This window comes from Bifidobacterium samirii, from assembly GCF_003952945.1.
Classification (GTDB): Bacteria; Actinomycetota; Actinomycetes; order Actinomycetales; family Bifidobacteriaceae; genus Bifidobacterium; species Bifidobacterium samirii.
The window spans coordinates 1-44615 of sequence record NZ_QXGK01000021.1; the positions used below are offsets into that span (position 1 = coordinate 1).

Here is a 44615-nt window from a genome sequence, read left to right on the forward strand (position 1 = left end):
CTCTCCCGCCGGGGGAGCGGGAGATGTGTATAAGAGAGGCAGGGCTGGTACTATGGCACACGTTCGGCGGGCCAGACCCGCGACAACTACACCAAGGAACAACATGACCGTCATCGAACAACACGACACCACGACCACCACCCCGGCGACGCGGACGCCGCCGGCAGCACGCGTACTCGCCGAATTCGCCGGCACCTTCGTCATCTGCCTCGCCATCTACGCCACCGGCTCGTTCGGCACCGCCATCCTCGGCCTCAACATGGCGTTCTTCGTCCTCGCCACCGCCGTCGCCTACGCGGCCGTCACCGCCATGCTCGACAAGGTGTGCGCCGGACACTTCAACCCCGCCGTCACCGTCGCCGCCATGCTCGTCTCCCGCATCGGCATCGTCGAGGGCATCGCCTCCATCATCGCCCAGGTCGCCGGCGCGGCGCTCGCTGGCGGCATCCTGACCCGTATGCTGCCCACCTCCGACTCGGTGAGCGTCAAGACGTGGATCACGCCCGCCGTCAACGGCTTCGACGACGGTTCGGCCATCTACGCGTACTATCTGAGCAACATCAGCGGCATCTCGTTCGGCATCGTCGCCGCCATCGTCGTCGAGACGGTCGCCGCGGCCGTGATCGTCGGCATGTTCATGTCGTCCACCACCGCCGACGGCCGCCCCACCGCCCGCTATGCCGCCGCGATGGGCGCCGCCTACGGTCTGGGCGCCGCCGTGTGCTATCCGATCACCAACGCCGCACTCAACCCGGCCCGCGCCACCGGCATCGCCCTGTTCGCCCGCAACCAGGGCCTCAACGTCGAACCGCTCTCCCAGCTGTGGGTCTTCTGGGTATGCCCGCTGCTCGCCGCGGCCGTCGTCGCGCTCGTGATGATCGTCGCCCAGATGGCGTCCGGCGCCGCCAAGTCGCGCCGTGACGCCGCTGCCGCAGCCGCGTTCCCCGTCGCCGGCGAGGATCCGGCCGAGGAAGCCGAGCCCGGATACGGAAACGCCCCGACCGCCGAGGTGGCCGGGGCCGACGGTCCCGCCGTGGAGGCCGGATCAGGCGAGCATGAGGATGCTCAGGTAGGTGACGAGCAGTCCCAGTCCCAGTCCGATGCCGATGAAGGCGTCGAACGCGACTGAGCGCACCTTCCACGGGCTGCGTTCGCGCAGGATCAGCCGCAGCAGCCCGGTGACGATGGCCGCGACCGCCATGATGGCGGTCGCGGCCATCGTGTATCCGAGGGCGGCGACCGCCACCGCGGCGACGACGACGGCCGCGACGGCCCATTCGAACCAGGGCGCGCCCTCGTGGGCTTCGGACACGTGCGGCGCGTGCGGACGGTCGGTCATGATGCTCCCCTTCCGCGGCCCGACGGCCGCCTGGGAAATCGTATGGAACGGAAAACGACGTCGTCCGCCGCATGGGCGCGGCGGACGACATGGAACCGGCCGGCGGGACGCGGCGCGATCGGGGATGATTGCGCCGCGTCCCGCCGGATGCCGATCAGTGGAAGAAGTGGCGGGTGCCGGTCAGGTACATGGTCACGCCGGCCTTCTTCGCGGCCTCGATGACCTCCTCGTCGCGGATGGATCCGCCCGGCTGCACGATCGCCTTCACGCCGGCCGCCATCAGCGTCTCGGCGCCGTCGGCGAACGGGAAGAACGCGTCGGACGCGGCCACCGCACCGGTGGCGCGGTCGGCGCCGTCGGCCAGCGTGTTGGCGCGCTCGACGGCCAGATGGCACGAGTCGACGCGGTTGACCTGGCCCATGCCGATGCCGACCGTGGCCTGGTCGTGCGCCAGCAGGATCGCGTTGGACTTCACGCAGCGCACCGCGCGCCACGCGAACACGAGGTCCTTGAGCGTGGCCTCGTCGGCCGGCTCGCCGGAGACGAGCTTCCACGAATCCGGATCGTCGCCCAGCGCGTCGATGAGGTCCATGTCCTGCACGAGCAGGCCGCCGTCGATCTGACGGAACTGGGTGCGGCCCTTGACCGGCTCGGCGACCTTGAGGATGCGCAGGTTCTTCTTCTTGGTGCGCAGCAGTTCGAGCGCGTCGTCGTCGTACGCGGGCGCGACGATGACCTCGGTGAAGATCGGGCGCACGCTTTCGGCCATCTCGAGCGTCACGGTGCTGTTGCACGCGATGACGCCGCCGTAGGCGCTGACCGGGTCGCACGCGTGGGCCTTGCGGTGCGCGTCGGCGGCGGTCTCGCCGATGGCCAGACCGCACGGGTTGTTGTGCTTGACGACGGCCACGGCGATGGCGGGGGCCATGTCCCACACGGCGCGCCAGGCGGCGTCGGCGTCCACGTAGTTGTTGTAGCTCATCGGCTTGCCGCCCAGCTGCTCGGCGTGCGCGAAGCCGGTGCGGTCCAGCGGGTCGAGGTAGAGCGCGGCCTGCTGGTGCGAGTTCTCGCCGTAGCGCAGCGTGTGCGCGCGGTCCCAGGTGCGGGTGAACGTGGCCGGGAACTTCGCCTCGTTCACCTCCTCCTCGCCTTCGGCGGCCGCGGACGCCACGGTGGCCGGCTTGGGCCAGTGCTTGGCGGTCCACTCGTTGATGGTCGCGTCGTAGGAGGCGGTGTGGGCGAACGCCTTGCCGGCCAGCCAGCGGCGCTCCTCCAGGGAGAAGCCGGTGCCGTCGGCGATGCGCCCGGCGACCAGCGCGTAGTCGGCCGGGTCGGTGACGATGGCGACGGTCGCGCTGTTCTTCGCGGCGCCGCGCACCATGGACGGGCCGCCGATGTCGATCTTCTCGATCGTGGCGGCCTCGTCGGCGCCGGAGCGCACGGTGTCGGCGAACGGGTAGAGGTTGACGACCACCAGGTCGAACGGCTTGATGCCGAACTCCTCCAGCTGGGAGGCGTGGTCGGGGTTGGTCATGTCGGCGAGGATGCCGGCGTGGATGTGCGGGTCGAGGGTCTTGACGCGGCCGTCGAGGCACTCGGGGAAGCCGGTGACCTGCGACACCTCGGTCACGGCCACGCCCAGTTCGGCCAGACGCGCGGCGGTCGAGCCGGTGGACACCACTTCGGTGCCGGCCTTGATGAACGCCTCGGCCAGGACCTCGATGCCCTCCTTATGGAAGACGGATACCAGGGCCCGTCGTATCGGTCGGTTCGTGTTCGTCATCCTGTTCCTCCTTGGTTGCTGCTGCTGGTTCATGCCCGGAATCGGGCGCGCTTGTCGCCGTCCGCGCCTGACGCGGTGCGGCCGTCCCGCCTGAGGACGACGTCGAGCGGATCCGTCCCGAAATCCAGCGTATCCCGAAAACGGCGGCCACGCCAACCACGGCCAGCAGCCATGCGGCGAACAGGCCGACCGCGGTGGGACGGGCCACGCTCTGGGTGGATCGGATCACGTCGACGCCCAGATGGGCGAGACGCTCCTTGCCGAGCCCTCCATCGGACAGGAGGAACACGAGCGAGGAGACGAGGGAAAGCACGGCGGCGACGATGCAGAATGCGCCGGCTGGATAGGCGAGCGACTCGATGAGCCGCGGCATGTCGACGGGGCCGGGCGCGGCGATGCGCACGGCGAAGCCTCGACGGTGCCAGAGTGCGACGCTGCCCGCGACCAGTCCGCAGGCCAGCGGCAGCACGAGCAGGACCATGCGGATCCGCTCGTCGGCGACCGGCTGGGGCAGGACGCCGAACACGGGGATGCCGGGCAGTCCGGAGGCCTGCCCGTTCCACAGGGTGAATTCGGCGATGTCGCCGATGGAGAATCCGGCGCCGAACAGCCAGGACACGGCCCAGACGCACAGGTTCGGCAGCCATGCCAGGCAGGCGGCGGTCGTCAGGATGCGCGATCCCGTCCCCATGCCGATCAGTCCGTACAGGCGGACCACGGCCTCGTAGCCGGTCGCCGTCCAGACGATCACGGCGACGACGCCCATGATCGCATAGACGGCCAGCAGGACGGCCACGAGCCGCACGCCCACGCGAATCGCGCGCACGGCCGAAGCGCCCAGCGCGCGGCCCGCCGCGGCAGCGGCCTTGGCCACGAATGCGGATCCGGGCACGACGGCCCACAGGTATCCGGCGGTGAACACGAGCGCGCAGCGCAGCAGAATGAGCCACAGCGGGTCGTTCATGTGCACGTCGGTGGCGTGGTGCAGCATCGCGTCGGCGGCCAGCCATGCCGCCAGCCCGGGCACGTAGCCGGCCATGCCGCACGACATCCTGCGCGCGAAGGCGCGCACGAGCGCGACGAGCAGCACGGTCAGCAGCAGCGGCGTGAGCGTCAGCTCGACCGGTTCGATGAGGAACCCGTTGCCCTGGGCGAGCAGCACCACGGCCTCGGCCAGCGGCATCGTGTATTCGGACAGGTTGTCGCCGCCCTCCTCCATCGATACGACCAGCAGCATCAGCGCGATGAAGCAGGCGAGGGAGACGGCGAACACCGCGAGCGAGGCGAGGGCCGCGCCCGCGCCACGCATCCATTGACTGACGGTACGGCCCATATCAGCGGATGCCGCGCTCCGCCAGGACCTCGCGCATGATGTCCGCGGTCTGGCCGGGGGTGCGTCCCACGCGGATGCCCACGGATTCGAGGGTGTCCTTCTTGTCCTGCGCGGTGCCCTTGCCTCCGGAGACGATGGCGCCGGCATGGCCCATCTGCTTGCCTTCGGGGGCGGTGAAGCCGGCGATGTAGGCGACGACCGGCTTGGTCATGTGCTCGGCCGCCCAGCGTGCGGCGTCCTCCTCGGCGCTGCCGCCGATCTCGCCGATCATGACGACGGCGCGCGTCGCCTCGTCCGCCTCGAACGCCTGCAGCGCCTCGAGCAGCGTGGTGCCGACGATCGGATCGCCGCCGGCGCCCAGGCATGCGGTGAAGCCGATGTCGCTCAGCTCGCCCATCAGCTGGTAGGTGAGCGTGCCCGACTTGGACACCAGGCCGAGCGGACCGCGTCCGACGATGCCGTCGGGGATGATGCCCAGGTTCACGCCGTGGGCGTCGGGCGTGGACGGCAGGGTCATGAGGCCCGGGCAGTTGGGGCCGACGATGCGCACGCCCTTGCGCAGCGCCAGTTCGACGAAGTACGCGGAGTCGGCCACCGGGATGCCCTCGGTGATGACCACGATCAGGCCGATGCCGGCCTCGACCGCCTCGACGACCGCGTCACGGGCGAAGCGCGGCGGCACGAACACGACGCTCGCCTGCGCGCCGGTCGCCTCGCGCGCTTCGGCGCAGGTGGCGAACACCGGCACGGACGCATCGGAGCCGTCGGGATTGGCGCCGGGGAACGCCACGGACGTGCCCGCCTTGCGCGGGTTGGTGCCGCCGACGATGTTGGTGCCGGCGCGCAGCATGCGGGCCGTGTGCGTCATGCCCTGATGTCCGGTCATGCCCTGGACGATGACCGGCGCGCCGTCTTCGATGAACAATGCCATCAGTCGTTCTCCTTTGCTGCCTGTTCCGCCTTGGCCTCCAGCGCGTCGGCCGCGATGCGGGCGGCCAGATCCGCGGCTTCCTCCATCGTCGCGGCGACGCGGATGTTCGGGTTGTCGGCCGCGGCGAGCGTGGCGAGGCCCTCCTCGGCGGCGTTGCCGTCGAAGCGCACGACGATCGGCCTGACGACCGGCAGGCGGTCCATCGCCTCGAGGATGCCTTCGGCAACCTGCTCGCAGGACGTGATGCCGCCGTACACGTTGACGAACACGGATTCGACCTTCGGGTCGGCCAGCACGATCTGCAGGCTGGTGCACATGACCTCCGCGGACGCGCCGCCGCCGATGTCGAGGAAGTTGGCGGGTCTGACGCCGCTGCCCTGCTCCTCGCCGGCGCCGGAGACGGCGTCCAGGGAGCTCATGACCAGTCCCGCGCCGTTGCCGATCACGCCGACCTGGCCGTCGAGGTGCACGTAGTGCAGGCCGTTCTCCTTGGCCTTGGCCTCGTACGGGTCGGCGTCGAGGTCGCCGGAGAAGCGGGTCCAGCCGTCGTGGCGGAAGGCCGCGTTGGAGTCGAGCGAGATCTTCGCGTCGAGCGCGCACAGGCTCTTGGACGACTCGTCGTCCGGGTCGCCGATCTTGGCGAGCGGGTTGATCTCGACGAGCGTGGCGTCGTTCTCCTTGAACACCCGCCAGACCTTCAGCAGCACCTGCGCGGCCTGCTCCTCGTCGGCGTGGTAGAAGCCGATGCTCTCAGCCATGCGGCGGGCGGCCTCGATGTCGAAGTCGTCGAGCGCGTTGATGTGCAGGCGGCGCACCGCCTCCGGATGCTCCCTGGCGACGGTCTCGACCTCGGTGCCGCCGTTGGCGGTGGCGAGCACGTCGTAGTCGCGCGACGAGCGGTCCACGGAGATCGACACGTAGTACTCGTGCAGGATGTTCTTCGCCTCGGCGACGATCACGCCGTTGACCTTGTGGCCGCGGATCGTCATCGGCAGGATGCTTTCGGCAAGCAGCACGGCCTCGTCGCGGTCGTGCGCCAGCTTGACGCCGCCGGACTGGCCGCGGTGGCCGGTCTTGACCTGCGCCTTGATGACGCACGGATAGCCCAGACGGTCGGCGGCCTCGGCCACCTCATGCGAGTTCTGGGCGTAATAGGACTTCGGCGTGGGGATGTCCTGCTCCTCGAGCAGCTCCTTGGCCTGGTATTCGTACAGATCCATGAATTCTTCCTATGTCTTCCTGCCGGTCAGGCGGGCATGGTGACCAGCGTGGTGACGGGGACGTCGCCGAGTCGGGCGATGCCGTCGAGGCCGTCGAGTCCCATGACGAAGCTGTATCCGGCGACCTCTCCCCCGGCGCGCCGGATCAGGTCGGCGGCCGCCTTGGCGGTGCCGCCGGTGGCGATCAGGTCGTCGACGATCAGCACGCGCTGACCGGGACGGACCATGTCGGCTTCGATCTCGATGCTGGCGGTGCCGTATTCCAGATCATAGGACTCGCCGATGGTCTCGGGCGGCAGTTTGCCCGCTTTGCGGACGGGGACAAATCCCTTGCCGAGCCGGGCGGCCAGGGCCGGACCGAACAGGAAGCCGCGCGATTCGAGGCCGGCCACCGCGTCGAATCCGTCGGCGGGCACCGGCAGGGTGCGCTCGAGCGCGTCGAACAGCAGGCCGAGCGCCTTGGGGTCGGCCAGCACCGGCATGAAGTCGCGGAAGACGATGCCTTCCTTGGGGAAGCCGGGGATGGAGCGGATGAGGGATACGACGTATCGGGCGTCCTCCTCGCCGATGGCCTTCAGGCTTTCGATGGTGATGTCGGACTGCGTCATGGGATGCGTGCCTCCGGATGATGGTCGGTGACTGTCGGATGAGGCCGTCGCGGGGACGATTGCCGGTGGACGGCCTTGGTAATCATGACAGCTCGATATGCGGGCGCATATCGAGCTGTCGGAAGTGATGCCGCGGACTACTTGGAGGAGTCCGTCTCGGTCTCGGCCGGGGTCTCGGCGGCCTCGATGGCCTGATCGATCGGGGTCTGGGCCTCATCGTCGTCGACCGGCAGCGGGTTGCCGTTCTCGTCGACCTCGTCGTCGCTCACGTAGGCGGGGCGCACGTATTCGCGGCTGATCGCGTTGAAGGAGAAGCGGATCGGGGAGCCTTCGGAGTCGATGATGATCTCCTCGTACTGCACGTCGACGGACACGACCTTGCCGATGATGCCGCCGATGGTGATGATCTCGGTGCCCGGCTGCAGGTTCGCGCGGAAGTCCTGCTTCTCCTGCTGCTGCTGCTTGGCCTTCTTGGACTGCCACCACATCATGGCGATCATGGCGACCAGGAACACGATCATGATGATATTACCGGGCAAAGCGCTACTCCTCATGGTTGTGGTTCATGGGCCGGCGCTCGGCGCCGGTCCCGCACTGCTTCGCGGCGCCGATGATCGCCGGCGCCGTCCAAGTCACCGAGTCTAGGCCAGCTTGCTGACATCGCTCTGCGGCTCCAGCCCCAGGTGGGCCCATGCCTTGCCGGTGGCGATGCGGCCTTTGGGCGTGCGCAGCAGGAACCCCTCGCGCACGAGGTACGGCTCGCACACCGTCTCGACGGTCTCGGACTCCTCGCCCACCATCGCCGAGAGCGTGTTCAGGCCGACCGGCCCGCCGTTGAACTGGCGCACGATCGCGTCGAGCACGGCGATGTCGAGCCGGTCGAGGCCCTCGGCGTCGATCTGGTAGAGCTCCAGGGCCTCCCTGACGTCGTCGGGGCCGACCTCGTCGAGGTCGTGCACGATCGCCCAGTCGCGCACGCGGCGCAGCAGGCGGTTGGCGATGCGCGGCGTGCCGCGCGAGCGCACGGCCATCTCGTAGGCGGCGCCCTCGCCCAGCCGCACGCCCAGCACGGCCGAGGAGCGTTCGATGAGCTTCTCGAGCTCGCCGTGCGGGTAGAAGTCGAGGTGCGCGGTGAAGCCGAACCGGGCGCGCAGCGGCGAGGGCAGCATGCCCTCGCGGGTGGTCGCGCCGATCGCGGTGAACCGCGGCAGCGTCAGCGGGATCGACGTGGCGCCGGGTCCCTTGCCGACCATCACGTCGACGCGGAAGTCCTCCATCGCGATGTAGAGCAGCTCCTCGGCGGCGCGCGGCAGACGGTGGATCTCGTCGATGAACAGCACCTCGCCGGTGTCCAGCGAGCTGAGGATCGACGCGAGGTCGCCGGCGTGCTGGATGGCGGGGCCGGACGTGACGCGGATCGGCACGCCGAGCTCGTTGGCGACGATCATCGCCAACGTGGTCTTGCCCAGTCCGGGAGGCCCGGCGAGCAGGATGTGGTCGGGCGGCACCTCGCGCTTGCGGGCGGCGTCGAGGAACAGCTGCAGCTGGGCCTTGAGCAGCGGCTGGCCGATGAAGCCGTCCAGCGCGTGCGGGCGCAGCTCCTCGTCGCTGACCGGCTCGTTGCCGATCGGCGCGGCCGACACCATGCGCAGCGACTCCTCGTTGGCGCCGGTGTTGGTCTGGGCGTCGTATTCCATCGTCATGCGTGCGTCACCTTCCACGGTCGAGGGAGGTCAGGGCGAGCCGCAGCACGCGCGGCACGTCGTCGGGGTCGAGCGGCAGCGGCACCTCGTGGTCGGCGCAGACGGAGTCCACGGCGTGCCTGGCGTCGTTCTGCCGCCAGCCGAGCGAGACGAGGCCCTCGACCACCTGGGTGAGGTTCGGGTCGCCGTCCGTCGCGGCCTTGGCGGCCGCGGCCGCCGGCGCCGCGCCTTCGATCGAGGCGAGGTCGATGGACCCCTTGAGCTCGAGGATGATCTTCTGGGCGCCCTTCTTGCCCAGTCCCGGCGCCTTGGCCAGCGACGTCGCGTCGCCGTCGGCGACCGCGCGCGCCAGCCGGTCGGCCGGCAGCGTGGACAGCAGCGACAGGGCGACCTTGGGGCCGATGCCGGACACCTTCTGCAGCTGCAGGAACATGCGCTTGGACGCCTGCGACGAGAACCCGAACAGGGTGATCGCGTCCTGCGAGACGCTCAGCGACGTGTACACGCGCGCGTCCTGCCCGGCGTGCAGCGACGCCAGGTCGGCCGAGGGCATGCGCGTCTCGTACCCGACTCCCCCGACCTCGATGAGCGCGACGTCCGCGCCGACCTCCACGACGCGGCCCTGCAGCATGCCGATCATGCCGACCTCCCGTCAATCCAGAACCTAGATTCGAACATCTGTTCGATACAGTGTAGCGGATGCGGCCGTCCTGTGCGACCAGCGCGTCGCCGGCCGTACGGGACGGCCGGCCGCTACATGCCGCGGTCCGCGTTGCGGCCGCTGCCGCCTCTGCGCGAGCGCTGCGCGGCCATCGCCCACTGACGCTGGGCCGGCGTCAGATGCTGCTCGCGCTCGCCTCCCTGCAGCGCGCCCTGCGGACGCAGCGCGTGGCAGATCGCCACGGCGAGCGCGTCGGCGGCGTCGGCCGGCTTGGGTGGCTCGTTGAGGCCCAGGATGCGGGCGACCATGCGTTCGACCTGCGCCTTCTCGGCCTTGCCGTTGCCGGTGATGGCGAGCTTGGATTCGGTCGGCGTGTGCAGGGCCACGGGGATGCCGCGCTGGGCTGCGGCGAGCATCGCCATGCCGGCCGCCTGCGCGGTGCCGAGCACGGTGTTGCGGTTGTCCTGGGCGAACACGCGCTCGATGGACACCGCGTCGGGCGCGAAGCGTTCGATCTTCTCGCTCAGTCCCTCGTAGACGGCCAGCAGGCGCAGGTCCTGCGACTGGTCGGGCGACGAGCGGACCACGTCGACGTGAATAAACGAAAGCCGGCGGTGCGCGCCGGCTTCGATCACGCCGACCCCGCAGCGGGTGAGCCCGGGGTCAACGCCAAGGATGATCACTGGATGACTACTCCTCGTCCAGCTGGGCCATGACCTCGTCGGAGGCGGTCCAGTTGGAGTAGATGTTCTGCACGTCGTCCAGGTCGTCGAGCTTGTCGATGAGGTTGGAGACCTTGCGGGCGTCCTCGAGGGTCAGCTCGACCTCGTTCTTCGGACGCATGACCATGTCGGCCGAATCGTAGTCGAAGCCGGCGTCCTGCAGGGCCTGGCGCACGGCGTGGAGGTCGGACGGGTCGGTGACGACGGTGAAGACGTCGCCGTCGTCCAGCACGTCCTCGGCGCCGGCGTCGCCGGCCTTCTCGAACAGGTCGTCGAAGTCGACGCCCTCGGCCGGGACCTCGATCTGGCCCTTGCGCTCGAAGTTGAAGCTCACGGAGCCGGTGGTGGCGAGGGAGCCGTTGCCCTTGGACAGGGTGGAGCGGACCTCGGCGGCGGCGCGGTTGCGGTTGTCGGTGAGGCACTCGATGATCAGGCCGACGCCGGCGGGCGCGTAGCCCTCGTAGACGATCTCCTCGTAGTTGGCGCCGCCGGCTTCCTCACCGGAGCCGCGCTTGACGGCGCGCTTGATGTTGTCGGCCGGCATCGAGGCCTTCTTGGCCTTGTAGATGGCGTCGTACAGGGACGGGTTGCCGTCCGGGTCGCCGCCGCCCATGCGGGCCGCGATCTCGATGTTCTTGATGAGCTTGGCGAACAGCTTGCCGCGCTTGGCGTCGATGGCGGCCTTCTTGTGCTTGGTGGTCGCCCACTTGGAATGACCTGACATGAATGTGCTCCTAGCAGGTAAAACGATTGAATGGTGACAAACGGGACGATTTTATGGCGCTTATACGACAAGCCCGACTCGTCCCGGGGCCGGGCCCGTCGCGTGGAGGCTACTCGCCGACCGCGGCGCGGAAGTCGTCGGCCGAGTTGACCTGGGCGTGGGAGGCGATGACCTTGAGGATCTGCTCGCGCGCCTGGTCGACCGGCATGCCGTTGAGCTGGCTGCCGTCGCGGAAGCGGAAGCTGACCGCGTTGTTGGTCATGTCCTCCTCGCCGACGATGAGGATGAACGGCACCTTCGACTTGGAGGCGTTGCGGATCTTCTTGCCGAAGCGGTCGTCGGAATAGTCGATCTCGCAGCGGACCATCTCGTCCTCCAGGGACTTGACGAAGCCGGCCAGATGCGGCGCGAACTCGTCGGCCACCGGGATGCCGAGCACCTGCACGGGGGCGAGCCACGCCGGGAACGCGCCGGCGTAGTGCTCGAGCAGGATCGCGAAGAAGCGCTCGATCGAGCCGAACAGGGCGCGGTGGATCATCACCGGGCGCTGGTGCGTGCCGTCGGCGGCGATGTATTCGAGGCCGAAGCGCTCCGGGAGGTTGAAGTCGAGCTGGATGGTCGACACCTGCCAGGTGCGGCCGATCGCGTCGCGCGCCTGCACGGAGATCTTCGGGCCGTAGAAGGCCGCTCCGCCCGGGTCGGCCACGAGCTCGAGGCCGGACTCCTTGGCGACCTCGGCCAGCGTGTTGGTGGCCTCCTCCCAGATCTCGTCGGAGCCGACGAACTTGTGCTCGTCCTTGGTGGACAGCTCGAGGTAGAAGTCGTTCAGGCCGAAGTCCTTGAGCAGGCCGAGCACGAAGGCGAGCAGGCTCTTGAGCTCGTCGCGCATCTGCTCGCGGGTCACGTAGATGTGGGAGTCGTCCTGCGTCAGGCCGCGCACGCGGGTCAGGCCGTGCACGACGCCGGACTTCTCGTAGCGGTAGACGGTGCCGAACTCGAACAGGCGCAGCGGCAGCTCCTTGTAGGAGCGCTGGCGCGACTTGAAGATGAGGTTGTGCATCGGGCAGTTCATCGGCTTGAGGTAGTAGTCGAAGCCCTGCTTGGTGACGTTGCCGTCCTCGTCGCGCTCCTCGTCCATGCGCATCGGCGGGTACATGCCGTCCTTGTACCAGGACAGGTGGCCGGACACCTCGTACAGGTGGCCCTTGGTGATGTGCGGGGTCTGGACGAACGAGTAGCCGTGCTGGCGGTGCAGCTGGCGCGAGTAGTCCTCCATCGCGTTGATGATTGCGGCGCCCTTGGGGTGGAACACCGCCAGGCCCGGGCCGATCTCCTCAGGGAAGGAGAACAGGTCCATCTCCTGGCCCAGCTTGCGATGGTCGCGCTTGGCGGCCTCCTCCATGCGGGTCTGGTAGTCCTTGAGCTCCTCCTTGGACGCGAAGGCCACGCCGTAGATGCGCTGCAGCATCGGGTTGGCTTCGGAGCCGCGCCAGTAGGCGGCGGCGGCGCGTTCGAGCTTGAACGCCTTGATGTAGCGGGTGTTGGGCAGGTGCGGGCCGCGGCACAGGTCCTTCCACACGACGTTGCCGTCGCGGTCGACGTTGTCGTACATGCTCAGCTCGGCCTCGCTCACCTCGGTGGCGGTCTCCGGGTCGAGGTGCGCCTCCTTGTCCTTGATGAGCTCGAGCTTGTACGGCTGGTCGGCCTCCTCGGCCAGTGCCTCCTCCTCGGTCACCGTGCGGCGGCGGAAGGACTGGGCGGACTTGATGATGCGCTGCATGCGCTTCTCGATGTCCTTGAGGTCCTCGGGCGTGAAGTTCTCCTTCACGTCGAAGTCGTAGTAGAAGCCGTTCTTGATGACCGGGCCGACGCCGAGCTTGGCGTCCGGGCGGATCTCCTGGACGGCCTGGGCCATGACGTGGGTCGCGGAGTGGCGCATGATGGCCACGCCGTCCTCGCTGTCGAGGGCGATCGGCTCGACGACGTCGCCGTCGTGCAGCGGCGTGTACAGGTCGCGCGGCTCGCCGTTGAGACGGACGGCGATGATGTTCTTGTCGTCGGCGAACAGTTCGACGCCGGTGGCGGTGGCTTCCACCTCCTTCCGCGCGCCGTCGAGGGTTATGGAGATGGTAGCTTGCGCCATGATGTGTCCTTTGCTATCGGGGTCCGCGTTACCAATGTGCAGGCCTGGACTGGATTATCGACATGGACACGATAGGGACGGGCCGAGACATCCGGCGATCCGGCTCGCTCACTCCCCGTCGACCGGCTCCGGCATCGCCGCGGAGCCGGCCCGGAACGTCGGCGGTCTCTCCGCGGAAACGAAAAAAGGCTCCCTTTCGGGAGCCTTCCTATCGGAGCGGACAACGGGACTCGAACCCGCGGTCTCAACCTTGGCAAGGTTGCGCTTTACCAACTAAGCTATGTCCGCATGGGTGACGCCGGACGAACCGGCCTCGTGGAGCTAAGGGGATTCGAACCCCTGACCCTCTCCATGCCATGGAGATGCGCTACCAGCTGCGCCATAGCCCCGAATGCTGTACCGAACGGCCGCAAGCGGCCTGTGGGCGATGTAGGAATCGAACCTACGACCCCTTCGGTGTGAACGAAGTGCGCTAGCCGCTGCGCCAATCGCCCATGCTCTGTTCGGTTATGAACGCCGAATCGCTTCGGCATCCGTGGGCGATACAAGATTCGAACTTGTGACCCCTTCCGTGTCAGGGAAGTGCGCTACCACTGCGCCAACCGCCCGGGTCTGCGTGTTCTTCCGACCCCGCCGAAGCGGTGTCGTCCGAGAGGTGGGTACGAGAGTCGAACTCGTCTATACGGCTTTGCAGGCCGCTGCCTAACCGCTTGGCTAACCCACCGTGAAGGCGATGTCAACTCATCGGACCTTAGAGCGGACAACGGGACTCGAACCCGCGGTCTCAACCTTGGCAAGGTTGCGCTTTACCAACTAAGCTATGTCCGCGATGCAACCGGCGGCTTGTCGCTGCCTGAGCACGAGTGATTACTATACAGGCATCGGGCGGGAACGCAAACCACGGCGTGTCGCACTTTCCGGAAGGCCCGCGTACGCTACTGGCATAAGGGATTAAGGCCCCTCGCCCGCCCCGGTTACATTGGATGCTATGAGACCAGAGGCCCTTGAGAAGGAACCGATGCTGATCGCCGCGTTCGGCGGCTGGAACGACGCCTGTCAGGCGGCGACGGACGCGGTGCGCCATCTGACGTCCCGCTATCCGTCGCGCGAGGTGCGCACCATCGACGGCGACGGATTCTACGACTATCAGGCCACGCGGCCCATCGTCTGCTATGCGACCGGCCGCCGGCGCATCGTATGGCCGCAGACCACGGTGTACGACGTCGAACTGCCGCAGGGCCGGCATCTGTACGCCCTCATCGCGCCCGAGCCGAACTACCGGTGGCCGGCGTACTGCGCGCAGGTGCTGCGCATCGCCGACGAGCTGGACGTGAGGCGGATCGTCACGCTGGGGGCGATGTTCGCGGACTGCCCGCACACGCGTCCGCTTCCCCTCGACGTCGAGGACGGGTCGGCCGAGGCCGTCACCGACCCCGACCAGCGCTACAGCGGACCGGTGGGCATCCCCACCATCCTCGACGCGGCGGCCGTCGACGAGGGCTTCGCCACCTCGTCGATCTGGGCGTCCATCCCCCAGTATCTGGAGGGCGACGACTGCGCGGCCGCCACACTGCGGCTGCTCGACGCGATCGGCGACGTCGCCGGCGTCCCGATCGACGCCGGCGACCTGCCCGGCCGGGCAGGGGCCTGGCGCGAGGCCGCCGACGTGCTCGCGTCGACAGACGAGGCGCTGGCCGCGTATGTGAAGCGGCTCGAACGCGAGTACGACGCGCATGAGAAAGCCCGCCGGGAGGCGTCCCTCGGCGGGCATGCATGCAGGCAGCTGGTCATGGAGGCGGAGGCGTTCCTGCACAGCCTCGAGACCGGCCATGATGCGGACGGCGACGGGCGGGGCCCCGTCGGCGGCGTCGGCACGACGCACGACGGAACGGTCTGACCGGTACCGTCCGCCCCGTCAGGCCGCCGCTACGGCAGCGGCGGCCTCGGTCGGCGCGAGCACGCCGGTGAGCAGCAGGATCGCGACGACCGCGGCCAGCGCGATGCGGTAGATCGCGAACGCCTTGTAGGAGAACGTCGAGACGAACTTCAGGAATCCGATGATCACGATGTAGCCGACCACGAACGAGACGACGGTCGCGGCGATCGTCGGACCCCAGCCGGGGAACGGCGTGCCGGCCAGGTCGCCGGCCGCATAGTCCTTGACCGCGGACACGGCCTCCAGCAGGCCCGCGCCGAACACGGCCGGGATGGCCATGAGGAACGCGACACGCACGGCCGCCTCGCGCGTGTACCCCATCGCACGGCCCACGGTGATGGTGCCGCCGGAGCGCGAGACGCCCGGAATCAGGGCCATCATCTGGCCCAGACCGAAGAACACGGCCTCCTTGGCGTCCATGTCCTCGATGCGCTTGATCTGGCGTGCGCGGTCGTCGACGATCCACAGGAGGATGCCGAACACCAGCAGCACGGCCACGGTGATCCACATGTTGCGCAGCGTCGACTCGATCGCGTCCTTGAACGCGAGGCCGGCCACGAGGATCGGCATCGTGCCGGCGATGATGTACCAGCCGAGCAGCGAGTCCGGATCGCCCTTGCCCATCCGCGAGCGCCAGTCGGTGCCGTTGCGGCCGAAGAGGCAGGCGAACCAGTGGGTGAGGATGCGGATGATGTCGTGGCGGAAGTAGAGGAGGACGGCGAGTTCGGTGCCGATCTGGATGATGGCGGTGAAGGCGGCGCCGGGGTCGCTGCCGATCATGAGGTCGCCGATGATGCGGATGTGGGCGCTTGAGGAGACGGGGAGGTATTCGGTGAGGGCCTGGACGAGGCCGAGGATGATGGCTTGGAGGAGATTCATGTGCCCCTTCTTGTGGTGTTCCTTTGGTTTCGAGGGCCACGTGTGGTGCGGCCGGTCGGGTTACGGGCTCTAGGGTACTCATGGGTGCCTAAGTGCGCTCTGTACGGTGGGGTTGTCTTACGGGACGCCCACAATCGTGGGGTCGGCGCGGAGGTGCCGTGTCGTCAGGAGGTGCGTTATGGCTGGCAGGTATCGGAAGTCGCGGATGTGGGCGCCTGAGGGGTTCTTCGAGTGTGAGGGGCTTGGGTTGCGTTGGTTGGCGGGGGCCCGTGCGTCGGGTGGTCCGCGTGTGGTGGATGTGTTCGGCTGGGGTGCGGACCATCTGGATATCGAGCGGGTGTCGTCGTGTGCGCCGACGCCGTTGGCGGCGCATGATTTCGGTGTGGCGTTGGCGCATATGCATGATGCGGGTGCGTCGTGTTTCGGTGCGGCTCCGGATGGGTATGAGGGGACGTGCTATTTCGGTCCGTTGCAGGATCCGGTGCCGATGGATCGTGGGGATTGGCCGGATGCGGTGTCGTATTTCGGCGAGGGGCGTCTGCTGCCGATGGTGGAGCTGGGCGTGCGTCGTGGGGAGTTGTCTGCGGCGGATGTGGATCTGACGCGGCGTGTGGTGGAGGCGCTGCCGGATCTGATGGGTCGGGCGGCGTCGGATCGGCCGGCGCGTGTGCATGGCGATCTGTGGAGCGGGAATGTGATGTGGTCGGATGATTCGGGTGCGTGCGAGGCGGTGCTGATCGACCCGGCGGCGCATGGCGGGCATCGCGAGGAGGATCTGGCGATGCTGCATCTGTTCGGGATGCCGTTCCTGGATGAGATTCTGGATGGCTATGAGTCGGCGCATCCGTTGAAGGCGGGGTGGCGTGACCGGTTGACGTTGTGGCAGCTGTATCCGATCGCGGGGCATTGCGTGTTCTTCGGCGGCGGCTATGTGAGCGAATACCGCTCGATGTGCCGTTCCCTGCTGTAGACGCCGCCCCGGCCTGCCGGATCTTTCCGAACGCGCGCCCGACTACGCAAGGGTCGGGCACGCCGACGGGGCGCACCATGGCGCCGGTCAGCGAACGTCCTCCTTTATCGAATCGATGATCACGTTCAGATCAATGCCGGATCGCTCGCGTTCGCTCGGCAGTTCGCGCACCGGAACGGCTTCGACTGTCGGCACGACATCCTCGGAATCGTCGTCGGGGATGATCGACGCGTTGTTTTGACCGTCGGGACAATACCCTTCTCAACCCAACAGATAGCGGTAGGATATGTCGCGAAGATCGGCGGTGACCCGCTCGAATTCCCGGTCCAGATCCAGAGTCCGCACGCAGATAAGGTTGCCGTCCATACGGTACTCGTCGTCGGGCAGGTCGTTCTCGTCGGTCTTCGCGTACAGCAGCATCCCGGAGACGGTCCGTCCGGTGCCGCGCAGAAAGGCTTCGGTGTTCTTCACATAGGTGAACATCTGATACAGGTTCCCCGAATGGATGGTGCGTTTGCCATAGTTGGCCTGCATGGCATGCGTGTAGTATTTCGCGTCGATGATGAGCACGCGGTCACCGGCGTCGAGGAACACGTCCGATCGCATCTGCGGCAGGTGCGACATGTCGGAGTCGGAGTCCAGAGCCCACGAGATATGCTTTGCGGACGCATTGGTCCATGGCATTTCGCGCTTGTAGTAGTTGAGGATGAACCGTTCGTACAGGCGGTTCATGGCCTTCTCATCGAAGAAGCCCATCAATCAATCAATCATACGTCATCCCGCAATCATGCCGGCATAGACCGTCTTGGACAGAGCGCCTCATCCGTTCGTTAAGCAGGCGGACATGCAGCGGAGGGTTACCAGGCCGAGTGCGATGGCTGTTCCGCATGTGATGTCGCGCACGTGTTCCGCGTCGAGTTGGAGGACACGGTGTTCCGAACGGATGGTCACGAAACCGGTCCTGAACGCGGACGCGTTGTCCAGCAGGTCGAGATAGGTGTTGACCTGTTCGACCAGCGGATCCCAACCGGCCATGTTGATGACGGTCTTGTCCGACGGGGTGCAGGTTCCGGCCTTGAGGTCGATTCCCTCGACCCCTAGGCGTCCGATACGTCCAAGGTCGGCCAGGAGTGCCAGCAGGCTCTCGACCTGCCATTCGGTGTCGTCGGAGGGATCGTTCGCCTCCACGAAGGAGTCTCCCCAGCCGGCGCTCTGTCCGATGTCCTCCGGCTCCTGATCGCCGGTTGCGCTCAGGAAGAGTTCGACGCGGCCATCGTTCCAGTCGATCTCGGTGTCCGTAGCGAGGACGGCGTCCAGGAAGGACGCCACGCGGTCCGCCGCGCGGCGGAGGCTCGCCCGGCTCATACTCGCCAGGTGGTTCCGGTCGAGCACGAGGCTCGAGTCTGCCGTGATGACGGTGGTCCAGTCAAGATCGATGAACATGGTCGGCCTTTCTTCGGTGGCGGGTGATGTTGTTCATAGCCTATGACCGACTCCGAGCATCCGGCACATATCTACCGGTGCCCGCTGCAGGGACATACGGTTTGGGCATGGCCGAAACGGGAAAGAGTTTTGTACATCTGCATAATCACACGCATTATTCGTTGTTGGACGGCGCGTCGAAGATCCCGAATCTGGTAAATCGCGTCAAGGAGCTTGGCATGCCTGCGGTGGGCATCACCGATCACGGCAACATGCATGGCGCGTATGAGATGTGGAGTACGGCAGTCAAGGCCGACGTCAAGCCGATCATCGGCATCGAGGCGTATGTGACGCCGGAGACCGCGCGTCAGGACCCGACCCGTGTCAGTTGGGATACGAACTGGGATCCGAATCTTGACGAGAAGCATCGCCGGCGCAACCCGGACGACGTGTCCGGCGGCGGCTGGTATACGCATCTGACCATGTGGGCGGAAACCGACGAGGGACTTTCCAATCTCATCAAAGCGTCCTCCATCGCGAATCTCGAAGGACGAGTGGCGAAATATCCACGCATGGACAAAGACGCGCTCTCTACCTACTCGAAAGGTGTGATCGCTTCGTCGGGCTGTCCGTCGGGCATTATTCAGACGCGTTTGCGGCTTGGTCAGTTCGATGAGGCGTTGCGTGCGGCGGGCGAGTTGCAGGACATCTTCGGCAGGGATAATTTCTTCATCGAGTTGATGGATCATGGTTTGAAGATCGAGACGCAGGTGACCAATGACCTGTTGACGATCGCGAAGAAGCTGGATGCGCCCTTGTTGGCGACGAATGATTCGCACTATGTGCATGAGGCGGATCGTGACGCGCAGGATGCGATGCTGTGCATCAATTCGGGCGACACGTTGGATAATCCGGACCGGTTCAAGTTCGATGGTTCTGGTTACTACATCAAGTCGGCAGAGGAGATGCGCGACCTGTTCCAGGATTTGCCTCAGGCGTGCGATAACACGTTGGAAATCGCGGAGCGTTGCAACGTGATGTTCGATGACAACGAGGACGGCGCGTTCATGCCGCAGTTCGTCTGCCCCGAGGGGTGGGACGAGACGAGCCTGTTCTTGAAGAAGGTCGAGGAGGGGCTCGAGCAGCGCTACGACGGCAATCCGCCGATCGAGGTGTTGAAGCAGGCGGATTACGAGTGCGGCGTGATCTGTCAGATGCAGTTCTGCGGCTACTTCCTGGTCGTGGCCGATTACATCAACTGGGCCAAGAACCACGGCGTGATGGTGGGTCCGGGTCGTGGTTCGGCGGCAGGCGCGATGGTCGCGTACGCGATGGGCATCACCGAGTTGGATCCGCTGAAGCATGGTCTGATCTTCGAACGCTTCCTGAACCCGGAACGTGTCAGCCTGCCGGATATTGATGTGGACTTCGATCCGGTCGGCCGCGCGAGGGTGCTCAAGTACGTGGCCGACAAGTACGGACATGACAAGGTCGCCCAATGTGTGATCTACGGCACGATCAAGACGAAACAGGCCCTGAAGGATTCGGCGCGCATCATGGGCTACGACTTTTCTGTAGGCGATGCAGCCACCAAGGCGCTGCCCCCGGCGGCCACGGGCGGCAAGGACATCGGCCTGCACGACATCTTCAATCCGAAGGCGAAACGGTATGCCGAGGCGCGCGAATACCGTGAACTCTATGATTCCAATCCGGATATCAGGCGCATCACCGAAAAAGCCAAGGGTATCGAGGATCTGATCCGTCAAACCGGTGTACATGCTTGTGCCACCATCATGGGCAGTGTTCCCATCACCGACGTTTCGCCTTTGCTGGAGCGCAAGGATGGCACTATCACCACCACGTTCGAATACCATACGTGCGAAACGTTGGGGCTGGTCAAGATGGACTTCCTCGGTCTGTCCAACCTCACGACCATCCGCGACACGATCCGCAACATCACGGCGAACGGAAAGCCAGCCATCGATTACACGAAGATCCCGCTAGACGACAAGCCGACGTACGATCTGCTGTCTCGCGGCGACACGCTCGGCGTGTTCCAACTCGATTCCGATGGCATCCGCTCCCTGCTCAAAACCATGAGACCCACCTGTTTCAACGATGTCTCCGCGTTGATCGCCCTGTACCGTCCCGGTCCGATGGGCATGAAATCGCACATCATGTACGCCAGACGCAAGAACGGTCTGGAATCCGTCAAACCCCATCCATCCCGAGCTGGACGAGCCGCTCAAGCAGGTGCTCGATGAGACGTACGGTCTGATCATCTACCAGGAGCAGGTGCAGTCCGCGGCGCGTATCCTCGCCGGTTATTCGCTAGGCAAGGCGGACGTGCTGCGTCGAGCCATGAGCAAGAAGAAGCAGGAGGTGCTGGCCAAGGAGAAGGTGCCGTTCTTCGCCGGCATGAAGGCGCACGGCCATTCGGAGGAGGCCTCCGAGGCGATCTGGGAGATACTGGTCCCATTTTCCGAATATGCGTTCAACAAGGCGCATTCGGCCGCCTATGGCCTGATCTCGTACTGGACTGCGTATTTGAAGACGCATTGTCCGGTCGAGTTCATGGCCGCCCTGTTGCAGGGCGCGTCCACGAACAAGGACAAGACCGCGCTCTACCTGGGCGAGGCGCGTCGCATGGGCATCCAGGTGCTCTCCCCGGACGTCAACGAATCGGTGTACGAGTACTCCGCTGTCGGCAACGATATTCGCTTCGGTCTCGGAGCAATCCGAAACATCGGCGAGAAAGCCGTAGCCGACATCATCGCCGAACGCGAAAGTCTGCGCGGTCCATACAAGAATTTCATGGACTTCATCCGCCGCGTTCCGTTGACTGTACTGAGCCGTCAGCTGATCGAATCACTCATCAAGGCCGGCGCGTTCGACTCCACCGATCCTAGCCGTCATGCTTTGAGTGTCGTGCGCGACGCCGCCATTGATGTAATGATTCCAATCAAGCGCAAGCAGGAGCAAGGTCAGTTTAGTCTGTTCTCCGAAAATGAGGATGGCAGGGCTGAGACCATGGGTGATGCCGGCATTGCCGTGCCTGATGCAGCGGAGTGGGATAAGAAGACCAAACTGAATTTCGAGCGTGAGGTGCTTGGCCTATATGTGTCCGATCACCCGCTCTCCGGCATGCAGGCGGTATTGACCGGTTTGCGTGACATGTCAATTGCGCATCTGATTAATCAGGCCAGGACGATGGCTGATGGTCGGCAGGTCACGCTTGCAGGTTTGATTACTGGCGTAGATCGGCGTGTGTCGAAGAAAGGTAATCCGTGGGCGATTGTGACGATTGAGGATATGGAGAGCCGTATCCAATGCATGTTCTTCGGCAAGGTGTACGAGGCGGCGTCTGCTGAGTTGGCGTTGGATTCCGTGGCGCAGATTCGCGGTCGGGTGCAACTACGAGACGAAGCCGTATCTCTACGCGCCACAGAACTGCAGGTCCCTGACCTGGGAGATGGGAATATTCGCTCGCTGACGGTTCTTGTACCGTGGAACGTAGCCAATCGTGCGAACATGAACGGACTCAGGCAAGCGCTGCTGAGATACCCTGGTCTCTGCGAGACCAAACTCGCTTTGTCGGATGGCCATGGCAACACTCAGGTCCTCACACTTGGTGATCGGTACCGCGTCAAACGGAACGCGGCGCTGTTCGCCGAGATCAAAAGTCTTTTCGGTCCAAGATGCCTTGTCGAATAACCAATAATTGCTTTGCCTCCGATGGATGTTTCGTCACTCGTATCGGTCGAGCAGGATGTGGCCGGCCCGGCGCAGTTCGTCGCGGATCGACTGTGGCTCCAGCACCGTGATGCGCACGCCGCTGGTGGTGTACTGCAACGCCCACCAGATCACGCCCTGCTCGGTCGATCTGATGGTCACCTCGTAGACAGCATCGCCGATCCGCGTGGCCCTGGCATCAGGGAACCAGTCGAACACCGGCTCGAGCCCGCCCTCGACGCGAATCCGCACCGGCACCGCCGGTCCGGCAGACGGGTACGGACGCTCGTCCAGGAACTCCGTCAGGTCGACCGGATCTCCGTCCGCGTCGGTGAGACTATCGAACGCACGCTCCACCGTATGATCCATGTCGTCGACGTGCAAGTCGCGGATGCGTTCGACATGCAGGTACGCCAACGTATCGTACGGGTGCAGATGGCAGATCAGATAGTATTTCCCGTTCTTGTACCGCAGATCATACGGGTCGGCCGCATACTCCCTCGCAACACCATCCGAGTCGAGCCTCGGGACAAGATCGCCGTCCACATCATACTCGCAGTAGTGGAAACGAATGCTCCGCTCATGGGCGATGGCGTCGTTCAACCGTTCGATGTTGTTGAGGAACTCACGATTGTAATGCTTGGGCGTAGGCAGCGAACCACGGATGCCGAACTGCCGGGAACGGCCGGCGAACGCGTAGATCCTGGCAATGAGATCCCGCAGATACTCCCCGTCCGAACGCGACAAGGCCGCACCATCCGCAAGCAGACGCATCTGCGCGGTATCAAACACGGGCTCGATATACCAGCCGGAACGCGGGTCAACGCTGGTCATGTTCCTCAGATCCCCCGGAGTGATCCGGTCGACCCTGCGACCGAACGGCTGCATCGCCCGCAACGCATGCAAATGACCCCGAATCGTTTTCTCGGTCGCCCCGAGCTGCTCGGCAAGCCAGACGGCCGTGACACCATGCTCACGATCCGTGTGCTCGTCAAGCAGCTCGAGGATCCCCACAGCAATCTCAGACCGCACGGAAGCATTGCGAGACGAACCCTGCGCCATAACCGCATCCTTTCATCACAACCAGCCAAGCTGCAGCCGGACCCATAGCCTTTTTCTCGCAATCCCACAGCAGGACAGCGTCAGCCGGTAGAAATCTACCTACCCATGATAGGCCGGCAGACACTGGAACCGAACGAAACGATCGGAGAACAAGCTGATGAATGATCCTGTTGCCGCGAACAACCAAATCCCGTCAGTGGGCCGGATGACGCCCACCCAGCTGATCGAACTGCTCCAGCCGCTCGACGAACAATTCGAGCAGATCGAAACAATCGAACACGGCATCCAAACCGCCCACGAAGTCATGAAGAAGAACGAAACGGAATACGACATCGGCATGGCCTGCCTCCTATTGGCCGGACTCATCGGCGCAGGCGCGCTCCTGTACGCGTGCGTCAGCGAGCCATGGAACCACGATGCGCCCGTCGCCTCCCTCATCGCCGGCCTGATCGGCATCATTCCCCTGCTCGTCGGACTGAACCAGCTTCGGGTGTACCGGCACAACATCGATACCGTCTTCCCCGCGCTCTATCCGGCGATCGCCGCCGACGAACAATCCATCGACACGATCCGCAAAACCATGCGCCCCACCCTGCTCCTGCTTCCCGTCACCTGCCGCAACGGCGAGGCGAACGCGTACATCCTGCAGATGCTCATCTGCGGTCGCGCCGATGGTTTCAACACCGCCGTCACACTCTGGGAGGAACACGAACACCGCCGCCGCATGGAACAGTACGAACAAGACAAGGTGACAGAAGCCCGCAAACAGACCACGGCACTCGCCATATCCGCCCCGGCACAAGCCAGCCAGGCGTTCGAGGCGAGGCGACAGACCCGGGAACTGCGCGGCCTGCGCGACGACCTGAACAACCGACACTAAAGGAGACAACGACCCATGAACGACCAGTACTCTCCCGAACGCGACCAGACGCGCGCCCTCACGTTGCAGGCATTGGCCATCATCGCAGCCATCATGCTCATCATCGCGGCCGCCGTCGCCCTGTACAAACTCGACCAATCACAGGCGTACGATGCGGCCGGGAACCTTATTACAGACGATAGCTCGTCATCGACCTACTCCAACGACGGCGAGGACGACGGATATACAGACGATACGGGCTCAGACGATGCGAGCGGCGACAATGCCGAATCGGACACCGCCACCTGGGAAGCGCAGAATCCGGAACTGGCCGGCATCGTCACCGAATGCGGCAACATGCTCGACCTCCGCGTCACCGTCAACAACGACACCGAACTAGGCGACAAGCCGGTCACGACGTTCTACGAACACGGTATCGAATTCGCCTATAACACGACCAACGAAACCAACCGACAGGCCATGACCTGCGTCGGCAAAGCGATCGGAGCCAACGACCCGAACCTCTTCTACCGGAAGATCACCGCACTGGGCAAAATGTACCAAGACCCCGGCGGCGGCATCATTCCCCAGTCCGCTAAAACCCGATGTTCGATGACGGGCACGTCGAACGTTCCGATACGCCGAAAACACGATGGCTGCTTCCCCTTGCAGTAAGGGGAAGCAGCCATCGTCCAGCGCCTGGTCAGCTCAGCGCGTCCTTGAGTTTGCTGAAGAAGCCGCCCTTGCGCGCGCCGGCGGCGGCCGGCTTGGAGCCCTGGGCCACGTGGGAGGCGTCGCCGTCGTGGCTGGCGGCGAATTCCTCCATGAGCTCGCGTTCGCGGTCGGTGAGCTTGGTGGGGGTGACGACGGCGATGTGGGCGATGAGGTCGCCGCGTTCGTCGGGCTGGCGCATGCGGGTGACGCCCAGTCCCTTGACGGTGACGGTGTCCTCCTGCTGGCAGCCTTCGGGGATGGTGATGGTGCGGGTGCCGTCGAACGTGTCGATGTCGAGGTCGTGGCCGAGCACGGCCCAGCTCATCGGCACCTGGATCCAGCAGTGCAGGTCGTCGCCGTCGCGGGTGAACTGCTTGTCGGCGCGGATGCGCACGTCGATGTACAGGTCGCCGGCGGCGCCGCCGCCTTCGCCGACCTCGCCCTGGCCGGACAGGCGCAGGCGCGCGTCGTCCTTGATGCCGGCGGGGATGTTGACGCCGACGGTGCGCGTGGTGCGCACGCGGCCGTGGCCCATGCACGACGGGCAGGGGTTCTCGATGACGTCGCCATGGCCTTCGCAGCGGTCGCAGGGCGCGGAGGTCATCATCTGGCCGAGCATGGTGCGCACGACCTTCTGGGTGAAGCCCTGGCCGTGGCACTGCGGGCAGGTGACCGGCTTGGCGCCGTTGTTCGAGCCGGAGCCGGAGCACTGCTGGCACAGGCCGAACGTGTTGATGCGCACCTGGGCGGTGCCGCCGAACACGGCGGTCTTCAGGTCGATGGTCGTGGAGGCGAGCGCGTCGCGGCCCGGCTGGGTGCGCGGCGTGGGGCCCTGGCCGCCGCCGAACGCGCCGCCGAAGAACTGGCCGAAGATGTCGCCCATGTCCCCCATGCCGGAGAAGCCGCCGCCCGGGTAGCCGCCGCCTCCGGGGGCGTTGGGGTCGACGCCCGCGTCGTACATGCGGCGCTTGTCGGGGTCGCTCAGGACCTCGTAGGCGTTGTTGACCTCCTTGAACTTGTCCTCGTATTCGGGGCCGGCGAGATCGGGATGGTATTTGCGGCTCATCTTGCGATACGCCTTCTTGATCTCGTCGTCGCCGGCGTTCTTGTCGACGCCGAGCACCTCGTAGTAGTCTGCCACTGTCCGTTTCCTTCTATCGTGTGCTGTCGCGGGTCATTGTGCCATGAGCCGGGGTCATCCCTCGGCCGTGTCGGCGCCTCCGGCGGCGACGGTGGCCGTCAGGTATCTGGCCACGGCCCGCACCGCGGCGATCGTCGCGGCGTAGTCCATGTGGGTGGGGCCGATCGAGCCGACGAAGGCGACCGGAGATGCCGTCGCCCCGTCGCCCGCGTCCGTCGTCCCGTCGCCGGTCTCCGATGCGTTCCCGTATCCGCCGGCGACGACGGAGGCATGCATGAGGCCGGGCGTGTGCGTCTCCGATCCGATGGCCACGCCGGCGCCGGCGGCCCCGTGTTCGGCGCTCAGCTCGCTCATCAGGCGCATGATGACGACCTGCTCCTCGAGCGCGTCGAACAATGGAGCCAGGTCGTCGGGCGACCCCTGGTAGGCGAGCCGGGACGCGCCGGCCACATACAGTTCGCCGGCCATCTCGTCGTCGGCCATGCCGTCGAACGCGTCGGCGAGCGATTCGCACAGGGCGGCGTGCCCCTGCCAGCGCGGGTCGCGGGCGAGCGTGCGCACCAGGTCGGCGGCGGCGGTCAGCGGCCGTCCTCCGCAGCGCGCGTTGACGGCCTCGCCCAGCGCGGCGAGGGCGTCGGGAGCGGGCATGCGGCGCACACCGATCGTGTGCTGGGCGACGCGTCCGGTGTCGGTGATGACGACGGCGAGCAGCGCCATCGAGGCGACCGGCACGAGCTCGACGTGACGCAGCGTCGCCTTGGACAACGACGGCGAGGCGACGACGGCGACCTGCCCGGTGATGCTCGACAGGATGCGCGCGGCCCGGCGCAGCGTGTCCTGCAGGCTCACCGAGCCGGACAGGAACGCGGCGATGCCGCTGCGCTGCGCGGGGCTCATCGGCATGACGGTCGACAGGCGGTCCACGAAGTACCGGTACCCCTTCTCCGTGGGGATGCGTCCGGCGGACGTGTGCGGCTGGGTGAGGTAGCCCTCGTCCTCCAGCGCGGCCATGTCGTTGCGGATCGTGGCCGAGCTGACGCCCAGATCGTGCCGGCGCGCCAGCGCGGTCGACCCGATCGGCTCGTGCGAGCGGATGTAGTCCTCCACGACGGCGCGCAGCACGAGCATGCGCCGGTTGCCGGTCATATGCGCCTCCTTCTGCCGGTCCCGTATCCCCCCCCCGCCGCGGCCGGGCGTGCCGTACGGGACGCGCGGGAGCGGCGGGGACGTGATTCCACGCATACTGTATTAGCACTCCACGGGCGCGAGTGCTAATCGTTCGGCTCCGGGAGAAGCGGCGGACGCGCCGACCCGGCCGCATGCATGTGCGGAAAACCGTAACGGATGATAACTGTGAACGCTAACAGCACACAAGGTCACAAAAACACGCCAAAATCGCACCGCTAAGTCGTTTCGCACGGCTACTATGTAAGAGCAATGTGAGGGCACTCATGGCGCGGCACAAGCCGAAGGCGTGGTGTCCGAAGTATTGGAAGGAAAGTAATCCATGACCGAATTCAAGGAGACCGAGCTCGACGAGCGCGCCATCAAGATGGCGAAGGTCCTCTCCGCTGACGCCGTCGAGCGTGCGGGCCACGGCCACCCCGGCTCCCCCGTCTCGCTGGCGCCGATCGCGTACACGCTGTATCAGCACTTCATCAAGCATGATCCGAACGATCCCCAGTGGGAAGGTCGCGACCGCTTCATCCTTTCCGGCGGCCACGCCTCCCTCACCCAGTACGTCCAGCTCTACTTCTCCGGCTACGGCCTGACCCTGGACGACCTGAAGAACTTCCGCGGCGGCGCCGACACCCGCACCCCGGGCCACCCGGAGTACGGCCTGACCCCGGGCATCGAGATGACCACCGGTCCGCTGGGCCAGGGCGTCGCCTCCGCCATCGGCTTCGCGTACGGCCAGCGCTTCCAGCGCGGCCTGCTCGACCCGCAGGCCCCGGCCGGCGAGTCCCCGTTCGACCACAACATCTGGGTCATCTGCGGTGAGGGCGACATCGAGGAGGGCATCTCCGGCGAGGCCGCCTCCCTGGCCGCCAACCAGAAGCTCGGCAACCTGACCGTGATCTTCGACGCCAACCGCATCCAGATCGAGGGCGACACCAACCTGGTGCTGGCCGAGGACGTGCTCAAGCGCTACGAGGCCTACGGCTGGTACACCGACGAGTTCAGCTTCATCCAGCCCGACGGCTCCTACAAGGAGGACGTCGAAGGCCTGGCCGAGGCCATCGCCAAGGCCCAGGCCGCCGCTCCGGACCAGCCGAAGCTGATCAAGGTCGACACCCTGATCGCCTGGCCGGCCCCGGGCAAGACCAACGACCCGTCCGCCCACGGCTCCAAGCTGGGCGCCGAGGCCGTCGCCGGCATGAAGGAACTGCTGGGCTACGACCCGGCCGAGTCCTTCCACGTCGACGAGGAGGCCCTCGCCCACGCCCGCAAGGTCGCCGACCGCGGCCTCGAGGCCCACAAGGCCTGGGACGAGAAGTACAACGCCTGGCGCGAGGCCAACCCGGACAAGGCCGCCCTGTACGACCGCATCAAGGCCGGCGAGCTGCCCGAGGGCTTCGACAAGGCCATCGACGACCTCGAGGCGACCTTCGAGGTCGGCAAGGGCGTCGCCACCCGTGGCGCCTCCGGCTCCGTCCTGAACGCCATCGCCGCCGTCATGCCCGAGCTGTGGGGCGGCTCCGCCGATCTGGGCGGCTCCAACAAGACCGACCTCAAGGGCGCGGAGACCTTCGCCCCGGCCGAGTGCGCCACCAAGCAGTGGCCGGTGTGCAGCCCGTACGGCCGCCAGCTCCACTTCGGCGTGCGCGAGTTCGCCATGGGCGCCATCACCAACGGCATCCTGCTGGGCTCCCACACCCGTCCGTTCGGCGGCACCTTCTTCATGTTCTCCGACTACGAGCGTCCGGCCGTGCGTCTGGCCGCCCTCATGGAGATCCCGAACCTGTACGTGTGGTCCCACGACTCCGTCGCCGTCGGCGAGGACGGCCCGACCCACCAGCCGGTCGAGCACCTGGCCTCCTTCCGCGCCATCCCGCAGCTCGAGGTCGTCCGCCCGGCCGACGCCTTCGAGACCGCCGAAGCCTACCGCGCCTTCTTTGAGAAGAAGAACACGCTGCCGGCCGCGATGATCCTGACCCGTCAGGGCGTGCCGACCCTCGCCGAGACCGCCGAGAAGGCCAAGGACGGCGTGAAGAAGGGCGCCTACGTGCTCGTCGACACCGAGGGCACCCCGGACGTCATCATCATGGCCACCGGCTCCGAGGTCCAGTGGGCCGTCGCCGCCGCCAAGACCCTGGCCGAGAAGGGCGTCAAGGCCCGCGTCGTCTCCATGGTCTGCGTCGAGTGGTTCGAGGAGCAGGACGCCGAGTACCGCGAGGCCGTCCTCCCGTCCTCCGTCAAGGCCCGCGTCTCTGTCGAGGCCGGCCTGGCCATGCCGTGGTACAAGTACCTCGGCTCCTACGGCAAGCCGGTCTCCATCGAGCAGTTCGGCCTGCAGGGCGACGGCGCCCAGAACATGATCGACCTGGGCATCACCGCCGAGCACGTCGTGGCCGCCGCCGAGGCGTCCATCGCCGAGGCCAACGCCTGATCCCCAAGCCGACCCTCGCCTCCCTCCCCCGCGGAGGGAGGCGGTCTCATGAATTTCATCCAACAAAGGAGAACAACAATGACCGAAGCAACCCAGCGCACGTCCGATTCCGGCGTCTCCATCTGGCTGGACGACCTGTCCCGCTCCCGCATCGAGTCCGGCTCCCTGCAGGACCTGATCGCCAACAAGAACGTCGTGGGCGTGACCACCAACCCGTCCATCTTCCAGAAGGCCCTCGCCGAGGTCGGCCCGTACGACGAGCAGCTCAAGGAGCTCGGCAAGGTCGACGTCGAGACCGCCATCCGCGAGCTGACCACCACCGACGTGCGCAACGCGACCGACATCTTCCGTGAGATCGCCGAGGCGACCGACTTCGTCGACGGCCGCGTCTCCATCGAGGTCGACCCGCGTCTGGCCCACGAGACCGAGGCCACCGAGGTCCAGGCCGTCGAGCTGTGGGAGAAGGTCAACCGTCCGAACGCGATGATCAAGATCCCGGCGACCCTCGAGGGCCTGCCGGCCATCACCGCCACCCTGGCCAAGGGCATCTCCGTCAACGTGACCCTGATCTTCTCGCTCGAGCGCTACGAGCAGGTCATCGACGCCTTCATCGAGGGCATCGCCCAGGCCGACGCCAACGGCCACGACCTCAAGCACATCGGCTCCGTCGCCTCCTTCTTCGTCTCCCGCGTGGACACCGCGGTCGACGCCAAGCTCGAGGAGATCGGCACCGACGAGGCCAAGGCCCTCGAAGGCAAGGCCGCCATCGCCAACGCCCGCATCGCGTACGAGCTGTTCGAGAACAAGTTCGCGAACGACCCGCGCTGGGCCGCCCTGGAAGCCAAGGGCGCCAAGAAGCAGCGTCCGCTGTGGGCCTCCACCGGCACCAAGAACCCGAACTACTCCGACTGCGTGTACGTCGACGAGCTCGTCGGCCCGTTCATCGTCAACACCATGCCGGAGAAGACCCTGAACGCCCTCGCCGACCACGGCAACGGCGCCCCGACCATCGCGGGCACCTACGAGGAGAGCCACGCCGTCATGGACAAGCTCGCCGAGCTGGGCATCGACTTCAAGGCCGTGACCGACAAGCTCGAGGCCGACGGCGTCGCCGCGTTCATCAAGTCCTGGGATTCCGTCCTCACCGACGTCCAGGCCGGCATCGACCGCGTCAACGGCTGATTGAGGCCGCGCCGGACTCCGTCCGATGATTGACGACGGACCGTCCGGAGCATAGACGACGAGGAGGGGCTCCCGATCTCATGATCGGGAGCCCCTCCTCGTCGTATGCGGAGCGTGCCCCGGCCGCGGGCGCGGTGCTCGCCGGACGGCGGCGCGTCATATGACCCGCCGCCCCGGGGCATCCCGCCGTGGCGAGCCTCGGCGGTTTCTCTGTTATCATGGGATGTCGGCCCGACGGAGGGCCAGCCGCCCCCACCTCCCCACTCCCGCGACAAGGAGCGACCATGACCCTGACCGGCCGCCAGCGCCTGCTGATGACCTTCACGTTCTTCTCGATGTTCTTCGGCGCCAGCAACCTGATCTTCCCGCCGTTCGTCGGCGCCCAGGCCGGATCGGCCAGCGTCGGCGCGCTCGCCGGGTTCATCGTATCGGCCGTGGGCCTGCCCATCCTCGGCGTGCTCGCCGTCTCCTCCGCCGGCGGGTTCGACCGGCTCTCCGCCCGAGTCTCCCCCCGCTTCGCATCGCTGCTCGGCCTGGCCATCATCCTGACGATCGGCCCGTGCTTCGCGATCCCGCGCACCGCGACCACGTCGTTCGAGATGATGGTCGTCCCCCACCTGCCCGACGGCATGCCCAAGTGGGCCGCCCAGCTGGCGTATTCGGCCGTGTTCTTCGCCGTCGCGTTCCTCCTCGCCCAGCATCCCGAACGCATCTCCGGCGTGCTCGGCCGCTACATGGGCCCGCTCCTGCTCGTCATGATCGCCGTCGTGTTCGGCGCGTGCCTCGTCCACGGCGTCGACACGGCCGCGGCGCCGTCGGGCGACTATGCGGACGGACAGGTCGCACGCGGCTTCCTCGACGGCTACCAGACCATCGACCTGCCGGCGGCCCTGTACTTCGGCATCGTCATCGCCTCCAACATCCGCTCGCGCGGCGTCGACGACGAACGTCAGATCGGCCGCGAGACGTTCTACGCGGGTCTGGGCACCGGCGTGCTGCTCATCGCCGTGTACGCGGCGCTCGGCTACGTGGGCGTCGTCTCCGGGTCGATCACGCCGGTCGACGCGGCGCACGACACCGGCGCGACCGTGCTGACGAACCTCACGGCGTCGCTGTCGGGCACGGCCGGCACCGCGTTCCTCGGCGTCGTGTTCCTCATCGCCTGCCTCAACGTGTGCACGGGCCTGATCTGCACGTGCGGCACGTACTTCCACGAGCGGTTCCGCACCGACGGCGGCCGCGGCGTCAGCTACCGCGGCTGGCAGAGCCTGATCACCGTGTTCGGGTTCGTCGTGTCGAACGCGGGGCTGAGCGCCATCATCAAGGTGTCGGTGCCGGTGCTGTCCGCCCTCTACCCCATCGCTATCGTGCTCGTGCTGCTCTCGCTCGTCCACCGCGTGTTCTCGTCGCGCTTCCCGCGCGTCTACCTGTGGACCGTCGTGTGCGTCGGCGTCGTCTCGTTCGCCGACTGCGCCGACAAGCTCGCCGCCGTGTTCGGCCTGACCGTGCCCGTCCTGCCCGGTCTGCTGGAGCTGCTCCCCCTGCACGACCAGCAGCTCGGCTGGCTGCTGCCCGCCTGCGTCGGCCTGATCGTCGGCGTCGCCGACTCGCGCCTCCGACGCTGACGCGCGGTTCTCGACGGGGCGGCCGGTGTGACGACGATCGTCATGCCGGCCGCCCTTCTGATTCGTCCGAGACCTCGCAACGGACGCGCGATCATGTGGTCCGCGTGTCCGTTGCGAGGTTTGGACGGCACCGGGCTTCGCAACGGACACGCGCACATCGTGATCGCGTGTCCATTGCGAAGCCGGAATGGCCCTGTCCGTATGAATGACGGCCGTAGTCAGACGCGCGCGTCGCGCATGCCGCGCGCGATGCGGCGGTACGTGACGGCGAACAGGACGCCGGCGACGATGCCGGACGTCGCGTCGGAGATCGGCTCGGCCACGAAGATGCCCGTCGCGCCGAGCCAATGCGGCAGCAGCAGGGCGAGCGGCGTCAGGAGGATCACCTTGCGCAGGATCGCGAGGAACACGCTCTGCTTCGCCTGCCCCATGCCGACGAGCGCGCACTGGGCGCCCATCTGGATGCCGAACACGCCCCACCCGCACACGAACACCGGCAGCATCGACGCGACGATGGCCACGACGTGCGCGTTGCCGGTGAACCAGGACGCGAAGAATCCGGGGAACGCGGCCAGCACGGCCGTCAGCGACACGGCCGACGCGATCTGCGTGACGAACGCCATGACGATCGCGCGGCGCACGCGGTCCATCCGGCGCGCCCCGTAGTTGAAGCCGATGATCGGCTGGATGCCCTGCTGGAAGCCGGACGTGAGCACGTTGACGATCTGCATGAGCGACGTGACGATCGTGATCGCTGCCACGTAGTCGTCGCCGCCGTAGCGTTGCAGGCCGATGTTGAACACCACGTTGATCAGGCATTCGGTGATCTGCATGATGAACGGCGCCAGTCCCAGCGCCAGCGCGGGCAGGAGGATCCGGTCGAACCGGATGTTCGACGCGCGCAGGCGGATGCCGCTGCGCCCCGACGACAGGTAGGCGACGATCCACGCCGCGGAGATGAGCTGGGCGATCACGTTCGCAAGCGCCGCTCCGCGGACGCCCCATCCGAGGGCGAGGATGAAGACGGGGTCGAGGACGATGCTGACGCCGGTGCCGATGAGGACGGAGGTCATGGCGATGCCGGTGCGTCCCTGGGCGGCGATGAAGGGGTTGAGGCCGAGGGTGAGTTGGACGAAGAGGGTGCCGGCGAGGTAGATGGTGATGAAGTCGACGGCGTAGTCGATGGTGGCGTCGCTGGCGCCGAATGCGGTGAGGATGGGGCGTTTGGCGAGTTGGAGGATGATGGTGAGGGTGATGGCGATGGTGATGAGGGCGGTGACGGATGCGCCGAGGATGCGTTCGGCCTTGCGGAAGTTGCCGCGGCCGAGTTCGATGCTGGCGCGGGGTGCGCCGCCGGCGCCGATGAGCTGGGCGAAGACGGTGACGGCGAGGAGTATGGGGAAGCAGATGCCGACGCCGGTCATGGCGTCGTCGCCGTGGCCGGGGATGCGGGCGATGAAGAGGCGGTCGATGATGGTGTAGGAGGCGTTGGCGCCTTGGGCGATGATGGTGGGGACGGACATGGTCAGGGCGAGTCGGGTGACCGGTGCGGTGGCCAGTGCGGGCTGCGTGGGTTGTGTGGTTGGCGTGGTTGGTGTGGTGGCGGTCATCGTCGTCTCCTCGTTCGGCCTCTCCCTGCCGGCGTGTGCGCGCCGGTTCCGTGTACGGCGTGTCTCCTGCGGCGTGCGTCTGTGTGCTGGGTGTCGCTTTCCGTAGGTTACGCCGGACGTGGGTCGGATGGGCGGGCCGTGTGTCCCGTCGTGCGCGTCGTGCGCGCGGGGGCGCCCGGTCGGGGTGTCCCGCGCGCACGACGGTATCGTCATTCGACGGATTTGAGCGCGGCGAGCATGTCCACTCGGCGGAGCCGGCGGTGGACCACTGCTCCGAGCGCGGCGATCACCGCGCATACGAGCGCGAGCGGCGCGACGAACGCGTTCCAGACCAGGCCCGGGTCGAACATGACCTCGTCGGGCGGCACCACGTCGATGATGTAGCCGTGCAGCCATGCGCCGGACGCGTATCCGGCGAGGATGCCGAGTGCGGACAGGGCGATGGTTTCGCGGTAGATGTACATGGTGGTCTCGCCCGTGTGGAAGCCGAGCACCTTGATGGTGGACAGTTCGCGGATGCGTTCGGACACGTTGAGGTTGGTGAGGTTGTAGAGGATGACCACGGCGAGCATGGCGGCCACGAGTACGAGCACGTCCATGATCTGGTCGAGCGAGTCGACGATGGTGGCGACCTGGTTCTTCATGGTGGTGTTCTGCACCACTCCCCTGACGCCGTCGTTCGCCATGAACCGCGCGCCCTGCTCTTCGGCGTTGTCTGCGGAACGGTCCTTGAGCCGCACGAGGTAGGCGTTGGACCGGTAGTCGCCGCCGAACGCGTGCGTGTGGCCTTCGGACGACATGACCATGAGGTGTCCGATGTACATTTCGCTCACGCCGTCGACGCGCACCGTGTGCTTCGCGCCGTCCTCGCCGGTGACTTCGATGGAGTCGCCTTGGCCTACGCCGAGGACAGCGGCCAGTTTTTCGGAGACGATGGCGCCGTGGGAGGTGGGGATCAGCGTTCGGCGGTCGTCGCGCGAGCGCAGGGTCACGTAGTCGGGGAGGTTGTACGTGTCGTCGGAGACGATGAGCGTGATGGACTGTTTGTCGCCGTCGGCGCCGGCGGCTGCGGTGAGTTCCTCGTAGCGTACGGGCAGGGCGTCGTCCACGCCTTCGTCCTCCATCAGGTCCTTGACGGCCTCGCGTTGTTCGTCGTTGTCGTCGGAGCGTTCGGCGACGATCATGTCGTAGTGGACGATCTCGTCGAACTGGCGTTCGCTGATCTGCGCGATGGACCCCTGCACCCCGAGGCCGGCGACGAGCAGGCAGACCGAGCCCATCACGCCGAAGATGGTCATGAATCCGCGCGCCTTGTAGCGGAACAGGTTGCGTGCGGTGACCTTGCGGGTGAAGTTGAGCCGGTTCCAGATGGGGGTGACGCGTTCGAGGAGGATGGTGGAGCCGTTCGCCGGCGGTTTGGGCAGCAGGAGCGCGGCGGGCCTGTCACGCAGTTCGCGTGCGGCGGCGAGCACGGCCGGTATGACGGCGCTGGCCCAGGCGAGCAGGAACGCGGCCAGGGTGACGCCGGGGTGGAAGGCGAGCGTGATGCGCGGCATGGTGAATCCGTCGCTGTAGGCGTGGCAGACGATGAGCGGCAGCAGGGTGTGTCCGGCGACGACGCCGATGACGGTGCCCGCGGTGGATGCGGCGAACCCGTAGACGGCGAATTTGCGCAGCACGTCCATGTCGGTGTAGCCGAGCGCCTTGAGCGTGCCGGAGTTGACGCGTTCCTCGTCGACCATGCGCGCCATGGTGGAGAAGGTCACGAGCGCGGCCACGAGGTAGAGGAACACGGGGAAGATCATGGCGAGCCGGTCCACGATGTTCGCGATGACCTCGTAGACGCGGTATCCGTTGGAGGTGAGGCCTTCGCGTCGGCCGTCGATGGAGTAGGCGGGCACTTCGAGGGTGTCGACCTTCTCGCGTGCGAGCGCGATCTCATGTTCGGCTTGGGCGATCTTGCGTTCGGCTTCGGGTTTCGCCTCGTTGAATTCGTCCAGTTTCGTCTCGTATTCGTCTTCGGCCTTTTCGACGTCGCGTTGGCCTTGGATGAGCTGCGTGGCGCCGTCCGTCAGGGCGGCGGACGCTGCTGCGGGCGCAGTGGAGGCGACTTGGCCGAGTTCGTCCTGTTTGGAGGCGAGCTGCCATGAGGCTTCGGCGAGTGCGGCCGCGTTCCTGTGGTATTCCTCGTCGCCTTCCTGCAGTTGGGCGGCGGCGTCGTTCCATTGGCCAAGGGCGCTTTGGTAGGCGCCGAGTTGGCCGTCGTATTGCGCGGCGGCGTCGTTGTAGGCGGCGAGGGCTTTGTCGTATTGCGTTTTGACGGTGTCGTATACGGTGCCGGTCAGGCCGCTTGAGGCCCATCGGTTGAGGAGTTCGCCGGTGTTGTCGAGTATGGTGCGGGCGGCGTCGAGTGCGGTGCGGGCGGTGTCGAGTTGGGTTTTGGCTTGGCTGAGCTGCCGCCAGGAGTCGGCAAGCTGGGTTTGGCCTTGGGTGAGTTGTTGGGCGCCGGCGGCGAGTTGGGTCTGTCCGGCGGTGATCTGCGAGCCGGCGGAGGCGATTTGGGCGAGAGCTTCGGCGAGTTCGGCGGTCGCGGCGCTTCCTTGGCTGGCGGTTTGGTCGACGGCGTCGATTTGGCCTTGGGTGAGTTGGTCCTTGGCGGTTTCGATCTGCGTCTTCGCGTCGGTGAGTTGTTGTTCGGCGTCGGCAAGCTGCCGTTTCGCGTCGTCGAGGTTGGTCTGCGCCTTGTCGATTTGGCTGCGGCGTTGTTCGCGGATGGATGCTTCGCGGGCTTGGGGTTGGCCGGCGAGGCGTTTGGTCAGGGTGTTTTTGTGTTGTTGGACGCGGTCGTGGTATTCGTCGGTCCAATAGTCGACGTGTTGGGTGTCGGTGAAGGTGATGCGGCCGATCATGGTCACGTCGGAGTCGAAGGTGTCGGCGGTGACGACGCCGTAGCCGTCGAGTTCGCCGCCGCCTGCGGTGGATTGGCCCATGTTGAGGTCGGAGATGGTTTCGCTGGCGTCGACGAATCCGACGATGGTGTAGGTGGTTCGGTTGAGGATGGTGTCGCCGGCGAGATCGGGGGTTTCGGTGACGTCGATGATGCCGTCGATGGCGAAGCGGTCGCGTTCGGCGGAGTTGAGGGCGATTTCGCCGGAGCGTTCGGGCAGTCGGCCTTCGGAGACGTGGTATCCGGATACGGTTTCGGGTTTGGAGTAGAGGCGCAGGCTGTGTGTGGAGCCTTTGACGGTCACGTCCTTGAGTAGCCGAATTCGGCCTGGCGTACGCCGGCGGTGTCGCGGATGATGGCTTCGTCGTCCTCGGTCAGGCCGTAGTCGCTCATGACGGTCACGTCGGCGAGGTTGTGTTCGGCGTAGAAGGCGCGGCCGGTGGCCTGCATGTCGGGGCCGGTGGCGAACAGTCCGACGAGCGCGAACGAGCCGAGCGCCATGAGGCTGACGATGGACAGGAACCGTCCTTTCGATTTGGCGAGGGTGACGCGGATGTCCTTGCGCAGCATGCGTTTGCGCGGGGCACTTCGGCGCGCGCGATGGGGCGTGCGGCGCGCGTTCCGCTCCGTGTGCGGCGGTTCGTGCGTTTCGATGGAGGTCGTGAGGTTGGTCATGTCTACCACTCCAGGTCCGTGATGTCCATGGGATGCGTGTTGGTTTCGATGGATTTGACGCGCGCGTCGTGCATGTGGATGACGCGGTCGGCGATGGGCGCGATGGCGGAGTTGTGGGTGACGATGACCACGGTGGCGCCTTTTTCGCGGCTTTGGTTCTGCAGGATGCGCAGCACCTGTTTGCCGGTGTTGTAGTCGAGCGCGCCGGTGGGTTCGTCGCACAGGAGGATCTTGGGGTTCTTGGCGACGGCGCGTGCGATGGCGACGCGCTGCTGTTCGCCGCCGGAGAGTTGGGCCGGGAAGTTGTTCACACGCTCCCGCAGGCCGACGTCGATGAGCGCCTGCACCGGGTCCTGTGCGTCGCGCACGATTTCGGAGGCGAGTTCCACGTTCTCCCTGGCGGTGAGGTTGGCGACGAGGTTGTAGAACTGGAAGACGAAGCCGATGTCGTGGCGGCGGTATTCGGTGAGCTGGCGGGACGTGTAGTCCGAGATGTCCTTCCCGTCGATGACGACGCGGCCTTCGGAGTTGGTGTCCATGCCGCCGAGGATGTTGAGCACGGTGGATTTGCCGGCGCCGGACGAGCCGAGGATGATGGCGAGTTCGCCTTTCTCGATGCCGAAGCTCACGTCGTTGTTCGCGGTGATGGTCGTGTCCCCCATCCGGTAGTGCTTGTAGCTGTGCACCATCTCGATGTAGGCCATGCCTGCCTTTCCTTTCCAAAATGGACAACGTGTTGATTTGATTGCATGATGGTAGGAGCGGCGAGCGGCCCGCGTCAATCGACAGTAGAAGCGTTTCCGTTCAATCTGAACGGTTTCCGAAGAACTGTCGATTCAAGGGCTAATCGGACGACATGTTGATATAATGATGCCCGGCGGCCGATTCCGCGCCGTCGGACGATTCGACGGGGAGGTCGGCATGGCGGCGGTGACCGGACAGCGCAACACGCGCACCGAGGCCAGGATCAAGGCGGCGTTCACCGAACTGCTGCGGTCGAAGGGGTTCGATGCGATGAGCGTGAGCGACATCGCCCGCACCGCCGGCATCAACCGCGGCACGTTCTACATGCACTACACCGACAAGTTCGACCTGCGCACCCGGCTCGTCGACGACGCCGTCGACGACCTGACCCGCATCCTCATCGACGACGCGGACCGCGACGGCGTCACCGTGACGCGCGACGGCACGGCGGTATGCGACGCGTTCCAGTCGCGCGCGATCGCGCAGGCGCTGCGCTACATCAGGGACGACTACGCGTTCTTCGACGCGATATCCCGGTCCGGCAACGACATGCAGCTGTACGACCGGCTCAAGAAGACCCTCAAGCAGCTCATCGTCACGCAGGCAACGCATCTGGGCGTCGAACCGCAGGAATCGTACAACGGGATCCCCGCCGACTACGCGATGGAGATCCTCGTCTCCGCGGTGTCGTCGATCATCTGGCTGTGGCTGCGCCGCGGCTGCCGGGAGACGCCCGAGCAGATCTGCGCGATCATCGAACGCAACAAGACCACCGCCCCCACCGACATCCTCTGGTGATGCCGGTCACCGACCGCATCGCAGTCCGTAACGTTTTTCGCGGAAAATCGGACCGATTTGTAACGTTTTTCCTGAAAAATCTGGTGGTTTCGTAACGGTTTCCGGAATCAGACGCCGGCGAGGTCGAAGAAGCGTTCGATGACGGCGTCGTTGAGCAGGCGGCCTCGACGCGTGGGGACGATGCGGGCGTGGCCGTCCGCATCGCATCCGACGGTGATGAGTCCGTCGTCCGCGAGCGCGGTCAGGTCGCCGACGCCGATGGTCCGGAACGGGGAATCGTGACCGTCGCGTTCGAGCATCGTGATGGTCCGGTTGACCAGGTCCAGGTCGAGGCCCTCGCGCAGGCGCAGGCCGAGCATGATGAGCTCCTCGAGATGCTCCCCCGGCGTGATCGATTCGCTACCGCCCCACGGCACGCACCTCTCGTTGATCGCCGCGCCCCACATGCGCGGGTGCGCAACGTCCCATGCGCGCAGCGCATGGGCGGACGGCGACGCCGGTCCGCGAGCGCCGTCGGCCTCCCCGTCCGCCGCGCCGATGGGGGCCTCGTCGATGTCGGTCACATGGTTGTAGTGGGAGTGGGCGCCGGGGCCGAGGCCGGCCCAGTCGATGTTGCGCCAGTAGCCGAGGTTGTGGCGGCTTTCGTATCCGGGGCGCGCCCAGTTGGAGATCTCGTACCATTGCAGTCCGGCTTCGGCCAGCGTGTCGTCCGCGATCTCGTATTTGGCGGCCTCGTCGTCGTCATCCGGCTTGGGCAGGATGCCGGCGGCGATCTGACGGCCCATCTTGGTGGTGGGTTCGACGGTCAGCGCGTATGCGGAGATGTGGTCGACGCCCAGGTCGACGGCGGTGCGCACGGAGGTGCGCCAGTCGTCGAGGCTCTCCCCCGGGGCCCCGTAGATGAGGTCGACGCTGGAGCGCAGGCCGGCCTTGTCGGCCGCGCGCACGCCGGCGGCGACGTTCGCCGGTGTGTGCGTGCGGTCGAGGGTCTTCAGGACGTGCGGCACGGCCGACTGCATGCCGAACGAGACGCGGGTGAAGCCGCCGTCGGCGAGTTCGCGGATATAGTCGGCGTCCACCGTGTCCGGGTTCGCCTCGGTGGTGATCTCGGCGTCCGGGGCGACGCCCCACGTGTCGCGGATCGCGTCGAGCATGGCGACCAGGTCGCATGCGGGCAGGATCGTGGGCGTGCCGCCGCCGAAGAACACGGTTTCGGCGGCCGGCTCGTCGACGCCGTGCGCGAGCTGCCAGTCGCGCGTCAGGCGCATCTCGCGGATCACCATGTTGGCGTAGTTGCCGCGCGAGGCGCCGGCGCCCAGGTCGCGTGCGGTGTAGGTGTTGAAGTCGCAGTATCCGCAGCGTCGCATGCAGAACGGCACGTGGACGTACACTTCGAACGGCAAGACACTCCCCCTGTCATCGGTGTGGATGGGATGATGGAACGGTGGAAAACAAAGGCTCCCTCGGGTGAGGGAGCCGGAACCGGAGCGGCGGATCAGCCCTCGGTCTTCTGGGCGGCGCGGATCTTGTCCTTGGTGTCGCGGTCGTTGCCCTCGTCGCCGGTGGACAGCGCGGCGATGAACGCCTCCTGCGGCACCTCCACATGGCCGAGCATCTTCATGCGCTTCTTGCCGGCCTTCTGCTTTTCGAGCAGCTTGCGCTTACGCGTGATGTCGCCGCCGTAGCACTTGGCCAGCACGTCCTTCCTGAGGGCGCGGATGTTCTCGCGCGCGATGATGCGCGAGCCGATTGCCGCCTGGATCGGGATCTCGAACTGCTGGCGCGGGATCAGCTCGCGCAGCTTCTTCGTCATCATCACGCCGTAGCTGTACGCCTTGTCGCGGTGCACGATCGCGCTGAACGCGTCGACCTTCTCGCCCTGGATGAGGATGTCGACCTTCACCAGGTCGGCCGACTGATCGCCGTCCTCATGGTAGTCGAGCGACGCGTAGCCCTTCGTGCGGGACTTGAGCTGGTCGAAGAAGTCGAACACGATCTCGGCCAGCGGGATCCGGTAGTGCATCTCCACACGGTCGACGGAAATGTACTCCATCGTGCCCATGATGCCGCGATGGTCCTGGCACAGGTCCATCACCGCGCCGATGAACTCCTTGGGGGTGATGATGTCGGCCGCGACCATCGGCTCCACGATCCGCTTGATCTTGCCGTCCGGGAACTCGCTCGGATTCGTCACGTGATGCTCCGAATTGTCCTCCGCCGTCACCTCGTACGGCACGTTCGGCGCCGTGGAGATCAGGTCGAGGCCGAACTCGCGGTCGAGACGCTCGCACACGATCTCCATGTGCAGCAGGCCGAGGAAGCCGCAGCGGAAGCCGAAGCCGAGCGCCACGGACGTCTCGGGCTCGTAGATGAGGGCCGCGTCGTTGAGCTTGAGCTTGTCGAGCGCGTCGCGCAGGTCCGGGTACTGGGCGTTGTCGATCGGGAACAGGCCGGCGTACACCATCGGCTGCGGGTCGCGGTAGCCGGAGAGCGGCTCGGCCGCGCCGTTGCGGTCGGTGGTGATCGTGTCGCCGACCTTCGACTGGCTGACGTCCTTCGCGCCGGTGATCACGTAGCCGACCTCGCCGGCGCCCAGCGCCTTGGTGCGCATCATGTCGGGGCTGATCACGCCGATCTCGATCGGATCATGGGTCATGCCGATGCCCATCATGTGCAGCTTCTCGCGGTCGCGCAGCTCGCCGTCGACCATGCGGATGTAGGTGACGATGCCGCGGTACGAGTCGTACACGGAGTCGAAGATCAGCGCGCGGGCCGGCGCATCCGGATCGCCCTTAGGCTCGGGCACGTCCATGACGATGCGATCGAGCAGTTCGGCCACGCCCTCGCCGGTCTTGCCGGACACGCGCAGCACGTCCGACGGGTCGCAGCCGATCAGGCCGGCGATCTCCTCGGCGTGCTTGTCCGGTTCGGCGCTGGGCAGGTCGATCTTGTTGAGCACGGGGATGATGGCCAGGTCGTGGTCGATGGCCATGTACAGGTTCGACAGGGTCTGCGCCTCGATGCCCTGCGTCGCGTCGACGAGCAGCACCGCGCCCTCGCATGCGGCGAGCGCGCGCGACACCTCGTACGTGAAGTCGACGTGGCCGGGGGTGTCGATCATGCCGAGCGTGTACTCGGTCCCGTCGAACGTCCACGGCACGCGCACCGCCTGCGACTTGATGGTGATGCCGCGCTCCTGCTCGATGTCCATGCGGTCGAGGAAGCGGTCGCGCATCTCACGTTCGGGCACGATGCCGCTCAGCTGCAGGATGCGGTCGGCCACGGTCGACTTGCCGTGGTCGATGTGCGCGATGATGCAGAAGTTGCGGATCAGCGACTGGTCGGTATATCCGGGCTTGTTCTTCGGTTCGCTCACCTGAGCCGTCTCCTCCGTGGTCGTGGTCTATGGTCCGTCGCGGCCCGCCCGTCGTTCCGGCGCGCTCCATGGCGCCGGGCGGCGGACCGCATTCGCTAAAACCACCAGCTTACCGGCCCCTCTCGGCATTCGCACGCGACACTCCACCGTCGGCTTACGGTTTATCGGCACGCCGTGTTATCATCTTCGCTTGTATGTCCTTATAGCAAACGTCGTTTGGAGTAAATGTGGCAAACATCAAGTCGCAGAAGAAGCGCGTGCTGACCAACGAGAAGGCACACCTGCGCAACGTGTCCGTCAAGTCCGGTCTGAAGACCGCCATCCGCGCCACCCGCGAGGCCATCGCCGCCGGCGATAAGGCCGCCGCCGAGGCCGCCTACAAGAACGCCGCCCAGAAGCTCGACAAGGCTGCCGGCGCCGGCGTCATCCACAAGAACCAGGCCGCGAACCGCAAGTCCGGTCTGGCCGTCGCCATCAACGCGATGTGATTCTGACCCGGACAGGGTGCTGAGGGCCCGCGATCCCCGCTGGGATCGCGGGCCCTTTCGTTGTTCCGGACGCCGCATGGCGCGCCTTCCGTCCCGCCGCGGAACGGATATACTGTCGCCTATGAGATTGCCCAAGCTGTCCACGATGTACATCGCCGTCGCCGTGTTGAATGCCCTGTCGCTCCTCGCCGAGCTTGCACAAGCCGACAGGAACATGACCCGAGCCGCGGCAAGAGGCATGACCGCCGTCGCTTGGATTCTTCTTGCCCTGATGCAGCTTCGTCGCGAGCGCGACGAGCTTGACTGCGATGACGCCGAGGAAACTCCGGCCGTGGCGGCTGCATGACGCGCCGTCGCCGGCCTGCATTTCAACGGACCGATGCTCGACGGTAAGAATCCCCCGATCGCATCATCGATGCGCGAAACAAGGGAAGACGATATGAAAGCACTCCCGGCCTCCGGATTCAGGTACGCCCATGGATAGCGCGATCCAGGTGGTGAACATGGCCGGGGCCGTGCAGGTCTCCGCGCAGGAGGTCAACGACCGGTTCCACGGCGACGTTCCCGCATCGGTGCGGTTCTACTGTCCGTTCTGTTCCAGGCCCGTCATCACGCGGGCCATGGGGTGGGACTTCGACAGCAGACGCAGGAATCATGTGCCGAGAACCCGCAACCCGCATTTCGCGCATCGTCGGAAGGACGACTGGGCGAAGAACTGCGAGGCGTACCATGCGGGTTCCGGCACGGCACGCGAGGAGATGACGCTGCCGCTGCTCATGTTCCTGCGGCGCGAGCCCGGCGGCAATGCACGGTTCCGGGTCGAGATCGCGCTGAGGCGTCGCGGCCTGGCATCCGTACCGAGCCGCCTGCAATCGGAGGACACGATCACCGTGGACGACCGTCCGTATTCGCTGCGCGAGCTGTTGACGGACCGACGCAACACCATCGTGCTGACCGATCCGCTCGGCCGACTCGAGTCCCGCATCCGGATACCGCAGCAGTGGAGAAAGAACGTCGGATGCGTGCAGCAAAGCACCGGCATCATGATCTTCTCCGACTCGTTCGGATCCAATGGCGGACGCCGTCTGCCGGAACGGTCCGCTCTGCGATCCGACTGCACGTACTACATCGTGGCAGGAGAGAAACGGATGAAGGGTGCACGATCATGCTTCGATCGAGCGGAGTCGATCGGCAGCCTCGCGGGCGACGACCAGCTGCACGTATATGCGGTCAGTGTCTCCGGTGCCTCCCGGCGGAAGAACGCCGTCGACGATTGGCTCAGCCAATACGGATACTGCCTGTCCGACGTGGACCGTGCAGCCCAGCTGATGTGGCCGCCCAGTCTTCGCTCCTGGGGCGTGGACGAGCCGCTTTTCCGGAACTCCTCCCCCACGTACCGGTTCCCCTACCGGTTCAACGACCATCCCATGCAGGATGCCGTCACCTCCAAACGACTGCATCCGGACCCTCGCGCACGGGAGATCGGACTCATCGGATTCGACCATCCCGACGCCGTCGAAGCGCAGACGGAATGGTTCTGCGCATTCTTCAGGCTCTTCGCATTTTGGTGTGTAAGGGCCGTGCGGTTTGATTCGGTGTGTGATTGAAAAAATGAATGAAACCGCGCGGCTTGGTATTGAGTCTAGCGCGTTCGACGGCCGGGTCCTGCTCGGCCTGG

36 protein-coding genes, 6 tRNA genes and 1 pseudogene are annotated in these 44615 nt (G+C 66.1%); 13 read left to right on the plus strand and 30 right to left on the minus strand.

Features of this window, described 5'->3' with window-relative positions; all coding sequences use genetic code 11:
* The first annotated feature begins 103 nt into the window (after nt 1-103).
* Entirely contained in the window at nt 104-1129 is a 1026-nt protein-coding gene (locus D2E24_RS08815; protein WP_125968972.1) for an aquaporin, read from the plus strand.
* Here D2E24_RS08815 and D2E24_RS08820 read toward each other — a convergent pair.
* The 18 genes from D2E24_RS08820 to D2E24_RS08905 all read right to left on the minus strand — a co-directional run bounded on the left by D2E24_RS08820 (nt 1046) and on the right by D2E24_RS08905 (nt 13995).
* Complete coding sequence (locus D2E24_RS08820) at nt 1046-1339, minus strand: DUF3017 domain-containing protein (RefSeq protein WP_125968973.1); 294 nt, start codon at nt 1337-1339, stop codon at nt 1046-1048. The two genes, D2E24_RS08815 and D2E24_RS08820, sit on opposite strands and share 84 nt — an antisense overlap.
* 154 nt (nt 1340-1493) lie before the next feature.
* Nucleotides 1494-3122 (minus strand): bifunctional phosphoribosylaminoimidazolecarboxamide formyltransferase/IMP cyclohydrolase, encoded by a 1629-nt coding sequence (gene purH / locus D2E24_RS08825; RefSeq protein WP_125968974.1) that lies wholly within the window; start codon nt 3120-3122, stop codon nt 1494-1496.
* The gene (locus D2E24_RS08830; protein ID WP_241222943.1) at nt 3070-4431 is read right to left on the minus strand and encodes a cell division protein PerM; all 1362 of its coding nucleotides are present in this window, start codon (nt 4429-4431) and stop codon (nt 3070-3072) included. Before D2E24_RS08830 ends, purH begins: the two co-directional genes overlap by 53 nt.
* 25 nt (nt 4432-4456) lie before the next feature.
* Nucleotides 4457-5386, minus strand: a complete 930-nt coding sequence (sucD, locus tag D2E24_RS08835; RefSeq protein WP_125968976.1) for a succinate--CoA ligase subunit alpha — start codon at nt 5384-5386, stop codon at nt 4457-4459.
* Complete coding sequence (sucC, locus tag D2E24_RS08840) at nt 5386-6606, minus strand: ADP-forming succinate--CoA ligase subunit beta (protein WP_125968977.1); 1221 nt, start codon at nt 6604-6606, stop codon at nt 5386-5388. The genes sucD and sucC overlap by 1 nt, the downstream gene beginning before the upstream one ends.
* Before the next feature lie 26 nt (nt 6607-6632).
* Nucleotides 6633-7214, minus strand: a complete 582-nt coding sequence (locus D2E24_RS08845) for an adenine phosphoribosyltransferase (protein ID WP_125968978.1) — start codon at nt 7212-7214, stop codon at nt 6633-6635.
* A gap of 137 nt (nt 7215-7351) precedes the next feature.
* Nucleotides 7352-7735 (minus strand): preprotein translocase subunit YajC, encoded by a 384-nt coding sequence (locus D2E24_RS08850; RefSeq protein ID WP_241222947.1) that lies wholly within the window; start codon nt 7733-7735, stop codon nt 7352-7354.
* A 120-nt stretch (nt 7736-7855) separates the two neighbouring features.
* Nucleotides 7856-8917 (minus strand): Holliday junction branch migration DNA helicase RuvB, encoded by a 1062-nt coding sequence (gene ruvB, locus D2E24_RS08855; protein ID WP_125968982.1) that lies wholly within the window; start codon nt 8915-8917, stop codon nt 7856-7858.
* A 7-nt stretch (nt 8918-8924) separates the two neighbouring features.
* Nucleotides 8925-9557 (minus strand): Holliday junction branch migration protein RuvA, encoded by a 633-nt coding sequence (gene ruvA, locus D2E24_RS08860; RefSeq protein ID WP_125968983.1) that lies wholly within the window; start codon nt 9555-9557, stop codon nt 8925-8927.
* Between the two features lie 113 nt (nt 9558-9670).
* Complete coding sequence (gene ruvC, locus D2E24_RS08865; RefSeq protein ID WP_125968984.1) at nt 9671-10261, minus strand: crossover junction endodeoxyribonuclease RuvC; 591 nt, start codon at nt 10259-10261, stop codon at nt 9671-9673.
* 7 nt (nt 10262-10268) lie between these two features.
* Nucleotides 10269-11024 (minus strand): YebC/PmpR family DNA-binding transcriptional regulator, encoded by a 756-nt coding sequence (locus tag D2E24_RS08870; RefSeq protein ID WP_125968985.1) that lies wholly within the window; start codon nt 11022-11024, stop codon nt 10269-10271.
* 109 nt (nt 11025-11133) lie between these two features.
* Nucleotides 11134-13167: a threonine--tRNA ligase gene (gene thrS, locus D2E24_RS08875; protein WP_125968987.1), complete on the minus strand. Its 2034-nt coding sequence runs from the start codon at nt 13165-13167 to the stop codon at nt 11134-11136.
* A 215-nt stretch (nt 13168-13382) separates the two neighbouring features.
* Nucleotides 13383-13455, minus strand: a tRNA-Gly gene (locus tag D2E24_RS08880).
* A gap of 28 nt (nt 13456-13483) precedes the next feature.
* Nucleotides 13484-13556: transfer RNA gene (locus D2E24_RS08885), tRNA-Ala, on the minus strand.
* A 32-nt stretch (nt 13557-13588) separates the two neighbouring features.
* Nucleotides 13589-13661, minus strand: a tRNA-Val gene (locus D2E24_RS08890).
* A gap of 42 nt (nt 13662-13703) precedes the next feature.
* Nucleotides 13704-13775: transfer RNA gene (locus D2E24_RS08895), tRNA-Val, on the minus strand.
* Between the two features lie 45 nt (nt 13776-13820).
* A tRNA-Cys gene (locus D2E24_RS08900) sits at nt 13821-13891 on the minus strand.
* A gap of 31 nt (nt 13892-13922) precedes the next feature.
* Nucleotides 13923-13995, minus strand: a tRNA-Gly gene (locus D2E24_RS08905).
* A gap of 160 nt (nt 13996-14155) precedes the next feature.
* Between D2E24_RS08905 and D2E24_RS08910 the strand changes: the two genes are divergently transcribed.
* Nucleotides 14156-15064 carry a PAC2 family protein gene (locus tag D2E24_RS08910; protein WP_125968988.1) on the plus strand — a complete coding sequence of 303 codons (909 nt, stop codon included), beginning with the start codon at nt 14156-14158 and terminating at the stop codon, nt 15062-15064.
* 18 nt (nt 15065-15082) lie between these two features.
* On the opposite strand, the gene D2E24_RS08915 is transcribed toward D2E24_RS08910, so the two are convergent.
* On the minus strand, nt 15083-15982 hold the full coding sequence (locus D2E24_RS08915) for an undecaprenyl-diphosphate phosphatase (protein WP_125968989.1): 900 nt from the start codon (nt 15980-15982) through the stop codon (nt 15083-15085).
* A 178-nt stretch (nt 15983-16160) separates the two neighbouring features.
* On the opposite strand from D2E24_RS08915, the gene D2E24_RS08920 reads away from it, so the two are divergent.
* Complete coding sequence (locus D2E24_RS08920) at nt 16161-16952, plus strand: fructosamine kinase family protein (protein ID WP_125968991.1); 792 nt, start codon at nt 16161-16163, stop codon at nt 16950-16952.
* Nucleotides 16953-17213: 261 nt separating this feature from the next.
* On the opposite strand, the gene D2E24_RS08925 is transcribed toward D2E24_RS08920, so the two are convergent.
* On the minus strand, nt 17214-17708 hold the full coding sequence (locus tag D2E24_RS08925; RefSeq protein WP_125968992.1) for a 5-methylcytosine restriction system specificity protein McrC: 495 nt from the start codon (nt 17706-17708) through the stop codon (nt 17214-17216).
* Between the two features lie 63 nt (nt 17709-17771).
* Complete coding sequence (locus D2E24_RS08930) at nt 17772-18395, minus strand: hypothetical protein (protein ID WP_125968993.1); 624 nt, start codon at nt 18393-18395, stop codon at nt 17772-17774.
* 107 nt (nt 18396-18502) lie between these two features.
* Between D2E24_RS08930 and dnaE the strand changes: the two are divergent.
* Nucleotides 18503-22088 (plus strand): annotated as a pseudogene (dnaE, locus tag D2E24_RS08935) (DNA polymerase III subunit alpha).
* A gap of 33 nt (nt 22089-22121) precedes the next feature.
* Here dnaE and D2E24_RS08940 read toward each other — a convergent pair.
* Entirely contained in the window at nt 22122-23168 is a 1047-nt protein-coding gene (locus D2E24_RS08940) for a helix-turn-helix transcriptional regulator (RefSeq protein ID WP_125968995.1), read from the minus strand.
* A gap of 157 nt (nt 23169-23325) precedes the next feature.
* On the opposite strand from D2E24_RS08940, the gene D2E24_RS08945 reads away from it, so the two are divergent.
* Nucleotides 23326-24048, plus strand: coding sequence for a hypothetical protein (locus D2E24_RS08945; protein WP_125968997.1), 723 nt, complete (start codon nt 23326-23328; stop codon nt 24046-24048).
* A gap of 15 nt (nt 24049-24063) precedes the next feature.
* Complete coding sequence (locus D2E24_RS08950; protein ID WP_125968998.1) at nt 24064-24702, plus strand: hypothetical protein; 639 nt, start codon at nt 24064-24066, stop codon at nt 24700-24702.
* Nucleotides 24703-24730: 28 nt separating this feature from the next.
* Here the strand turns inward: D2E24_RS08950 and dnaJ are convergent, their stop codons facing one another.
* Together dnaJ and hrcA are read right to left on the minus strand one after the other, a co-directional pair.
* Nucleotides 24731-25882 (minus strand): molecular chaperone DnaJ, encoded by a 1152-nt coding sequence (gene dnaJ, locus D2E24_RS08955; protein WP_125969000.1) that lies wholly within the window; start codon nt 25880-25882, stop codon nt 24731-24733.
* A gap of 54 nt (nt 25883-25936) precedes the next feature.
* Nucleotides 25937-27028, minus strand: a complete 1092-nt coding sequence (gene hrcA, locus D2E24_RS08960) for a heat-inducible transcriptional repressor HrcA (RefSeq protein WP_125969001.1) — start codon at nt 27026-27028, stop codon at nt 25937-25939.
* A gap of 361 nt (nt 27029-27389) precedes the next feature.
* Between hrcA and tkt the strand changes: the two genes are divergently transcribed.
* From tkt to brnQ, 3 genes are all read left to right on the plus strand, one after another.
* Entirely contained in the window at nt 27390-29492 is a 2103-nt protein-coding gene (tkt, locus tag D2E24_RS08965; RefSeq protein WP_125969002.1) for a transketolase, read from the plus strand.
* Between the two features lie 78 nt (nt 29493-29570).
* On the plus strand, nt 29571-30674 hold the full coding sequence (gene tal, locus D2E24_RS08970; protein WP_125969004.1) for a transaldolase: 1104 nt from the start codon (nt 29571-29573) through the stop codon (nt 30672-30674).
* Nucleotides 30675-30958: 284 nt separating this feature from the next.
* Complete coding sequence (gene brnQ / locus D2E24_RS08975) at nt 30959-32299, plus strand: branched-chain amino acid transport system II carrier protein (RefSeq protein WP_241222944.1); 1341 nt, start codon at nt 30959-30961, stop codon at nt 32297-32299.
* Nucleotides 32300-32517: 218 nt separating this feature from the next.
* On the opposite strand, the gene D2E24_RS08980 is transcribed toward brnQ, so the two are convergent.
* The 4 genes from D2E24_RS08980 to D2E24_RS09000 form a co-directional block, all read right to left on the minus strand.
* Entirely contained in the window at nt 32518-33909 is a 1392-nt protein-coding gene (locus tag D2E24_RS08980) for an MATE family efflux transporter (RefSeq protein WP_125969005.1), read from the minus strand.
* Nucleotides 33910-34118: 209 nt separating this feature from the next.
* On the minus strand, nt 34119-37160 hold the full coding sequence (locus tag D2E24_RS10480; RefSeq protein ID WP_241222945.1) for an ABC transporter permease: 3042 nt from the start codon (nt 37158-37160) through the stop codon (nt 34119-34121).
* Complete coding sequence (locus D2E24_RS10660; protein ID WP_241222946.1) at nt 37157-37531, minus strand: hypothetical protein; 375 nt, start codon at nt 37529-37531, stop codon at nt 37157-37159. Before D2E24_RS10660 ends, D2E24_RS10480 begins: the two co-directional genes overlap by 4 nt.
* Nucleotides 37532-37533: 2 nt before the next feature.
* Entirely contained in the window at nt 37534-38235 is a 702-nt protein-coding gene (locus D2E24_RS09000; RefSeq protein WP_125969008.1) for an ABC transporter ATP-binding protein, read from the minus strand.
* 217 nt (nt 38236-38452) lie between these two features.
* Between D2E24_RS09000 and D2E24_RS09005 the strand changes: the two genes are divergently transcribed.
* Entirely contained in the window at nt 38453-39073 is a 621-nt protein-coding gene (locus D2E24_RS09005; protein ID WP_125969009.1) for a TetR/AcrR family transcriptional regulator, read from the plus strand.
* Between the two features lie 107 nt (nt 39074-39180).
* Here the strand turns inward: D2E24_RS09005 and hemW are convergent, their stop codons facing one another.
* Entirely contained in the window at nt 39181-40440 is a 1260-nt protein-coding gene (gene hemW / locus D2E24_RS09010) for a radical SAM family heme chaperone HemW (RefSeq protein ID WP_125969016.1), read from the minus strand.
* Between the two features lie 128 nt (nt 40441-40568).
* On the minus strand, nt 40569-42449 hold the full coding sequence (gene lepA / locus D2E24_RS09015) for a translation elongation factor 4 (RefSeq protein ID WP_125969010.1): 1881 nt from the start codon (nt 42447-42449) through the stop codon (nt 40569-40571).
* Nucleotides 42450-42676: 227 nt separating this feature from the next.
* Here lepA and rpsT point away from each other — a divergent pair, with 227 nt between their 5' ends.
* From rpsT to D2E24_RS10370, 3 genes are all read left to right on the plus strand, one after another.
* The gene (rpsT, locus tag D2E24_RS09020; protein WP_125969011.1) at nt 42677-42937 is read left to right on the plus strand and encodes a 30S ribosomal protein S20; all 261 of its coding nucleotides are present in this window, start codon (nt 42677-42679) and stop codon (nt 42935-42937) included.
* A gap of 121 nt (nt 42938-43058) precedes the next feature.
* Nucleotides 43059-43283 carry a hypothetical protein gene (locus tag D2E24_RS09025; RefSeq protein ID WP_125969013.1) on the plus strand — a complete coding sequence of 75 codons (225 nt, stop codon included), beginning with the start codon at nt 43059-43061 and terminating at the stop codon, nt 43281-43283.
* Between the two features lie 130 nt (nt 43284-43413).
* Nucleotides 43414-44544: a competence protein CoiA family protein gene (locus D2E24_RS10370; RefSeq protein WP_164521076.1), complete on the plus strand. Its 1131-nt coding sequence runs from the start codon at nt 43414-43416 to the stop codon at nt 44542-44544.
* Nucleotides 44545-44615: the final 71 nt, after the last annotated feature.

What these genes read in the sequence shown, in the direction of transcription:
- D2E24_RS08920 (WP_125968991.1), top strand. Translation starts at nt 16,161, where the DNA reads ATGGCTGGCAGGTATCGGAAGTCGCGGATGTGGGCGCCTGAGGGGTTC.
- D2E24_RS08820 (WP_125968973.1), bottom strand. Translation starts at nt 1,339, where the DNA reads ATGACCGACCGTCCGCACGCGCCGCACGTGTCCGAAGCCCACGAGGGC.
- D2E24_RS09025 (WP_125969013.1), top strand. Translation starts at nt 43,059, where the DNA reads ATGAGATTGCCCAAGCTGTCCACGATGTACATCGCCGTCGCCGTGTTG.
- D2E24_RS08945 (WP_125968997.1), top strand. Translation starts at nt 23,326, where the DNA reads ATGAATGATCCTGTTGCCGCGAACAACCAAATCCCGTCAGTGGGCCGG.
- D2E24_RS09000 (WP_125969008.1), bottom strand. Translation starts at nt 38,235, where the DNA reads ATGGCCTACATCGAGATGGTGCACAGCTACAAGCACTACCGGATGGGG.
- D2E24_RS08845 (WP_125968978.1), bottom strand. Translation starts at nt 7,214, where the DNA reads ATGACGCAGTCCGACATCACCATCGAAAGCCTGAAGGCCATCGGCGAG.
- D2E24_RS09005 (WP_125969009.1), top strand. Translation starts at nt 38,453, where the DNA reads ATGGCGGCGGTGACCGGACAGCGCAACACGCGCACCGAGGCCAGGATC.
- thrS (WP_125968987.1), bottom strand. Translation starts at nt 13,167, where the DNA reads ATGGCGCAAGCTACCATCTCCATAACCCTCGACGGCGCGCGGAAGGAG.
- ruvB (WP_125968982.1), bottom strand. Translation starts at nt 8,917, where the DNA reads ATGACGATGGAATACGACGCCCAGACCAACACCGGCGCCAACGAGGAG.
- D2E24_RS08850 (WP_241222947.1), bottom strand. Translation starts at nt 7,735, where the DNA reads ATGATCGTGTTCCTGGTCGCCATGATCGCCATGATGTGGTGGCAGTCC.
- D2E24_RS08870 (WP_125968985.1), bottom strand. Translation starts at nt 11,024, where the DNA reads ATGTCAGGTCATTCCAAGTGGGCGACCACCAAGCACAAGAAGGCCGCC.
- D2E24_RS08930 (WP_125968993.1), bottom strand. Translation starts at nt 18,395, where the DNA reads ATGTTCATCGATCTTGACTGGACCACCGTCATCACGGCAGACTCGAGC.
- brnQ (WP_241222944.1), top strand. Translation starts at nt 30,959, where the DNA reads ATGACCCTGACCGGCCGCCAGCGCCTGCTGATGACCTTCACGTTCTTC.
- purH (WP_125968974.1), bottom strand. Translation starts at nt 3,122, where the DNA reads ATGACGAACACGAACCGACCGATACGACGGGCCCTGGTATCCGTCTTC.
- D2E24_RS08830 (WP_241222943.1), bottom strand. Translation starts at nt 4,431, where the DNA reads ATGCGTGGCGCGGGCGCGGCCCTCGCCTCGCTCGCGGTGTTCGCCGTC.
- tal (WP_125969004.1), top strand. Translation starts at nt 29,571, where the DNA reads ATGACCGAAGCAACCCAGCGCACGTCCGATTCCGGCGTCTCCATCTGG.
- D2E24_RS08950 (WP_125968998.1), top strand. Translation starts at nt 24,064, where the DNA reads ATGAACGACCAGTACTCTCCCGAACGCGACCAGACGCGCGCCCTCACG.
- D2E24_RS10370 (WP_164521076.1), top strand. Translation starts at nt 43,414, where the DNA reads ATGGATAGCGCGATCCAGGTGGTGAACATGGCCGGGGCCGTGCAGGTC.
- D2E24_RS10660 (WP_241222946.1), bottom strand. Translation starts at nt 37,531, where the DNA reads ATGACCAACCTCACGACCTCCATCGAAACGCACGAACCGCCGCACACG.
- D2E24_RS08940 (WP_125968995.1), bottom strand. Translation starts at nt 23,168, where the DNA reads ATGGCGCAGGGTTCGTCTCGCAATGCTTCCGTGCGGTCTGAGATTGCT.
- D2E24_RS08910 (WP_125968988.1), top strand. Translation starts at nt 14,156, where the DNA reads ATGAGACCAGAGGCCCTTGAGAAGGAACCGATGCTGATCGCCGCGTTC.
- sucD (WP_125968976.1), bottom strand. Translation starts at nt 5,386, where the DNA reads ATGGCATTGTTCATCGAAGACGGCGCGCCGGTCATCGTCCAGGGCATG.
- D2E24_RS08925 (WP_125968992.1), bottom strand. Translation starts at nt 17,708, where the DNA reads ATGGGCTTCTTCGATGAGAAGGCCATGAACCGCCTGTACGAACGGTTC.
- ruvA (WP_125968983.1), bottom strand. Translation starts at nt 9,557, where the DNA reads ATGATCGGCATGCTGCAGGGCCGCGTCGTGGAGGTCGGCGCGGACGTC.
- sucC (WP_125968977.1), bottom strand. Translation starts at nt 6,606, where the DNA reads ATGGATCTGTACGAATACCAGGCCAAGGAGCTGCTCGAGGAGCAGGAC.
- D2E24_RS08915 (WP_125968989.1), bottom strand. Translation starts at nt 15,982, where the DNA reads ATGAATCTCCTCCAAGCCATCATCCTCGGCCTCGTCCAGGCCCTCACC.
- D2E24_RS08815 (WP_125968972.1), top strand. Translation starts at nt 104, where the DNA reads ATGACCGTCATCGAACAACACGACACCACGACCACCACCCCGGCGACG.
- D2E24_RS08980 (WP_125969005.1), bottom strand. Translation starts at nt 33,909, where the DNA reads ATGACCGCCACCACACCAACCACGCCAACCACACAACCCACGCAGCCC.
- hemW (WP_125969016.1), bottom strand. Translation starts at nt 40,440, where the DNA reads ATGCGACGCTGCGGATACTGCGACTTCAACACCTACACCGCACGCGAC.
- tkt (WP_125969002.1), top strand. Translation starts at nt 27,390, where the DNA reads ATGACCGAATTCAAGGAGACCGAGCTCGACGAGCGCGCCATCAAGATG.
- hrcA (WP_125969001.1), bottom strand. Translation starts at nt 27,028, where the DNA reads ATGACCGGCAACCGGCGCATGCTCGTGCTGCGCGCCGTCGTGGAGGAC.